Source organism: Pseudomonas sp. GM41(2012) (assembly GCF_000282315.2).
GTDB lineage: Bacteria > Pseudomonadota > Gammaproteobacteria > Pseudomonadales > Pseudomonadaceae > Aquipseudomonas.
Genome location: NZ_AKJN02000008.1, coordinates 285,709 through 342,235 on the forward strand (window position 1 = coordinate 285,709; position 56,527 = coordinate 342,235).

Annotated in this window: 54 protein-coding genes and 1 tRNA gene (2 of these 55 running past the window's edge); 34 read left to right on the top strand and 21 right to left on the bottom strand. The window is 58.9% G+C overall.

Features of this window, described 5'->3' with window-relative positions; genetic code table 11:
- Positions 1-399 carry the 5' portion of a peroxiredoxin gene (locus PMI27_RS06980; protein ID WP_008153083.1) on the bottom strand. Its footprint begins 75 nt before the window's first position, so the window shows 399 of its 474 coding nt (coding positions 1-399); the start codon lies at positions 397-399; its stop codon lies beyond the left edge, outside the window.
- A 10-nt stretch (positions 400-409) separates the two neighbouring features.
- Positions 410-970, bottom strand: a complete 561-nt coding sequence (locus PMI27_RS06975) for a glycine cleavage system protein R (RefSeq protein WP_008034925.1) — start codon at positions 968-970, stop codon at positions 410-412.
- 329 nt (positions 971-1,299) lie between these two features.
- Between PMI27_RS06975 and dapA the strand changes: the two genes are divergently transcribed.
- The 6 genes from dapA to PMI27_RS30725 all read left to right on the top strand — a co-directional run bounded on the left by dapA (position 1,300) and on the right by PMI27_RS30725 (position 5,376).
- Positions 1,300-2,178, top strand: a complete 879-nt coding sequence (gene dapA, locus PMI27_RS06970; protein WP_008153085.1) for a 4-hydroxy-tetrahydrodipicolinate synthase — start codon at positions 1,300-1,302, stop codon at positions 2,176-2,178.
- A gap of 17 nt (positions 2,179-2,195) precedes the next feature.
- On the top strand, positions 2,196-3,311 hold the full coding sequence (bamC, locus tag PMI27_RS06965) for an outer membrane protein assembly factor BamC (RefSeq protein ID WP_008153087.1): 1,116 nt from the start codon (positions 2,196-2,198) through the stop codon (positions 3,309-3,311).
- A 4-nt stretch (positions 3,312-3,315) separates the two neighbouring features.
- Positions 3,316-4,074, top strand: a complete 759-nt coding sequence (locus PMI27_RS06960) for an MBL fold metallo-hydrolase (RefSeq protein WP_008153089.1) — start codon at positions 3,316-3,318, stop codon at positions 4,072-4,074.
- A gap of 28 nt (positions 4,075-4,102) precedes the next feature.
- Positions 4,103-4,816: a phosphoribosylaminoimidazolesuccinocarboxamide synthase gene (gene purC / locus PMI27_RS06955; RefSeq protein WP_008034929.1), complete on the top strand. Its 714-nt coding sequence runs from the start codon at positions 4,103-4,105 to the stop codon at positions 4,814-4,816.
- 83 nt (positions 4,817-4,899) lie between these two features.
- Positions 4,900-4,989 (top strand) — tRNA-Ser (locus PMI27_RS0229730).
- Positions 4,990-4,992: 3 nt separating this feature from the next.
- Positions 4,993-5,376, top strand: coding sequence for a transposase domain-containing protein (locus PMI27_RS30725; protein ID WP_160171635.1), 384 nt, complete (start codon positions 4,993-4,995; stop codon positions 5,374-5,376).
- Between the two features lie 14 nt (positions 5,377-5,390).
- On the opposite strand, the gene PMI27_RS06950 is transcribed toward PMI27_RS30725, so the two are convergent.
- Positions 5,391-6,215: a DUF1796 family putative cysteine peptidase gene (locus PMI27_RS06950; RefSeq protein WP_150113564.1), complete on the bottom strand. Its 825-nt coding sequence runs from the start codon at positions 6,213-6,215 to the stop codon at positions 5,391-5,393.
- A gap of 195 nt (positions 6,216-6,410) precedes the next feature.
- Positions 6,411-7,577 (bottom strand): MFS transporter, encoded by a 1,167-nt coding sequence (locus PMI27_RS06945; RefSeq protein ID WP_202962625.1) that lies wholly within the window; start codon positions 7,575-7,577, stop codon positions 6,411-6,413.
- A gap of 294 nt (positions 7,578-7,871) precedes the next feature.
- Here PMI27_RS06945 and PMI27_RS06940 point away from each other — a divergent pair, with 294 nt between their 5' ends.
- The 4 genes from PMI27_RS06940 to PMI27_RS06925 all read left to right on the top strand — a co-directional run bounded on the left by PMI27_RS06940 (position 7,872) and on the right by PMI27_RS06925 (position 10,216).
- A complete protein-coding gene (locus tag PMI27_RS06940; protein ID WP_033053556.1) occupies positions 7,872-8,216 on the top strand; it encodes a hypothetical protein in 345 nt (114 codons plus the stop codon).
- Positions 8,217-8,506: 290 nt separating this feature from the next.
- Positions 8,507-8,698, top strand: coding sequence for a YegP family protein (locus tag PMI27_RS06935; protein ID WP_008074435.1), 192 nt, complete (start codon positions 8,507-8,509; stop codon positions 8,696-8,698).
- A 171-nt stretch (positions 8,699-8,869) separates the two neighbouring features.
- Positions 8,870-9,793 (top strand): LysR family transcriptional regulator, encoded by a 924-nt coding sequence (locus PMI27_RS06930; protein WP_008153099.1) that lies wholly within the window; start codon positions 8,870-8,872, stop codon positions 9,791-9,793.
- A gap of 57 nt (positions 9,794-9,850) precedes the next feature.
- Complete coding sequence (locus PMI27_RS06925; protein ID WP_008153101.1) at positions 9,851-10,216, top strand: 5-carboxymethyl-2-hydroxymuconate Delta-isomerase; 366 nt, start codon at positions 9,851-9,853, stop codon at positions 10,214-10,216.
- Between the two features lie 3 nt (positions 10,217-10,219).
- Here the strand turns inward: PMI27_RS06925 and PMI27_RS06920 are convergent, their stop codons facing one another.
- The 3 genes from PMI27_RS06920 to PMI27_RS06910 form a co-directional block, all read right to left on the bottom strand.
- Positions 10,220-11,155: a LysR family transcriptional regulator gene (locus tag PMI27_RS06920; protein WP_008153104.1), complete on the bottom strand. Its 936-nt coding sequence runs from the start codon at positions 11,153-11,155 to the stop codon at positions 10,220-10,222.
- A gap of 131 nt (positions 11,156-11,286) precedes the next feature.
- Positions 11,287-12,204: a DMT family transporter gene (locus PMI27_RS06915; RefSeq protein ID WP_008153106.1), complete on the bottom strand. Its 918-nt coding sequence runs from the start codon at positions 12,202-12,204 to the stop codon at positions 11,287-11,289.
- Between the two features lie 15 nt (positions 12,205-12,219).
- Complete coding sequence (locus PMI27_RS06910) at positions 12,220-13,404, bottom strand: cyanate transporter (protein ID WP_008153108.1); 1,185 nt, start codon at positions 13,402-13,404, stop codon at positions 12,220-12,222.
- Positions 13,405-13,887: 483 nt separating this feature from the next.
- On the opposite strand from PMI27_RS06910, the gene PMI27_RS06905 reads away from it, so the two are divergent.
- From PMI27_RS06905 to PMI27_RS06880, 6 genes are all read left to right on the top strand, one after another.
- A complete protein-coding gene (locus PMI27_RS06905) occupies positions 13,888-15,270 on the top strand; it encodes a glutamine synthetase family protein (RefSeq protein WP_008153110.1) in 1,383 nt (460 codons plus the stop codon).
- Between the two features lie 167 nt (positions 15,271-15,437).
- Positions 15,438-17,087 (top strand): phosphoethanolamine transferase, encoded by a 1,650-nt coding sequence (locus tag PMI27_RS06900; protein WP_033053467.1) that lies wholly within the window; start codon positions 15,438-15,440, stop codon positions 17,085-17,087.
- A gap of 76 nt (positions 17,088-17,163) precedes the next feature.
- The gene (locus PMI27_RS06895; RefSeq protein ID WP_008153114.1) at positions 17,164-17,826 is read left to right on the top strand and encodes a class I SAM-dependent methyltransferase; all 663 of its coding nucleotides are present in this window, start codon (positions 17,164-17,166) and stop codon (positions 17,824-17,826) included.
- A 123-nt stretch (positions 17,827-17,949) separates the two neighbouring features.
- Positions 17,950-19,083 (top strand): ribonuclease D, encoded by a 1,134-nt coding sequence (gene rnd, locus PMI27_RS06890; protein ID WP_008153116.1) that lies wholly within the window; start codon positions 17,950-17,952, stop codon positions 19,081-19,083.
- Complete coding sequence (locus PMI27_RS06885; RefSeq protein ID WP_007898694.1) at positions 19,080-19,373, top strand: YcgL domain-containing protein; 294 nt, start codon at positions 19,080-19,082, stop codon at positions 19,371-19,373. Before rnd ends, PMI27_RS06885 begins: the two co-directional genes overlap by 4 nt.
- A 120-nt stretch (positions 19,374-19,493) precedes the next feature.
- Positions 19,494-20,426, top strand: coding sequence for a D-2-hydroxyacid dehydrogenase (locus tag PMI27_RS06880; RefSeq protein WP_008153117.1), 933 nt, complete (start codon positions 19,494-19,496; stop codon positions 20,424-20,426).
- A gap of 126 nt (positions 20,427-20,552) precedes the next feature.
- Here PMI27_RS06880 and PMI27_RS06875 read toward each other — a convergent pair whose 3' ends face one another.
- Complete coding sequence (locus PMI27_RS06875) at positions 20,553-21,146, bottom strand: nitroreductase family protein (protein ID WP_008153118.1); 594 nt, start codon at positions 21,144-21,146, stop codon at positions 20,553-20,555.
- A gap of 165 nt (positions 21,147-21,311) precedes the next feature.
- Between PMI27_RS06875 and PMI27_RS06870 the strand changes: the two genes are divergently transcribed.
- Positions 21,312-21,761, top strand: a complete 450-nt coding sequence (locus PMI27_RS06870) for a YcgN family cysteine cluster protein (protein ID WP_008153119.1) — start codon at positions 21,312-21,314, stop codon at positions 21,759-21,761.
- A gap of 36 nt (positions 21,762-21,797) precedes the next feature.
- Positions 21,798-23,027: a hypothetical protein gene (locus PMI27_RS06865; RefSeq protein WP_008153121.1), complete on the top strand. Its 1,230-nt coding sequence runs from the start codon at positions 21,798-21,800 to the stop codon at positions 23,025-23,027.
- 130 nt (positions 23,028-23,157) lie between these two features.
- Here the strand turns inward: PMI27_RS06865 and PMI27_RS06860 are convergent, their stop codons facing one another.
- From PMI27_RS06860 to PMI27_RS06845, 4 genes are all read right to left on the bottom strand, one after another.
- Positions 23,158-23,535 (bottom strand): YgaP family membrane protein, encoded by a 378-nt coding sequence (locus PMI27_RS06860; RefSeq protein ID WP_008153124.1) that lies wholly within the window; start codon positions 23,533-23,535, stop codon positions 23,158-23,160.
- A gap of 90 nt (positions 23,536-23,625) precedes the next feature.
- A complete protein-coding gene (locus PMI27_RS06855) occupies positions 23,626-24,096 on the bottom strand; it encodes an RNA methyltransferase (protein ID WP_008153126.1) in 471 nt (156 codons plus the stop codon).
- 220 nt (positions 24,097-24,316) lie between these two features.
- Complete coding sequence (locus PMI27_RS06850) at positions 24,317-24,688, bottom strand: YajD family HNH nuclease (RefSeq protein ID WP_008153129.1); 372 nt, start codon at positions 24,686-24,688, stop codon at positions 24,317-24,319.
- A gap of 48 nt (positions 24,689-24,736) precedes the next feature.
- Positions 24,737-25,423, bottom strand: a complete 687-nt coding sequence (locus PMI27_RS06845) for a spermidine synthase (RefSeq protein WP_008153132.1) — start codon at positions 25,421-25,423, stop codon at positions 24,737-24,739.
- A 98-nt stretch (positions 25,424-25,521) separates the two neighbouring features.
- Between PMI27_RS06845 and PMI27_RS06840 the strand changes: the two genes are divergently transcribed.
- Complete coding sequence (locus PMI27_RS06840) at positions 25,522-25,812, top strand: hypothetical protein (protein ID WP_008153134.1); 291 nt, start codon at positions 25,522-25,524, stop codon at positions 25,810-25,812.
- Here PMI27_RS06840 and PMI27_RS06835 read toward each other — a convergent pair.
- Both PMI27_RS06835 and PMI27_RS06830 read right to left on the bottom strand, forming a co-directional pair.
- Positions 25,809-26,282 (bottom strand): cyclic nucleotide-binding domain-containing protein, encoded by a 474-nt coding sequence (locus PMI27_RS06835; RefSeq protein ID WP_033053557.1) that lies wholly within the window; start codon positions 26,280-26,282, stop codon positions 25,809-25,811. The genes PMI27_RS06840 and PMI27_RS06835 overlap by 4 nt on opposite strands.
- A 217-nt stretch (positions 26,283-26,499) precedes the next feature.
- Positions 26,500-28,554: a S9 family peptidase gene (locus PMI27_RS06830; protein ID WP_008153139.1), complete on the bottom strand. Its 2,055-nt coding sequence runs from the start codon at positions 28,552-28,554 to the stop codon at positions 26,500-26,502.
- 204 nt (positions 28,555-28,758) lie between these two features.
- Between PMI27_RS06830 and PMI27_RS06825 the strand changes: the two genes are divergently transcribed.
- Genes PMI27_RS06825 through PMI27_RS06815 form a run of 3 tightly spaced genes read left to right on the top strand, consistent with a single transcriptional unit; the run spans position 28,759 to position 30,619 of the window.
- A complete protein-coding gene (locus PMI27_RS06825) occupies positions 28,759-29,256 on the top strand; it encodes a hypothetical protein (protein ID WP_033053470.1) in 498 nt (165 codons plus the stop codon).
- Positions 29,257-29,287: 31 nt separating this feature from the next.
- Positions 29,288-30,064, top strand: coding sequence for a class II glutamine amidotransferase (locus PMI27_RS06820; RefSeq protein WP_008153143.1), 777 nt, complete (start codon positions 29,288-29,290; stop codon positions 30,062-30,064).
- Between the two features lie 12 nt (positions 30,065-30,076).
- Positions 30,077-30,619 carry a DUF2937 family protein gene (locus PMI27_RS06815; RefSeq protein WP_008153147.1) on the top strand — a complete coding sequence of 181 codons (543 nt, stop codon included), beginning with the start codon at positions 30,077-30,079 and terminating at the stop codon, positions 30,617-30,619.
- A 99-nt stretch (positions 30,620-30,718) separates the two neighbouring features.
- Here the strand turns inward: PMI27_RS06815 and PMI27_RS06810 are convergent, their stop codons facing one another.
- On the bottom strand, positions 30,719-31,633 hold the full coding sequence (locus PMI27_RS06810; RefSeq protein ID WP_008153149.1) for a LysR family transcriptional regulator: 915 nt from the start codon (positions 31,631-31,633) through the stop codon (positions 30,719-30,721).
- A gap of 148 nt (positions 31,634-31,781) precedes the next feature.
- Here PMI27_RS06810 and PMI27_RS06805 point away from each other — a divergent pair, with 148 nt between their 5' ends.
- From PMI27_RS06805 to PMI27_RS06790, 4 genes are all read left to right on the top strand, one after another.
- On the top strand, positions 31,782-33,068 hold the full coding sequence (locus PMI27_RS06805; protein WP_008153151.1) for an MFS transporter: 1,287 nt from the start codon (positions 31,782-31,784) through the stop codon (positions 33,066-33,068).
- Between the two features lie 78 nt (positions 33,069-33,146).
- Positions 33,147-33,899: a 5-oxoprolinase subunit PxpA gene (locus PMI27_RS06800; protein WP_008153152.1), complete on the top strand. Its 753-nt coding sequence runs from the start codon at positions 33,147-33,149 to the stop codon at positions 33,897-33,899.
- Complete coding sequence (locus PMI27_RS06795) at positions 33,896-34,600, top strand: 5-oxoprolinase subunit B family protein (RefSeq protein WP_008153155.1); 705 nt, start codon at positions 33,896-33,898, stop codon at positions 34,598-34,600. The genes PMI27_RS06800 and PMI27_RS06795 overlap by 4 nt, the downstream gene beginning before the upstream one ends.
- Complete coding sequence (locus tag PMI27_RS06790; protein WP_008153156.1) at positions 34,597-35,523, top strand: biotin-dependent carboxyltransferase family protein; 927 nt, start codon at positions 34,597-34,599, stop codon at positions 35,521-35,523. The genes PMI27_RS06795 and PMI27_RS06790 overlap by 4 nt, the downstream gene beginning before the upstream one ends.
- Positions 35,524-35,632: 109 nt before the next feature.
- On the opposite strand, the gene PMI27_RS06785 is transcribed toward PMI27_RS06790, so the two are convergent.
- Together PMI27_RS06785 and PMI27_RS06780 are read right to left on the bottom strand one after the other, a co-directional pair.
- The gene (locus PMI27_RS06785) at positions 35,633-36,811 is read right to left on the bottom strand and encodes a vWA domain-containing protein (protein WP_008153157.1); all 1,179 of its coding nucleotides are present in this window, start codon (positions 36,809-36,811) and stop codon (positions 35,633-35,635) included.
- Positions 36,812-36,844: 33 nt separating this feature from the next.
- Positions 36,845-37,690, bottom strand: a complete 846-nt coding sequence (locus PMI27_RS06780; RefSeq protein ID WP_008153159.1) for an AAA family ATPase — start codon at positions 37,688-37,690, stop codon at positions 36,845-36,847.
- Positions 37,691-37,921: 231 nt separating this feature from the next.
- Here PMI27_RS06780 and PMI27_RS06775 point away from each other — a divergent pair, with 231 nt between their 5' ends.
- The gene (locus PMI27_RS06775) at positions 37,922-38,425 is read left to right on the top strand and encodes a DUF2442 domain-containing protein (protein WP_008153162.1); all 504 of its coding nucleotides are present in this window, start codon (positions 37,922-37,924) and stop codon (positions 38,423-38,425) included.
- Here the strand turns inward: PMI27_RS06775 and PMI27_RS06770 are convergent.
- A complete protein-coding gene (locus tag PMI27_RS06770; protein ID WP_008153163.1) occupies positions 38,422-39,498 on the bottom strand; it encodes a DUF748 domain-containing protein in 1,077 nt (358 codons plus the stop codon). The genes PMI27_RS06775 and PMI27_RS06770 overlap by 4 nt on opposite strands.
- A gap of 126 nt (positions 39,499-39,624) precedes the next feature.
- On the opposite strand from PMI27_RS06770, the gene cysK reads away from it, so the two are divergent.
- From cysK to PMI27_RS06755, 3 genes are all read left to right on the top strand, one after another.
- Positions 39,625-40,599, top strand: a complete 975-nt coding sequence (gene cysK, locus PMI27_RS06765) for a cysteine synthase A (RefSeq protein WP_008153166.1) — start codon at positions 39,625-39,627, stop codon at positions 40,597-40,599.
- A gap of 210 nt (positions 40,600-40,809) precedes the next feature.
- Positions 40,810-41,748: an aspartyl/asparaginyl beta-hydroxylase domain-containing protein gene (locus PMI27_RS06760; RefSeq protein WP_008153168.1), complete on the top strand. Its 939-nt coding sequence runs from the start codon at positions 40,810-40,812 to the stop codon at positions 41,746-41,748.
- 816 nt (positions 41,749-42,564) lie between these two features.
- Entirely contained in the window at positions 42,565-43,428 is an 864-nt protein-coding gene (locus PMI27_RS06755) for a DMT family transporter (RefSeq protein ID WP_008153172.1), read from the top strand.
- Between the two features lie 272 nt (positions 43,429-43,700).
- On the opposite strand, the gene PMI27_RS06750 is transcribed toward PMI27_RS06755, so the two are convergent.
- Positions 43,701-44,609 (bottom strand): DMT family transporter, encoded by a 909-nt coding sequence (locus PMI27_RS06750; RefSeq protein WP_008153173.1) that lies wholly within the window; start codon positions 44,607-44,609, stop codon positions 43,701-43,703.
- Between the two features lie 128 nt (positions 44,610-44,737).
- On the opposite strand from PMI27_RS06750, the gene aceK reads away from it, so the two are divergent.
- The 3 genes from aceK to PMI27_RS06735 all read left to right on the top strand — a co-directional run bounded on the left by aceK (position 44,738) and on the right by PMI27_RS06735 (position 52,058).
- A complete protein-coding gene (gene aceK / locus PMI27_RS06745) occupies positions 44,738-46,456 on the top strand; it encodes a bifunctional isocitrate dehydrogenase kinase/phosphatase (protein ID WP_008153176.1) in 1,719 nt (572 codons plus the stop codon).
- A gap of 256 nt (positions 46,457-46,712) precedes the next feature.
- Positions 46,713-50,624, top strand: coding sequence for an ATP-dependent RNA helicase HrpA (gene hrpA, locus PMI27_RS06740; protein ID WP_008153178.1), 3,912 nt, complete (start codon positions 46,713-46,715; stop codon positions 50,622-50,624).
- A 312-nt stretch (positions 50,625-50,936) separates the two neighbouring features.
- Positions 50,937-52,058, top strand: coding sequence for a beta-ketoacyl-ACP synthase III (locus PMI27_RS06735; protein ID WP_008153180.1), 1,122 nt, complete (start codon positions 50,937-50,939; stop codon positions 52,056-52,058).
- A gap of 228 nt (positions 52,059-52,286) precedes the next feature.
- Here the strand turns inward: PMI27_RS06735 and PMI27_RS06730 are convergent, their stop codons facing one another.
- Positions 52,287-53,603: a putative porin gene (locus tag PMI27_RS06730; protein ID WP_008153183.1), complete on the bottom strand. Its 1,317-nt coding sequence runs from the start codon at positions 53,601-53,603 to the stop codon at positions 52,287-52,289.
- 282 nt (positions 53,604-53,885) lie between these two features.
- Here PMI27_RS06730 and PMI27_RS06725 point away from each other — a divergent pair, with 282 nt between their 5' ends.
- Positions 53,886-55,010, top strand: a complete 1,125-nt coding sequence (locus PMI27_RS06725; RefSeq protein ID WP_008153185.1) for a GNAT family N-acetyltransferase — start codon at positions 53,886-53,888, stop codon at positions 55,008-55,010.
- A gap of 54 nt (positions 55,011-55,064) precedes the next feature.
- Here the strand turns inward: PMI27_RS06725 and PMI27_RS06720 are convergent, their stop codons facing one another.
- Positions 55,065-56,527 carry the 3' portion of an ABC transporter ATP-binding protein gene (locus PMI27_RS06720; protein WP_008153187.1) on the bottom strand. It continues 370 nt past the right edge of the window, so the window shows 1,463 of its 1,833 coding nt (coding positions 371-1,833); its start codon lies off the right edge, out of view; the stop codon is at positions 55,065-55,067.

The following is a 56,527-nucleotide window of genomic DNA, read 5'->3' on the forward strand; positions in this document are numbered from 1 at the left end:
CTGACGCAGCACACCGTCCTTGTCGATCAGGAACGTGCTGCGATCAACGCCCATATATTCTTTGCCATAGAGCTTTTTCAGCTTGATCACGTCGAACTGCTGGCACAGCGCTTCTTCCTTGTCGCTGATCAGCTCGAAGGTGAACGCCTGCTTGGCCTTGAAGTTTTCGTGTGATTTAAGGCTGTCGCGGGATACGCCAAAGACTTCGGTATTGGCAGCTTTAAAGGCGTCGAGCTGGTCACGAAAGCCCTGACCCTGAGTGGTGCAGCCTGGCGTGCTGTCCTTCGGATAGAAGTAAATCACCACCTGCTTGCCTTTGAGGCTCGCGAGGTTGACGGTCTGCCCGCTGGTGGCGGGTGCTTCGAAGTCGGCAACCGGTTGGTCGATGGCAACGGCCATGAAAGCTTCCTTACATTGGGTTTTGTGGGCGCCACGGTTCGATCAGGGCATCCAGGTTCAGCGCATCGGCGAAATCCAGGAACTGATCGCGCAGCCAGCTGATTTGCACACCGGCCGGCAAGGTCACAGTAAACGTGGCATTGAGCATGGTGCCGCCGGTTTGCGGAGCCTGATAGGTGTCGCAGGTCAGGTTTTCCAGCTCGACGTTGTGGTCCATGAAGAACTGGCACAGCTCGTTGATGATGTCCGAGCGGTAAGCCGAGCTGACATAGGCGACGTATGGCAGGGCTTGAGGACGATTCTCCAGCGCTGCGCTGCGCACCACGTTGACCGTAAAGGCGTGCTTCTTGGCGAGGCTCGGCAAGCTGCCTTCGAGGCGCGCCAGGGCGTCCCAGCTGCCGGAGATCTCGAGGATCAACGCACTGCACTCGCCATGACGCGTCAGGCGAGAGGTGACCACGGCGCAGCGGTTTTCATGGCTGGCGCGGCACAGGACGTTAGTCAGCTCCATGGGGTTGGCGCCAAGGGCACTGATGACAAGGAATTGTTCGCGAACTGTGGGGGTGGACATGCAGCATTCCTAAAGCGATGAGCGGTCGATACTTCTACGGGCTTTTTTTACCGGGAGCGAGCCTGCGGATGCGAATTCAAAAAACCCGAGCCGCAAGGTTGCAACGTGCTCCAGAGTGGCAAGAGCGAGGGGTGGCAACGCTGGATCGGGGCTTGTGATGCCGAAAATGGAGGCTGGAACCCGGCGTACGAGCTTATCAGTACCGATCAAAGTCTGAAGGGTAGCGAAAAGCGACGCCAAGGGGAATGGCAGCAGCGCAGTACTTTGCTTGTGCAAGCATCTTGGCGCCAGTACCATTACCGCTCTCTTTTTCCGGCAGGAGCGGTTTCATGATTGCGGGCAGTATGGTGGCACTGGTCACACCCATGGATGCACAAGGGCGTCTTGACTGGGACAGCCTCAGCAAACTCGTGGACTTCCACCTTGAAAACGGCACCCATGCCATTGTCGCGGTCGGTACTACCGGCGAGTCGGCAACCCTCGATGTGGACGAACACATCGCCGTCATCAAGGCCGTGGTCAAGCAGGTCAATGGCCGTATTCCGGTCATCGCCGGTACCGGCGCCAACTCGACCCGCGAAGCCGTGGAACTGACCCGCAACGCCAAAGCGGCCGGCGCCGACGCCTGTCTGCTGGTCGTTCCGTACTACAACAAGCCGACTCAGGAAGGCTTGTACCAGCACTTCAAGCACATTGCCGAAGCGGTCGACATTCCACAGATCCTCTACAACGTTCCTGGCCGCACCTCCTGCGACATGCAGGCCGAGACCGTGATTCGCCTGTCCACTGTGCCGAACATCATCGGTATCAAGGAAGCCACCGGCGACATGAAGCGTGCCAAGGCAATCCTTGATGGCGTGAGCAAGGACTTCATCGTGCTGTCCGGTGATGATCCGACCGCTGTCGAGCTGATCCTGATGGGCGGCAAGGGCAACATCTCCGTCACCGCCAACGTCGCCCCGCGCGAAATGGCTGACCTGTGCGAGGCCGCCCTCAAGGGCGACGCCGAGACTGCACGGGCAATCAACGAAAAATTGATGCCGCTGCACAAGGATCTGTTCATCGAAGCCAACCCGATTCCGGTGAAGTGGGCTTTGGTCGAAATGGGCCTGATGCACGAAGGCATTCGCCTGCCGCTGACCTGGCTGAGCGCACCTTGTCATGAAACGCTTCGCACGGCCCTGCGCCAGTGCGGCGTCCTGGTTTAATTGAGGAAGTACTACGCATGAAGCGATTGGCCGGACTTTCCGCACTTGCCTTGATCATCTCCAGCACCAGTGGCTGCGGATGGGTCTGGGGCCCGGAAGGTTATTTCCGTGACCGCGGTAGCGATTACCTGGAAGCGCAACAGACTGCACCCATGCAACTGCCTCCGGATGTCAGCACCGCCAAACGTCTGGATCCGCTGTTGCCGATCCCGCGCAACGTGGCCGATGACTCCGTCAAGGGCGAGTACATCGTTCCTCGTCCGCAGCCGTTGTCGGCAGCGGCTGACGCCAGCGCTTACTCCCTGCAAAAGACCGGTGATTCGCGTTGGATCGTCGCTCAGAACCCGCCGGCCGAAGTTTGGCCAGTGGCCGTGCAGTTCTTCCAGGACAACGGTTTCCGTCTGGACGAACAGCGTCCGCAAACCGGCGAATTCACTACCACCTGGCAGCATTCCGACGAACTGTCCGCTGCGATGGCCAAGCGCCTGAGCGCAGCCGGTGTCGGCGCTGACAGCGAAACCCGCGTGCGGGTCCGCATCGAGCCAGGCGTGCAGCGCAACACCAGTGAAGTCTACGTGGTCAGCGCCGAGCGTCCTGCCGGTAGCACCTCCGACGTGGCCTTCACCAACCGTTCGGTCAACACTGGCCTGGACGCGGCACTGGTCGACGACATGCTCGCGAGCATGAGCCGCACTTCGGAGAAGGGCGGTTCGGTTTCCATGCTGGCTTCGCGTGACTCCGATACGCCAAGTCGTGTCAGCCTGAGCGAAGACGGCAGCGGTAACCCTGTCCTGAACGTCGGCACCGACCTGGATCGTGCCTGGTCGAGCGTTGGTCGTGCGTTGGAACAGGGCGAATGGCGCGTTGAAGACATCAACCGCAGCCTGGGTCTGTACTACATCAACCTGGCCGAAAAAGCCGAGAAGAAGGACGAGAAGCCAGGTTTCTTCAGTGGCCTGTTCGGCAGCAAGCCGAACAAGGAAGAAGTTGAAGCCCGTGCCGAGCGTTATCAGGTTCGCCTGAGCAAGGTTGGCGAAAACGTCCAGGTCACCGTCGAGAAAAACATCAACACCGTGGCGCCGGCCGATGTGGCGCGCAAGGTATTGAGCGTGATTCAGGACAACCTGGGCTGATCACATGCGTTTTGCCGTTCTCGGCAGCGGTAGCCAAGGGAACGGCACGCTGATAGCCAGCGCTGACACGTATGTGCTGGTGGATTGTGGTTTCTCCCTGCGGGAAACCGAAAAACGCCTGCTGCGCCTGGGTGTGAACCCGGCGCAGTTGAGCGCGATACTCGTGACCCACGAACATGCCGACCACGTGCATGGCGTGGGTTTGCTGTCTCGGCGCTACAATCTGCCTGTCTACCTCAGTCGCGGCACCCTGCGCGGGATGCGCAAACCAATTGAACCGGCTGGCCTTCTGGCCGGCGGCGAGCAACTGCAGATCGGCGCACTGAGCATCGGCGTCATTGCCGTGGCCCATGATGCACAGGAACCGACGCAATACGTCTTCAGTGACGGTGAGCGGCGTTTCGGCCTGTTGACCGACCTGGGCTCGTATTGCAACAAGGTGCTGGACGGCTATCGGGATCTCGATGCGTTGATGATCGAGTCCAACCATTGCCGTGACATGCTGGCTCGCGGTCACTACCCGTACTTTCTCAAGCAACGGGTAGGCGGTGAACTGGGGCATTTGAACAACCATCAGGCGGCATTCCTGGTGTCCGAGTTGGGCTGGCAAGGCCTGCAACATCTGGTCCTGGCCCATCTGAGCAGCAAGAACAACCTGCCGCAGCTGGCCCGGCAATGTTTTGTCGACACCCTCGGGTGCGACCCGGACTGGCTGCAACTGGCCGATCAAGATTCAGGGCTCGACTGGCGACACATCGCCTAGCCCACCTACTTAGCAAGCGGAGCCCATCATGGAAAAACGTGAAGAACTCTACCGCGGCAAAGCCAAATCGGTTTTCAAGACCGACGACGCTGACCGCTTGATCCTGCTGTTTCGCAACGACACTTCGGCGTTCGACGGCAAGCGCATCGAGCAGCTCGACCGCAAAGGCATGGTGAACAACAAGTTCAACGCCTTCATCATGCAAAAACTCGAAGCAGCCGGCGTGCCGACCCAATTCGACAAACTGCTGGGCGACAATGAATGCCTGGTGAAGAAGCTGGACATGATCCCGGTCGAGTGCGTCGTGCGTAACTACGCCGCCGGCAGCCTGGTCAAGCGTCTGGGCGTCGAAGAGGGCATGAAGCTCAACCCTTACACCTTCGAACTGTTCCTGAAGGACGACGCCAAGGGCGACCCGTTCATCAACGAATCCCACGTCGTGGCATTCGGTTGGGGCACCGCCGAGCAACTGGTTCGCATGAAAGAACTGTCGCTCAAGGTCAACGAAGTCCTGAGCAAACTGTTCGACGACGCCGGCCTGCTGCTGGTCGACTTCAAACTGGAATTCGGCGTGTTCTCCGACGGCTCCATCGTCCTGGGCGACGAATTCAGCCCGGACGGCTGCCGTCTGTGGGACAAGGCCACCGGCAAGAAAATGGACAAGGACCGCTTCCGTCAGGGCCTCGGTGACGTCATCGAAGCCTACGAAGAAGTCGCCAATCGTCTGGGCGTACCGCTTTAATCGACGCAAGCATCTGATAGCACGGAAAAATTTCGCTTAGGGGGTTCGCTTCCGGCGAAAGTGTTGTTATGATGCGCGCCGTTGGAGAGATGCCAGAGTGGCCGAATGGGACGGATTCGAAATCCGTTGTACCTTCACCGGTACCTAGGGTTCGAATCCCTATCTCTCCGCCATTATTGAATAAGACTAAGCCCCTGAAATTGTTAAAGATTTCAGGGGCTTTTTCATTTCTGGCATTTCGTTTAGAGCAAGTTTGCCGCCTGTTTTCCCGGCGAGCGGTACGAGTTTCTCGCGAAACTCAGGCGGTATCGCCCTTTGCTATCGAACCAGAACTCTCGCGTGGATCACTGACTCGGCGCAAGGCCTGGCAGTTTAGCGATACCACCAACGGCGCTACCGCCAGCGCGCAGATCTATAGCCTGGTCGAGACCGCCAAGGTCAACGTCCAAGAGCCCTATACGTGGCTGCGCCACGTACTGGAGCGGTTGCCACAGGCCTCGTCGGTTGAGGACTACGAAGCGCTGCTGCCGTGGAACTGCTCGCCGGAAATACCTAGGTAGATCGCTGGTGACGATCATTTTTCTGCAAGCTTCCTGAGAAGTGGTTGCCACTTGTGCGTTGCGCCCTTCCAGTAATCATTTGAATCGGTCCAGTCATTCGCTCCAGATATGCCCACTTCGGCGGTTTCAATCTTTCCACTCAATAATTGGCAGCCTGGGTCAGCGACGGCCAGCCGTGCCTGTGGGCAAACTGTTTTTAGCGCATCCAAGACCAGCAGGTAGTCCTCTTCGCAAGTCCTGAGTTCCTGCTCTTCTGGCATCGAGAATCGGCCGCGTTGGCGAACAAAGACAACGTCCGGGGCCTCCGTGATGGCGTCAAACCACCGCTCAGTGACAAATTTCCACTTTGATGTGGCCTGCTCTACTTCCTCCAGCCAATTTTCCGAAATGCCTCCGGATTCATCCCGCGAAAACTCATGGTGGAGGAAAACACCGTAGCGGGTATTAATGACGGTTTCTAAACGTTTTCCGTTGAATGGGTGGAAGTAGTGCGACTTCTCGAGGAATCGTCTGTCGGTGATGAACTTTAATCTTTCCGAGATCATCAGCGGGATTGATTGAAGTGGTGTAACTAGCCAGTCGAATGGTCCAGATAATTGGCGACCGAAAATATTGCTTATTTGCCAAGCTACTTCGCATCGACCGCCCAAACTCGCAAACATTGGGGTTTGGCTAGCGCCGATTTTTTCTGCTTCCTGATCTCCCAAAGCCAAAAGCTTCTCCAGTTCTGAGATGCGATCACGTAGAGCCGCGCTTTCCTGCGAAATGGATTCGATTGTTTGCTTTTTGCATATGACATATCCAAGCGAACCAATCATTTTTTGTATTTTGTTTTTCACTGAATAGTCCACTCCAGTCCGCTTCAGGGCGGCTTATTGGTGCGGAGCATACCATGCTCATCATCCAGCAGAACGCCGGCCCAGTTGGGCGTCGTGACCGCGAACTTGCGATCAAGTGCGAATGACGCTCTGCTCACAGACCGCGTTTTCAGGGGCTTTTTCGTTCCTGGCATTTCGTTCAGGTATCGCTCTTTGCTATCGAACCTGAACTCTCGCCTGGATCACCCACAATCCCAGCAACGTCAGAACAGCAAAGCCGCCACCCATCAAGAAAGTGCCTTGGAAGCCTACCGTGTCCCACAGCGCTCCAGCGATGACGCTGGCCAGCAGCAAGGCCAACCCGGTCAACAGATTGAACATGCCAAATGCCGTCCCGCGCAGTTCAGCCGGCGCGCAATCGGCGATCAGGGCGGCGAAGACCCCTTGGGTAAACCCCATGTGCAGCCCCCATAGAACGACGCCGACGACCAGGCCTGCGATACCCGGCGCGAACGCCAGCGTCAGGTCGGCAGCAATCAGCAATATCAGACCTGCGCCGAGCACCGCCACGCGGCTGACACGATCAGACAAGGCCCCGGCGGGATAGGCTGACAGTGAGTACGCTACCCCCATCAGGACAAGCACCGCTGGCGCCCACATCGGCGCGAGCCCGACGGCCTGGCCGCGCAGAATAAGAAAGGCTTCGCTGAAACGCGCCAGGGTGAACACCGCAGCGACACCCACCACCCACCAGTAACCAGCGCCCAGTCGGGCTAATTCCCGCGGGCTCAAAGGCGCACGCACCCGGTGCGTCCCTTCCACTTGTTTGGGCTCATGAACGAACACCAGCAGCACCGCGACGGCAAGGAAGGCCGGGATGACGGCCACCCAGAACACAGTCTGGAAGTGGTTCGCGGTCAGCCACATCAATCCGATCGCCAGCAACGGTCCCAGGAATGCACCAACGGTATCCAGCGTTTGCCGCAGGCCGAAAGCTGCCCCTCGTATCGCGGGCGGCGTGATGTCGGCCACTAACGCATCGCGCGGGGCGCCGCGAATACCTTTGCCAATGCGGTCGATAAAGCGAGCCCCGATCAGCCAGTCCAGCGAGCCCGCCAAAGGAAAGATCGGTTTGGACAGTGCCGCCAGCCCATAGCCCAGCGCCGCGAGCAGTTTGCGCTTGCCCAATCGATCACTGAGTGCCCCGGAGAATACCTTGGTGATCGAGGCCGTAGCCTCGGCAATGCCTTCGATGAGACCCACCGCTAAAACGGAGGTACCCAGTACGGTGACCATATAGAGCGGCAACAATGCATGGATCATCTCTGAGGAGATGTCCATCAGCATCGAGACGAAGCCCAACGCCCAGATGCCGCCAGGCATGGTGCGCCAGACGTTGCCGGTTGACGTCTTCTTGATTGGCGCAGTAACCGAAGTGCCACCCGATTTGTCAGTGGTTTTCATCACGAGCCTCGAAATCCTGTTTTGGCCATCTAATAGCGCGTCGCACCCCGGCAGCCGCGTTGCTGCTACCACCGCCAAGATACGCTGTATCGATGAGTGATTTCGATCAAGCAGTTATGACGATCCCACATCAGCTTTTTCTGGCGTTCGGTGTAACCCTGCTCATTAGCTATCATGCAATACAGGGCAAATCACCGGATAACGGGGGAGTGCATGAACAGATGGCGAAGGATTTGGGTGTTTGTGAAGCTGGTGGCAGCATTTGCGGCATGCCTGGCCGTTGCTGTTCAGGCTTTCAGCTACATGTTGGAAAGCCCCGATGCAGCGCAGATGCACCCTTTGAGCATTCTGGTTGTTGGACTGATCTTTGGCTTCGTCACCTATGGAATCCTTTCACTGATTGAAAGGGCTGTGCGGGGTTTACTGCCCCATCCTGATCCAGTCACCACCACGGTAGCGGCTCAACCTCAAACCGAACTTGAGGAAGATGCCGTGCTGATGGAAAAACAGCCTTTGGCCCTGTCAGCTGACGATTCAACTCAGCAGAAAAATCAGTGAACAGTCTGTAAGGCATGTATTACCGGGCGATCACCAACGGCTCGAATCAGCGTTTTTGCGTCGGACCAGACAGCATCGCAGCGTAAGAAAAATATGCCTCTTCAAGGGAAAAGTTACTCAGCGCAGTCACCCAATTTACCGCCCCCCGAATCTGTTGGTCGTGCCGCCAATCAAGGCTGAATCTGCGAAACATCCCCTGACATTGAAAGACCCTGCTGCAAAAAATCCTCATCTACTCTCGTTTCGCAGATCACTGATCTGCCGTCATCAGCAATCGCAAGGAGCGAGCAATGTATTTCGAGATTTACAGGCAAACCCGTGGCATCGCACAGACCGGCAAAGGTCAATGGCGGTGGCGTTTGAGGGCGGGTAACCATGAAACGATTGCCAGTGGTGAGGCTTACGTCAACAAGTCTGATTGTGTGCATGCCATCAGTTTGATCAAAGGGACCCATGATCAGACGCCGGTCAAGGAAATCTAGGCTTCAGGTAGGTGGAGCTGCTCAGTCAGAGCAGCTCCGTTTCAACGGGCGGTCTTATGGTTTTGAGTGCCGCTGACGGATTCCGGATTCAACACAAACTGCTTGAGTCGCATAGACGCCGATTGCGACAGCTACCTAAACTGTCATCAGATTTGGGAGCGGGGTCAGTGGATGAATCGTAACGAACTACGCAAGGCCGACATCAACCTGATGGTGGTGTTTGAAACGCTGATGCTCGAACGCAACGTCACCCGGGTGGCGGAAAAGTTGTTTCTCGGCCAGCCGACCATCAGTTCGGCGCTCAATCGCTTGCGCACGATGTTCAATGATCCGCTGTTCATCCGCGTCGGCCATCGTATGGAGCCGACGGCGCGGGCCGAGGAGATTATTCTGCACCTGTCGCCGGCGCTGGATTCGTTGTCGGTGGCATTGAGCCTGACCCATGATTTCGACCCCGCCAGCAGCACCATGACCTTTCGTATCGGGCTGTCGGACGATGTCGAGTTTGGCCTGCTGCCGCCGTTGCTGCGTGCCTTGCGCCAGGAAGCACCCAAGGTGGTGTTCGTGGTGCAGCATGTCGATTACTGGCGGATTCCGGATTTGCTGGCGTCCGGCGATATCACCGTTGGTATCAGCCAGACTCGCGGGCTGCCGGCCAACGCCAAGCGCAAGTTGTTGCGGCACATCCTGCCCAACATTTTGCGCGCGGACGCATCGGACACACCGTTGACGCTCGATGAGTATTGCGCGCGACCGCACGTGCTGGTTTCCCACACCGCCAATGTCAGTGGTTATGCCGATGAGTGGCTGGCGGAGATTGGTCGCACGCGCCAGGTCGTCCTTTCCGTGCCGCAATACAGCTCGTTGCCGGCCTTGCTTGCCGGGACCGATCTGATCGCCAGTCTGCCGGACTACGCCGCCGAAGCGATGGCCGCGTCTGGCCAGCTGTTCAAGGAGCCGTTCCCGTTCAAGACGCCGACCCTGGATCTGTCGATGGTCTGGCTCAGCCATGTCGATACCGACCCGGCCGAGCGCTGGTTGAGGTCGCGGCTGGAGGCGTTCATGAGTGAGCGCGCGGTTTTACCGCCCGAGTGAGTAGGGCGATGCTGTGTTATATGTACGATCTTTCTGCCCACTTTCAGGAGCTCAGTCATGCCTCACCTGCACATGGAATACACCGCCAACCTGCCCGAGCTCAATGCCGACGTGGCGTTGATCCGGCTCAACAATGCGTTGGTAGCCTCCGGTCAGTTTGCTGCCGAATACGACATCAAGAGCCGAGCGGTGAAGGTTGAGACGTTCAAGGTCGGCACGGTGTCAGGTGAGCGAGCCTTTGTGCATGTGAAACTGGCGCTGTTGAGCGGTCGTTCGCCGCAGATCAAGCAGCAGTTGTCCGAAAGTTTGCTGGCTGTGGTGCAGGAACTGTGTGAATGGCCGACGGACATTGAAGTCCAGCTGGCCGTGGAAATCCTCGACATCGATCGAGAGTCCTACACCAAGATTGCCATCAGCCACTGAGTTTCAGGCCATTTCCTGCTCGGTGCAGGCCTTGACCACTTGCTCGCGCAGCCAGGTGTTGGCGCTGTCCTGATCGACATTCTGGCTCCACTGCATGTCGAGGCTGAAACCCGGCAAGCCGTTGGGCGCTTCGCAATGATTGAAGATCGCGTCGTTGGCCAGCAATTGCTGGATACGCCGAGGCAGGGTCAGGATGAAGTCGGTGCCGGTGATCATCTTCAGTGCCGCGCTGTAGCTGTTGGAGCGCGCGACGATCTGCCGTTTTTGCGCCTGCTGCGCCAGCCAGCCGTCGACCATGTTGGTGGTGGAAGTCCAGGGTGTCGGGAACACGTGCCGGCGTTCAACAAAGGCTTGCAGGCTTAAACGCGGCTCCGGCGGTGTGGCACGTTTATCGAAGACACAGACCAGGTCGTCCTCCAGCAGCATCCGGGATTTGAAATCGCCGTGACTGCGATGAAAGTTCGGGCCGAAGCAAATCACCAGGTCGAGGCTACCGTCGCGCAGTTCTTCGGCCGGGATGTCGGTTTCGAACTTGTGCATGTTGACCATGACGGGAAGGTCGGCGAAATCGAAGCTTTTCAACAGGCGCGGCAGGATCAACTGCTCGAAGTATTCCGGTGCGCAGATATTGAAGGTGACGGGTTGCAGGGTGGGGTCGAATGCTGGCGCACCAGCGTGACACAGGTTGATGCTTTCCAGGATCTTCAGCACGTGGGCGTACATGGTGCTGGCTTTGTAGGTGGGGCGCATACCCGCGCGGGTATTGATGAACAGTTCGTCTTCGAAACTGGTGCGCAGCTTTTTCAGGCAGTAACTCACGGTGGACTGGCTGACGCAGAGCGCCTCGGATACACCGCTGACGCTGCTTTGCTCATACACGGCGATAAACACCATGAGGTCCTGCATATCGAGCTTTCTAAGCAAGTTACTGTTCAACATCCGTTCGTCTCGCTGTGCTCCTTGCGCTGACTGTGCGCAAACTTGTGCGAGTGATCCTAACGGAACGATGGTGCCAGGAGAATGCCTTGTAGGAGTTTTCATGGAAAGTTGTGGGGCAATTCCAGAGGCCTTCAGTCCTGAACGGCGGCAGGCACCCCGCGGCGGCTGGACATCAGCAGTGCCCACATACCGACTCCCACCAGCAGCGCGCCGATGATTTCCAGCGACAATGGCGACTGACGTAACCAGAACCAGTGAAACAATGTAAGAAACAGTGTGCTCAGGTAAATGTAGGAAATGACCGAGGAGGGGGCGATAACGCCGATGGCCCGATGCAGCAGCCAGAAGGTCGCCAGCGTGGCGAACACCGCCAGGTAAATCAGCCACCAGAAATCGCTCACGGTCAGCATTGACGCCGATCGCCAGCCGCCGCTGAACCCACAGAATGCCAGCAGAAACAGCGCGCCGAACAGCATGTTCCAGAACGTCATGCCCACCGGGCCGCGTCCCTTGAGGCTGTGGGTCTTGAGCCGTTGACTCAGGGGCGAATAGAGCGCCATCGCCAGGCAACCGACGCCATACACCGACACTGCATACAGCGAAGGCAGCTCACCAGGGCCGGCGCCTTTCAAAACCAGCAACACGGCCCCGGCAGCGGCAATCAGCATCGGCAGCACCCGCTGTTTCAGGTGGCTGTCGGGCATCAAAACGGCTTCGAACAGCAATGTCAGCAGTGGCACCAAGGTGAATATCGTCCCGGTGTTGACCGCCGAGGTATAGCGCAGCGCCTCGAACAGCGAGCCGAAATACACCGCCAGCAACAAGCCGAGCACGGCATGGCCGAACAGTCCGCGGGCGGTCATGGCGGTATCGCCCTTGAACAGCAACAGCGGCAAAAACACCAGGGCGCAGAACAGCAGGCGCAAACCGGTCAGCAGGATCGGGTCGATGGCTTGGCTGACCTGCGCTGCCGCAGAAAACGATGCAGCGATCAACAGTGCCCAGAGCAACATGCCGATGTGAGCGGCGGCGAAACCGGTGTGTTTCATGGTGGGGTTTCCGGGTCAGTGAATGTGTTGGGCGTAATGCCGCGGATCGAAGCGCAAGACCATCAGGATCATCAGCGCCATGACGCCGGTCAGTGACCACCAGGCCCATTCGAAGCTGCCGAGCTGATCGCGGATCAACCCGGCAATCAGCGGCGAGAGACCGGCGATCAGGTAGCCGATGCCTTGCACGAACGCGGTCAGGCCACCGGCACGCTGGGGATTGTCCAGATGATCCAGGGACACGATCAGACTCATCGGGAACAGTCCGCCGATGCCGAGCCCCAGCAGACATGGCCACAACAGCGTCAGGTGTTGCGGGCTGAGAACAAGCCCGCAGAAACCGGCCATGATCAGCGCCAGCAACACCACCAGCACCACGCGTCGGTCACGGCTGCGGTTGGCGATGGCCGGTGTCAGCAGGCCGGACAACACTTCCATGGCGGTCAGGAAACCCAGCAGCAACCCGGCGTTTTGTTCGCTCCAACCCTTTTCCACGTAGTACGGCGCCAGCCAGGCCAGCACACAGGTGTAGGACGCCGTGCCCAGGCCGAAGAAGATTGCAAGCAGCCAGGCGCGGGAATTGCCGAAGAAGGAGCCATTGCGCTGCACCTGAGCAGGCTGCGCCGGCAGCCTTTCACGTTGCACGCACCACAACAGCAACGCTACTAGCGCCAGCGCCGCCCAGATCGCCAGGCCTATGCGCCAGCTGCCGGTGCGGATCATCACCAGCGGCGCAAACGACGCCGCAATCGCTGCGCCGCCCATGATCGACGTGACGTAGAGCCCCATGCACACGGCAACGTTGTCGCTGAAGCGGGATTTGATCAGCGCGGGCATCAACGCCTGGATCAGCGCGATACCGATACCCGCCAGCACGGCGCTGAGGATCAGTTCGGCCGCCGAATCGAGGAATAACCGCGACACCGTGGCCACGCCGATGATCAGCAGCGAGAGCACCACGGTGCGTTGTTCGCCGATTCGTTGGCTGACGCCCAGCCCAAAGAACATCGCCAGCCCCATTGCCATCACTGGCAGCATGGTCAACAGCGAGGCCAGGCTGAAACTCAGTGCAATGTCGCCGCGAATCGCCGACAGCAAAGGACCGACGGCGGCCATGGAAGGTCGCAGGTTCAGGGCGACAAGAATGATGCTGAACATCAGCCAGAGGGCGGGGCGGGAGATTGCGCGAACGTTTTCCATCTATCGGGGCCTTGAATGACAAGGAGCCGATTAGGCGCGCGAGGCCTGCGGGCCGCAAATCAGAAAGTCCGGAGCAGTATTTAGAAATTAAATACTTCTGTGTGAAGCTGGAAAGATCGCAGCATTCGGCAGCTCCTACATTGGATCGCCGTACACCTGTAGGAGCTGCCGAAGGCTGCGATCATTTGAAAACACAGACAATGTTTAGCCAATCCGCAACCAAGGTTCTTCAAATCCCGATTTAACGACTTATCTACCCGTGTGACGCTGCGGCTCATCTGTTTCCTGTGGTTTTTTCTATGGACGGTTGTCCCGTCGCACTTCCCTGCGAATTAGCCTTTTGGGCGCTGTGGCACTGCCGTCACGCGCGCCCGCCGGATTCCTGCATTTCCCGTTGATTGTTCTTACAGGTCCCGCGCTATGCGCCGGGATCAAAGCGGCGACGCCTGTGCGTTTGCCTGACGCGGAAATAAGAGAATTCCCATGAGTGTTGCCACGACATCTTTCGCCTCCAAGCAAGAAGCCCTGACCTTTCTGGAACAGAACCCGGATATCGAGATGTTCGAGTTGTTCATCCTCGACAACAACGGTGTACCGCGGGGCAAGTTGCTGCACCGCGATGAGTTGCTGGCGGTGTACGAAAGCGGGCGGCCATTGCCGAGTACCATTCTTGGCCTGACCATCAACGGCGATGACGTGGAAAACTCTGGCCTGGTCTGGGACGTTGGCGATATCGACTGCCGGGCGTACCCGATCAGCGGCAGTTTGACGCGCATGCCGTGGCGGCTGATTCCTACGGCGGCGGTGCAGGTCAGCATGCACCCGAAGGAGGGCATGCCCGCGACGATTGCCGATCCACGGCATCTGCTGGCGAAAGTCATCGAAGGCTTGCAGGCCGACGGGTATTACCCGGTGATGGCGGCGGAGCTGGAGTTCTACCTGCTGGATCAGCAGCGCGACAGCAACGGTCGACCGCAACCGGCGCGGGATGTCGATGGCGGACGGCCGCGAGGGACTCAAGTCTACGGATTGCGTGAACTGGAACAGATCGAGCCGTTTCTGGCCGATCTCTACAGCGCCTGCAAACTGCAGGGCATTCCGGCGCGCACGGCGATTTCCGAATACGCGCCGGGGCAAGTGGAAATCACCCTCGAACACCGCACCGACGCCTTGCAGGCGATGGACGAAGCGGTGCGCTACAAACGACTGGTCAAAGGCGTGGCGCACAAGCATGGGATGACGGCGTGCTTCATGGCCAAACCGTTCGATGACCTGGCGGGCACAGGCATGCACATGCACGTCAGCCTGGCGGACAAGGAGGGCAACAACCTGTTCGCCAGCGAAGCTGCGGACGGCACGCCGCTGCTCAAACAGGCGGTGGGCGGGATGCTCAGCACGTTGCTCGATTCGTTGCTGTTGTTCTGTCCGAACGCCAACTCTTACCGTCGCTTTCAGACCAACAGCTATGCGCCGCTGGCACCTACGTGGGGTGTGGACAATCGCACCGTGAGTTTGCGTGTGCCCGGCGGGCCGGCATTTTCCCGGCATATCGAACACCGCATCTGTGGTGCCGACGCCAACCCGTATCTGGCGGCCGCGGCGATTCTGGCCGGGATCCATCGCGGTATTCGCGAACAACTCGATCCTGGCGCGCCGGTGGAGGGCAATGGCTACGCCCAGGCCACGGAACTGTTACCGACTGACTGGCTGACCACGTTGCGAGCGCTGGAAGGTTCGAGCTGGGCACGGGAAGCGTTCGGCAGTGAATTCCTCGGTGTGTACCTGGCGGTAAAACGAGCCGAGTATCGACAGTTCATGGGCGAGGTGGGCGAACAGGATTGGCGCTGGTATTTGCATCAAGCCTGAACAGAGCCTGAACCATTCTCAAATAAAGCCCAGTGCCACGAGCCAACCAATCGTTGGCTTCTTTTTCACAAAAAATTGATGGTTGGCTGACTAAAATGAGTGTTGTCACGGTAAATGAAATTTTCACATTTACCGAAGGCGCTTCTTTTCAGGAACAACCGATCATAATGTTGAAGATTAAAGCCGTGCGCCCCGAGTGGGTGACACTGATTGCCAGTGCCTTCCTGTTAACGGGCTGCAACCTTGTTCTCTGGCAACACCTGTTTGAAATCACGTCATCTGACGGTCAAGGCATCGTCATGCGCGTGGCGTTCGGCTTGATGATTCTGGCTGCCTTCAACATTGTACTGACCCTGCTGGCGTTCCGGCCTGTACTCAAACCGGTCTTGACCCTGATCTTTATGATCAGCGCCGGGGTGGCGTATTTCATGGGCCAATACGGTGTTTTGATTGACACCGGGATGTTGCGTAACTTTGCGCAAACCAATGCGACGGAAGTGCGTGACTTACTCTCGATCAAGTTGCTTGTTTATATTGTTTTGCTCGGTGTTTTGCCGTCCTTTTTATTATGGAAGACGCCGGTTAGTTACCGTCGCTGGCACCGTGAGCTACTCAGTAAAATTCTCGTGAGTGTCGCATCGGTTGCTGTGATCGGGGGGGTCGCACTGGTTAACTATCAGGGCTTGTCCTCCTTGTTTCGCAATCACCATGAGTTGCGCCTGATGGTGGTGCCGAGCAACTACATCGGTGCCTCGGCCGGCTTTCTGCGTGAGCAGCTCGCCTCTGCGCGGCAACCCTTCGTCACGCTGGGCGAAGATGCCCAGCGAAATCCCGCCTTGCAAACCCACGGCCGCAAATCCCTGACTGTACTGGTGGTGGGCGAAAGTGCCCGGGCCGAGAACTTCGGCATTCTGGGGTATGACCGTGACACCACACCCAAACTGAGTAAAGAAGCGGGCCTGATCGCTTTTACCGATGTGCATTCCTGCGGGACGGAAACAGCGGTGTCGGTACCGTGCATGTTCTCCGACATGGGCCGCAAGAATTACAACGCCAGCAAGGCAAAAAACCAGGAAGGCCTGCTGGACGTGCTCAAGCGCGCGGGTCTCGATGTGATCTGGCGCGATAACCAATCGGGCTGCAAAGGCACTTGCGATCGGGTCACCCTCGACGACGTCAGTAACCTGAAAGACCCGGTACTGTGCGCCAATAGCGAATGCCGCGATGAAATCCTGCTGCAGGGTTTGCAGCACTTCATCGATACCCTGGATAAAGACACGGTACTGGTGTTGCACCAGATGGGCAGTCACGGTCCGGAATACTTCAAGCGCTACCCGAAAGAATACGAGCGCTTCACCCCGGTTTGTGAAAGTAACGCCCTGAACAATTGCAGTCGCGAAAGTATCGTCAATGGCTACGACAACACCCTGGTGTATACCGACCACGTGCTGTCCACCCTGATCGATTTGTTGCGTAGCAATCAGGACAAAGTCGACACCGCGATGCTCTATCTGTCGGACCACGGCGAATCCCTGGGTGAGTACAACTTGTTCCTGCATGGCACGCCTTACATGCTCGCGCCGGAACAACAAAAACATGTCGCGATGCTGGCCTGGTTTTCCGACAGCTATCAAAAGTCGTACTCGGTGGACACCCATTGTCTGCAACTGAGTCGTGAAAAACCTTTGAGTCAGGACAACCTGTTCCATTCGATGCTCGGTCTGCTGGAAGTCAAGAGCAAGGTCTACAACCAGGACCTGGATATGTTTGCCGGGTGTCGCGCAGCAGTAAGCGACGGCGTGTTGGCCAAAGAGTGAGTGCTACAACCTTTTTTCCACGCACCGGTCGCTAACCTGCGGCCGGTTAGCGTTTTTCCCCCGAGAACCATTGCACATGTCTGCTCAATCCCCATCCGCCATCGAGCTTGAGATCGCCCGGCGCTACGATCAGGAGCACGCCCGCGTCTGTCTTCAGCCGCGACCCCGTGGCCTGGCCGGGCGGTTGACGTTCTGGCGTGACGAGCAACTGGTGCGCAATGCGCTCAAGGCTGCCGGCGAACCGGGGCTGGTTCTTGATGTGGCCTGCGGTGTCGGGCGCTACTGGCCGGTACTGGCTGAACATGCAAACCGGGTGATTCTCGCGGCCGACCCGTCGCAGGACATACTCGATCATGCCCGCACCCACCATCCGCAGAGCCTGCTGAAACGGGTCAAGACCTTTCAGAGTTCAGCGTTCACCATTGGCTTGTCGGCGAATGCGGTTGACTGCATTTTTTGCATGCAACTGTTTCAACACATCGCCTGCCCCGAGCATCGTTTGGCCATGCTTAAGGAATTCCATCGGGTCAGTCGCGATACGGTGATTGTGGCGGTACGGGTCGATGCTCATTTCAAAGGCCGGCGCACGGATGCACAGGGCGTTCCGGCCCGACCGTTGGCCAGCAAGGCCGACGTGGAAGCCGAGTTCAAGCGCGCAGGTTTGCGCTTGCTCAGTCATCAGGACTTCCTGCCCGGCTGTGCGCGGATGCGCGTCTACGTACTGCGTAAGGCCGGCTAGTCTCCGCTTATCAGACATTTCTTGCTGTTCGGCAGGCATTTTCGCTAAAGCTCTTGTTCAGTGGATGCGCGGAAATCGCCGGGGGCGATATATACTGCGCGCCATTCTTCAAGGGAGAGCCGTGTGGCCATCGATATTCACTGGATTCGCGACAACGATAGCCTCGGTCAGTTTTGCGCCGAGTGGCAGCAGCTGCCATTCGTTGCCCTCGACACCGAATTCATGCGGGTCGACACCTTTTATCCGATTGCAGGCCTGCTGCAGATCGGCGATGGCGTACGCGCTTACCTGATTGACCCGCTGAGCATCGACAACTGGCAGCCTCTGGCCGCATTGCTGGAAAACCCGGCCGTGGTCAAAGTCGTCCATGCATGCAGCGAAGACCTCGAAGTCCTGCTGCGCCTGACCGGCAGCCTGCCGGCGCCGCTGTTCGACACCCAGTTGGCCGCCGCTTACCTGAACCTCGGTTTTTCCATGGGCTATTCGCGGCTGGTGCAGGAAGTGCTCGGCATCGACCTGCCCAAGGGCGAGACCCGTTCCGACTGGCTGCAACGTCCACTTTCCGACACCCAAATCAGCTACGCCGCCGAAGATGCCTTGCACTTGGCGGAAGTTTTTGTACAGCTGCGTCCGAAACTGTCTGACGACAAGTACGCCTGGGTCCTGGAAGACGGCGCCGAGCTGGTGGCCAACTTGCGCCGCGAAGTTGATCCGTATGAGGTCTATCGCGAAGCCAAGCTGGCCTGGAAGCTTTCCCGCGCCCAGCTCGCCGTGTTGCGTGAATTGTGCGCCTGGCGCGAGCGCGAAGCCCGCGCCCGTGATCTGCCGCGCAACCGCATCGTGCGTGAGCATTCCCTGTGGCCGTTGGCGCGGACTCAGCCGGACAACCTTGGCGCGTTGGCGAAAATCGAAGACATGCACCCGCGTACCGTGCGTCAGGACGGCGAGTTTCTGCTTGATCTGATTAAACGCTCTGGCAGTGTGTCGCCAGAACAATGGCCGCCAGCAGTGCCGGAGCCTTTGCCGGTGGACGCCGCCGCACTGGTCAAACAGCTGCGTGCGATCGGCCAGGCCGAAGCCGAGCGCCTGAACATTGCGCCGGAGCTGATGCTGCGCAAGAAAACCCTGGAAGCGCTGCTCAAGAGCGGCTACCCCAACGGTCCTTACCAATTGCCTGATTCGCTGCGTGGCTGGCGCCGCGAATTGATGGGCCAGGCGCTGCTCGACAGCCTGGCCACCGCCGGAGAACAGCCTTGAAGCGTATTTGTTCCATTTATCGAAGCTTGAAGAAAAACGAGATGTACCTCTATGTGCTCAAAAGCGATGCACTGGAGCGCGTTCCGGAAAGTCTGATGGCCGCCTTCGGCAAACCGCATCACGCCTTCGATCTGGTGCTGACCCCGGAGCGTAAACTGTCGCGCGAGGACATCACCGTGGTGCTGGAAAACCTTGAGAAGCAGGGTTACCACTTGCAAATGCCGCCGGCCGAAGACGAATACATCGAACACTTGCCGGAAGAATTGCTGCGCCGCAACGACCCGATGTGACCGGCAGACAGGCTCTGTTCAGAGCCTTTATGAAACACTGGAATGATTTTGGCGATGGCCAGGCCGATGGAGCGTTACTCCATCGGCGGCCGACTGCTCTGTTTTTGAAAGGTTTGAACCATGCGCGTTCTGATTGCTGAACACGACCACCCGGTGTACGCCCAGCTGTTGCGTCAAGCAGCGCCCGACCTGGAAGTGCTGACCAGCGGCGACTCCGCCGAACTGGCCAGCCAGGCCGCTGATTGTCCGATCTGGCTCGGTCAGCCGGACTTGCTGGCGACCTTGCTGCGTCAGGGCCACGAGCCACAATGGCTGCAATCGACCTGGGCGGGCATTACGCCGCTGCTGGCCGACGGCTTGCCACGTCACTATCGACTGACTCGGGCGGTGGGGATTTTCGGGCAGGTCATGGCCGAATACGTGCTGACCTACATGCTCGGCCACGAGCGCGAAGTGCTGCCGCGGCTGGTCAGCCAGGTCGAGCGCAAGTGGGACAGTCGCCAGGGCCAAAGCCTGGCCGGCCGCAAAGTGTTGATCGTTGGCACCGGTGATATCGGCCAGACCGTGGCGCAGTTTCTTCTGCCGTTTGGCGTCGAGTTGTACGGCATCGCCAGCGAAGCCCGCGAGCAGGCGCCGTTTGTCGAAGTCGGGGTACTGGCTGATCTGCCGCGTCTGGTGGGTGAAGTGGATTACGTGATCAATCTGCTGCCGAATACGCCGAACACCCATGACCTGTACGACGCGGCGCTGTTCAAGCAGTTCAAGCCGACCGGGTTGTTCATCAACGTCGGACGTGGCGTGGCAGTGGTCGATGCGGACCTGGTGGAGGCCTTGAAAGAAGGGCATCTGGCGGGTGCGGTGATTGACGTCTGCCGTCAGGAGCCGCTACCGCAACGTCATCCGTTCTGGACCGCCTGGGGCCTGCTGCTGACCGGCCACAGTTCGGCACCGACCTCGCCATCGATGATGGTGAACCTGTTTGTCGAGAACCTGCGGGCGTATCAGGCGGGTGAGGCGTTGCGCGGGGAAGTGGATTTCAATCGCGGGTATTGAATTCTCCCTATGAACCTGTAGGAGCCGAGCTTGCTCGCGATGGCGATCTCACAGTCAACGATGATGTTGAATGTGATGGCCTCATCGCGAGCAAGCTCGGCTCCTACAGTAGATCTTCGGTGTGGCTTAGAGGGTGAAGTCGCCTTCGGCGGCCAACTCGCTCAGCGGACGACGTGGGCTTGGTTCTTCACGCGCTTGCAGGTACTCCGCCAGCGTCGCCTTGTCGCCCAGTTTGCCCACCGCTACCGCCGCGTGCAGGGCGTAGCCTTCGGGAATGTTCAGCTCCTTGCGAGTCAGGTCCTGGTCGAAACCGGCCATGCCGTGGGTGTGCCAGCCGCTGATGCTCGCTTGCAGCGCCAGATGGCCCCAAGCGGAACCGGTGTCGAAGGTGTGCCACAAGGCCGGGGTTTCTTCGGTGGCGCCAGGCACCGCGAAAGTGGTTTTCGAGATCACGATTACCAGTGCCGAGGCGTGCTGTGCCCAGCCGCGATTGAACTCATTCAGCAGGCCCAGGAAACGCTCCCAGTTCGGCGTGTCGCGACGTGCATAGAGAAACCGCCAAGGCTGCGAGTTGTACGCCGATGGCGCCCAGCGCGCGGCTTCGAAGAAGCTCAGCAGGGTTTCTTCCGGGATGCTTTCGCCGGTAAAGGCGCGGGGCGACCAGCGGTCTGTGAACTGAGGGTGGATGGCATAGTCGGCAACGCGTGGATTAGCGCTCATCAAGTGATTCCTTGCTACGTTTGAAAGAAAGGGGCGACGCAAAACCCTACTGGGCGGCGCAATAACTGACAAGCTCCTTCTACCGGCAGTCGCCAACGCTTGGCCCACAAGGGCCTTGGCACTAGACTGGCGGCCTTTTCACCACCTGATGTTGATGCTTGAGCCATGGCCGCCAAAGTCGAACCGTTCTGGATACGCAAAACCCTCGATCAACTCGATCAAGAGGAATGGGAATCGCTGTGCGACGGCTGTGGCCTGTGCTGCCTGCAAAAGCTCGAAGATGAAGACGACAACAGCGTCTACTACACGCGTATCGCCTGCAAACTGCTGGACCTGAAAACCTGTCAGTGCACCGATTACCCGAACCGCCGTGATTTCGTCCCCGACTGCATCCAGCTCACGCCAGGCAAGGCCGATGAGTTCAAGTGGCTGCCGCCGACCTGCGGCTATCGACTGGTCAGCGAAGGCAAGGACCTGCCGCTTTGGCACCATCTGGTGTGCGGTGATCGCGATGCAGTGCACCACGCGCAAATTTCCCAGTCCGGGCGCATGCTCGCCGAAGGCAGCGTGGCCGACGACGATTGGGAAGACCATCTGATTTTCCGCGCGGGTTAAACGCCAAGCGATTTAACGTTTCACGAAGGAGTGTGTATGGCTGTGGGATTGCGGCTGGCGTTGGCCTTTGGGCTTTTGGCCCTGAGTTCGCCCGTGTGGGCGGTGAAGAAGGTTGATCTGGATTACCACGTGCGCCTGTTGCCGGACAGGGATCAGGCTGAAGTGCGACTGACCCTGGCCCAGGGTTCGGCAGTGCGCAGTCTGGATTTCGACCTGGGCGATGGCAGTCACTACAGCGATTTCAAGGCCGACGGCCAATGGCAGCTCACGCCGGGCAAGCAGGCCCGTGGTGTCTGGCGCCCGGCCGCCGACAAGGCCAGCCTGACCTACCGCGTACGCATCAGCCACGGGCGCAAGAGCGGCAGCTTCGATACGCGCATGACGCCAACGTGGGCGCTGATGCGCGGCGACGATCTGGTACCGGCGGCCAAACTCGATCAGGAGGATGGCATTGAGCTGGTTTCACGCCTTGAGTTCGAATTGCCCGCCGGCTGGAAAAGCGTTGAAACCGCCTGGCCGCGAATCGGCAAGAACAAATTCCGGGTCGATAACGTTTCTCGCTTGTTCGACCGGCCTACGGGCTGGATGCTCGCCGGCCACCTCGGCAGCCGTCGCACGCGGCTTGGGGAAACCGAGGTCACCGTCGCCTCGCCTCAGGGCCAGGGCATGCGCCGCATGGATGTGCTGACGCTGCTGACCTTTGTCTGGCCGCAAGTGCAGGCGGTGTATCCCCGTCATCCCGTCAAACTGTTGATCGTCGGTGCCAACGACCCGATGTGGCGTGGCAGTCTGGGCGCTCACGAATCGATCTATCTGAACACGCGTCTGCCGCTGGTCAGCGAAAGCGGCACCAGTGCGCTGGTGCGGGAATTGGCGCAGGTGTTCGGACGGATCAACGACCAGCAGCGCAGTGACTGGATCAGCGAAGGATTTGCCGAGTATTACGCCATCGAACTGGTGCGCCGCGCCGGCGGCATGAGCGATGAGCGGTATGAGAGTTTGCAGAAGAAGTTGGCCAAGGACAGCCAGAAGGTCACGACCTTGCGCGGTGAGCAGGTCAGCCCGGCGCAGGTGTCGAAAGCGGTCGTGTTATTGCAGGAACTGGATCGCGAGATTCGCCTGAAGACCCGCAACAAGCGTTCGCTGGATGATGTGTTACGCGGGGCGATGCATTTGGAGAGTGTGGATACCAAGGAGTTTGTTCAACTGGCCGAGAGCGTAATTGGCGAGTCCTCCAAAGTCCTCGATACCGAGTTACTTCAGTAACACCGTCATCGCGAGCAAGCTCGGCTCCTACAAGGATCTCCAGCGAACACATTATTTGTGGGCACGTCGGTCAACTGTGGGAGCCGAGCTTGCTCGCGATGAGGCCGTTCGCCTCACCACAATGTCTGGATCAAACCCCGGTTTTAGGCGACTTCAACGAATCATTACCGGTCACGGTAGCGGTATTGGTCGCCGCCTCGGCATTCGCCTTCAACCGGTTCAACTCTTCACCCGCCCGCTGAATCTTTGCCCGCACGTTGTCCATGTCCTGACGGCTTTTCTCCAGCAGGCTTTTCGCCGAACTGTGCCCGGTAATACCACGCGCCAGGGCAACACCGCCGATCGCCACTTGAATCAACCCGAACACACCACCGCGACGCAGGCCCTTGCCGACCATGACCACACCGCCGGCCAGTGAACCGATACGTTCCCAACCCTGCACGTTCTGCTCAGTGTGAGTCTGGAACGGGGTGGATTCGATGCGTTCTACGCGTTTGAGTTCGCTCATGATCTGTCTCCTGGCTGGAATGGCTTTCAAGAATAGATAATTAAGCTGACTGCCGAGGCGGGCGGCTTGTTCCATCGGATATGCGCTGAATCAGCGAAACTTTGCTCCGGAGCGGGTGTTGAGTCCCTTGGACATACGGTCATAGAGCACGACGTTGACGGTGGCCGCCAGGTTCATGCAACCGGTGGTCGGGATGTAGACCACGTCTTCGCACCAGTCGCGAATCTCTTTATCCAGCGAGCCGTCTTCCGGGCCGAAGATGTACAGCGCGCGGTCCGGATGGGTGTATTCCGGCAGCGAACGGGCACCTTCCACCAGTTCCACAGCGACCGGAACGCAGCCCAGCGGCAGGATTTTTTTCAGGTCGTCGATGCCGATCAGCGGAATGTCGTAGTGGACGCGCTTGGTGTCGGTGACGAAGTCGGCGGCGCGTTCATAACGCTTGCCGGTATAGAACACGGACGCCACGCCATAACAGCCAGCGGCGCGCATCACCGAACCGACGTTTTCCGGTGATTTGGGGTTATACAAACCAATGCAGCTGTACCGTTTGTCTGCCACGAGCGGGGTGCCTTCGGGGAAAAAACGGCGATTATACGGGGATTGGGGGAGGGTGGGCAGTGATCGTTCCCCTGTGGTGAGGGGGCTTGCCCTCGTTGGGTCGCGAAGCGGCCCCAAAATCAGCCACATCAGTTATTCAGGTAAACCTCGTTCGCTGATTTTACGACTGCTTCGCAGCCGAACGGGGGCAAGCCCCCTCGCCACAGGGCCAAGGTCGACTTCAGTCTTCTTTCTTCATCAACCCGGCCAACGCGGCAAACGGGTTATGCGTTGCCTTGGCGATTTTCGGCGAGCTCAGCGAACCTTCATCGAAATACTGTTGATCGGTGTACCGCGAGTGTTCGTTGTCGTGGCAATACAGGCACAACAATTCCCAGTTCGAGCCATCCTGAGGGTTGTTGTCGTGGTTATGGTCGCGGTGGTGCACGGTCAGTTCGCTCAGGCGCTTGCCGGAAAACTCACGGGCGCAGCGACCGCACACGTGCGGGTACATTTTCAGGGCCTTGTCGCGGTAACCCATTTCCTTGTCGCGCTGGTTGTCGGCAAGGATGCGGTCCAGTTTCGACGTGTTGGTCGGTGTTGACGAACTCATGGGTTCACCTTTGTAAAAGACTAATGACGGTTATGAGCCAAGTTTAGCTCAGCCCTTGAGCTTCTCGGCAATCCAGATGGTGTGACGGGTGCCTTTGTTGCCGTGGGCGAAGACCTGCACTTCCTCGGCTTTGAAGCCGGCCTTCTTCAGTTTGTCGGAAAACTGTCGATCAGCACTCGCGGACCAGACGGCCAGCACGCCTTTGGGCCGCAGGGCCTTGGCGCAGGCGCTCAGGCCGCCAGCGGAGTAGAGCCAGCTGTTGGCCTTTTGGGTCAGGCCTTCGGGGCCGTTGTCGACGTCGAGCATGATTGCGTCGAAACCTTGCGGCTCGGCTTGCAGGACTTTGGCCACGTCTGCCATGCGAATGACCGTACGCGGGTCCTGCAGCGGATTCCCGGCTTTCTCACCCAGCGCTCCACGGTTCCACTCCACCACACCCGGCACCAGTTCGGCGACCACCACTTCAGCGGTCTTGCCCAGATGCTTGAGGGCCGAGGCGAGGGTGAAGCCCATGCCCAGGCCGCCGATCAGCACGCGCGAATTCGGCCGGCCGGCCACTTTACGGCACGGGATCTCCGCCAGAGCGTCTTCCGAGCCGTGCATGCGGGTGTTCATCAGTTGCCCGCCGTCGCCGCCCTGGATCTTGATGACGAAATCCTCACCGTATTCGAACAGGCACAAGGCACCGCCATTTTCAGGAATTGGAGTGGTGTCGAGCAGAACGAAACGTTTCATGGGACTCACTTGAGGAGAAATTGGCATAAGAGGGAGAAGGCAAACACGCGCCGTTGGGAGTAGCCTGCAAAAACACAACAAGGCCAACGGAGCCATTGATGAAGCGCACCATTCTAACGGTCATTGCCTTGGCCGCGCTCTCGATAACTGCAGTGCAGGCCCAGCAGTTGCAAACCATTCCGACCAGCCCTGCGCCGCTGCCCGGTTCACCCGGCACCGCGACCCCGACACCGTACCCGCAAATCACCCCGACCAGCGTGCCCAAGGTCGGGCCCGGCAGTGGTGGTCCGCCGTTGGTGCCGATTGAAATGCCTAGCCCGCCCACCAAGGATCAGCCACTGCCGGGGCTAGAGCAAAACCCGTCGAAAGCCAAATCACCCGGCGGTTAAACCTGCTGCGAGAGCAGTTGCCCATCGGCCATGCGCAACCGTTTGGAGAGGGAGACGGCGAGGGCGCGGATGATTTTTGCGGCGATTTTCGGCGCATCGTTGAGCATCTTTTCCAGCGAATCCTTGCCCAGATTGAGCAACTGGCAATTGCTTGCGGCCACGCAACTGGCCGAGCGGCGTTCGCCGTCGAGTACGGCCATTTCGCCGAACGCCCGACCGCTGCGCAACGTTGCCATGGTCACCAGGTGACCGTCGCTGTTGGTTTTCTGCACCGCCACCTGGCCGGTGTGGATGATGCACATGAAGCTGCCGGCATCGCCCTCATGGAAAATCTCTTCGCCCTGAGCAATGGTGCTGATGCTGAAGTAGCCCGAGGCCGCGGCGAAGTCCGCCGGCAGCAGTTGATCGAATAGGCCACAGTCCATCAGCCAGTCGCGAATTTCGTTGTTCAGTAAGGTCGGTTCTGACATGTCGTCACGGTCTTTTTCTTGTGTCTGTTGCAGGCTCGAATTTGAAATCACCGCAAATCCCTGTGGGAGCGGGCTTGCCCGCGATGACGATGTTACAGCCAATGATGATGTTGAATGTGATGGCCTCATCGCGGGCAAGCCCGGCTCCCACAGGGGATGTGTGTTGTCTCGGGCCCCTAGTGTCTGGTGTTAAGACCGACACGCCGGGCCAAGTTCCTCAGGCAATCCCCAAAACCTTGAAAACAAATGCGTATTCGAGTGCTACGTCACGCAATCCCTGATAACGACCGCTCATCCCGCCGTGCCCGGCACCCAATTCGGTCTTGAGCAGCAGGGGATTTGCGTCGGTTTTGGTCGCGCGTAATTTCGCCACCCACTTGGCCGCTTCCCAGTACTGCACGCGACTGTCGTTGTAGCCGGCGATCACCAGGGTCGCCGGATAAGCTTGGGCGGTGACGTTTTCGTACGGAGCGTAGGCCTTGATCCGATCATAGACGTCCGGCTCTTCAGGATTGCCCCACTCGTCGTATTCGGTGACGGTCAACGGCAGGTCCGGGTCGAGCATGGTGTTCAGCACGTCGACGAACGGCACTTCGGCAATCGCAGCAGCAAACAACTCCGGCCGCTGATTGAGCACCGCGCCGATCAGCAGGCCACCGGCGCTGCCGCCGCTGATCGCCAGTTGCTGTGAAGTAGTGAAACCATTGGCGATCAGGTGTTCGGCGCAGGCGATGAAGTCGCTGAAGGTATTGTGTTTGTGTTCCTGCTTGCCGGCGCGATACCAGGCTTCGCCCAGTTCACCGCCACCACGCACGTGAGCGATGGCGAACGCCACACCACGGTCCAGCAGACTCAAGCGGGCGTGGGAGAACCATGGGTCGAGGCTTTCACCGTAAGCGCCATAGCCGTACAGATAAAGCGGCGTCGGCTTACCGAGTGCTTCGCGTTTGACGACGAGGCTGATCGGCACTTTCGTACCGTCCGGTGCCGTTGCCCATAGGCGCTGACTGACGTAGGCATCGGCGTCGAACGGGCCGAGCACCGGGGTTTCCTTGAGGACTTTCTGCTCGCCGCTGCCCAATATCAGTTGGCGGATTTGCGCCGGACGGTTCAGCGCTTCATAGCGCAGGCGGATCCTGTCGCTGACGAACTCCAGACTGTTCTGCACATGAAGGCTGTAGGCCGCATCAGGCAATTGCACGCGGTAGCTCGGCAGGTCTTGCGGATGAACTTCGATGATCGGCAAGCCACCCTCACGCAAGCTCAGGGTCATGGCGCCGGCATTGAGGCTCAAGCCTTCGATCATCACCGTGTCGCTGTGCTGGATCAGGTTCTGCCAGTCGGCCTCGGTCGGCGCCACGCCGGTGTCTACGGCGTGGTAAAGGGCAAAGTTGATGCCGTCGCGATTGGTGCGAATGAACCAGGTCCATTGACCGTCGAGCGCGCCGTGGTCGACGTCGTACTCATGGTCTTCAACCCTCGGTGCGATGCAGGTAAACGCCTGTTGCGGCTGGAACGCGTCGAGCACCCAGACTTCGCTGGTGGTCTTGCTGCCCAGGGACAACAGCAATTGCTGCTCGGAACTGGAGCGGTAGCAATGCATGAAGAATCGACCGTCCGGCTCATGGAACACTTCTTCGGCCGCCGTACCGTCCAGCCGATAGCGGAACAGTTTGTGCGGGCGATGGGTGTCGTCCAGTTCGCCGAAGAACAGCGTCAGGCTGTCATTGGCCCAGGTCATGCTGCCGTCGCAATCCTGGAATTCCAGTTCACTGACACGGCCGTTGGACAATTCCTTCACGAACAGCGTGAAAATCTCATCGCCCGTGGCGTCGATGCTGTAGGCCAGACGCTGATGGTCCGGGCTGATGCTGAAGGCGCCCAGGGAAAAGAAGCCGCCGTTGGCCAGTTCATTCGGGTCCAGCAGCAGCTGTTCCTGGCTTTCGTCGAGCTGCAGGCTGTCATCGGCAGGGCGCGGGCAGCGGTAGTGGCGGGCATATTCATCACCGGCCGTGGTGCGCGTGTAATACAGGTACGGACCCCAAGGGGAGGGCAAGGACAGGTCGGTTTCGAGAATCCGGGCCTTGATTTCTTCGAACAGGGTTTCACGCACCCCGGCCTGATCGGCGGTTTGCGCCTCTTGGTAGCGGTTTTCCGCTTTCAGGTAGTCGAGCACCGCGTCGGTGTCGCGCTCCTGCAGCCAGGCATACGGGTCGTCGCCTTCGGCCTTGTGGGCAATCGGAGCGTCGGAAACGTTGACGGATAGGGGCATGAAGGACTCTCGAACAATGTACGGAATAGGGGCTTCGCAGACGGCATTGTAGGAGCCGAGCTTGCTCGCGATGGCGGCGACACGGTCAATATTGATGTGCCTGACAGATCGTCATCGCGAGCAAGCTCGGCTCCTACACTGGCATTGGAGCAAGCCTGACGTGCGAAAAGTCGTTACTATAAGCGCCTCTTTGCCTGCCTTGCCATGGACACCATGACCGAGAACGACTATCTGATCGCTTGGGGCCTCTACGCCTTTGCCGCTTTGGGCTGCCTGTTGGTGTGGATGCGTATCACCCGCTGGATGTGGCGCTGGCTGCGTGAGCCGCTGCGGCTATTGGTTGCTGTGTTGCTGTTCAGCCCGACCATCATTGATCCGGTGAAGGAAAAGGTTGCCCCGGCCATCGCCATTACTGCCCTTGATCTATTGTTCAAGGTCGGCAACAACGCCTGGCGCGCAATTTCCGACCTGTTCATGTACGGCATGATCGCCTTCGGCATTTACCTGGTATTCGTGGCGATCCGTTTCCCTATCGAACGTGCGTCCAACGCTCGCAAGGAACAGGCTGCCGCTGCCAAGGCTGCGGCCCGGGCCGATGACCCTGAAGAGGATCACCCGTTCGGCGGTGCGGGCGATGATCGTTACGGTCGTCCACCGGTGCCGAGCAACCCTCAGCGAATGCGGGTCGAACCGCGACTGTAACCTGCCCCTGCCTTTCAGCGAGAATCCGAGCATGTGTGAGTTATTGGGCATGAGCGCCAATGTGCCGACCGATATCGTGTTCAGCTTCACCGGGCTGATGCAGCGCGGCGGCCGCACTGGTCCGCACCGTGACGGCTGGGGCATCGCCTTTTACGAGGGCCGTGGCCTGCGCCTGTTTCAGGACCCGGCGGCGAGCTGTGAGTCCGAAGTCGCGAACCTGGTGCAGCGCTATCCGATCAAGAGCGAAGTGGTGATCGGGCACATCCGCCAGGCCAACGTCGGCAAGGTCTGCCTGTCCAATACCCATCCGTTCGTGCGTGAGCTGTGGGGCCGAAACTGGTGTTTCGCCCACAACGGCCAACTCGCGGACTTTGAACCGATCAAGAGTTTTTACCGCCCGGTCGGCGATACCGACAGCGAGGCGGCGTTCTGCGATTTGCTCAACCGCGTTCGCGCAGCGTTCCCGGAACCGGTAGAGGTCGAAGAACTGCTGCCAGACCTGGTGGCCGCCTGCGCTGAATACCGCAGCAAAGGCGTGTTCAACTGCCTGCTCAGCGATGGCGACTGGCTGTTCTGCTATTGCTCCACCAAACTGGCGCAAATCACCCGTCGCGCGCCATTCGGCCCGGCGCGCTTGAAGGACGTCGATGTGATCGTCGATTTCCAGGCCGAAACCACGCCCAACGACGTGGTCACGGTGATCGCCACCGAACCCTTGACCGAAAACGAAACCTGGACCCGTTACGAACCGGGCCAATGGAGCCTCTGGCGACGCGGTGAATGCGTCAGCCAGGGCAAGACCGAATAAGGATTTCCCTTCATGTTGCTCAGTTATCTACGGCTGGTGTTGTTCGCGGCGGGCCTGTTGATCGGTGTCCAGGTGCCGGGATTCATCAACGACTATGCCAAGCGCGTCGAAGCGCATCTGATTGAGGCGCAGGCCAGTCTGAGCGGTTTTCAGGGCACGGCGAATCAGTTCTTCAAGGGTGACATCCAGGCATTGGTGGCCCATTACCGCGCCAGCGAAGACCCGATCTTTCGCAGCGATGCCGACAGCCTGAGCACCTTGCTGACCCGTCAACTGGCCCTCGATAAACAGTTCCAGGCCATGCAAGGCCCGTGGTACATCCGCTTCCTGCAGGTTGCACTGGCGGCTGATCCGGATATTCGCAAGGAAACCTGGAATGGCTACAGCTACCAGATCCTGCTGACGCCTGAAGCGATGATCTGGGGCATGAGCGGGGCGTTGCTGTTGTCGTTCGGCATTGAATGCCTATTCCGTCTGATCGACTGGGTGGTGCTGGGCGGCAAACGCCTGCGCCAGAGCCGGCCGATCGAAGACCGGGATGTGCGCGGGCTGTAAGAAAAAGATCAAAAGATCGCAGCCTGCGGCAGCTCCTACATTGGAATGACGTACACCCTGTAGGAGCTGCCGAAGGCTGCGATCTTTTGATTTTGATCTTCAACGACTCAAAACGATGTAACCCTCACCCACCTTCTTCGCATACCCGTCCAGCACCTGCTGACACAACGCCACGATTTCTTCGACCCACTCCACGCCAACCCGCCACGACACCACCACCTGCAAATTCGGTGGCCGTTGATCGATGGCCAGCAAGGTCAATTCCCCCCGCGCCAGTTCCTCGGCGACCAGCACCGGTGGTAGCGCGCCAATACCGAAACCGTCCCGCAGCAACCGGGTGATCGCCGATACCGAGTTCACGCAGTTCAACCGTGGCGTCATGATGCCGTTGGCCTGCATCAGGGCGAGAATCTCCTGATGCGGATGGGAGTTTTTCGAATAGGTAATGATCCGTTCCCGCGCCAGGTCGGCAATCCCTGAATACTCGCGGTTGTAGATCGAGTTAGTCGCCACAATCCAGCCCATCGGGTGACTGGCCAGCTCAAGGCTGCGCACGCTTTCCTGACGCAACAAGTCGGTTTGCAGGATCAGATCGAGAAAGCCTTTTTGCAGCTGATCGCAGAGGTTGAGCGCGGTATCGGCCACCAACTCGATTTCCACCAGCGGATAGTGATCCATCATTTGCGCCACCAATGGGCTCAACCAGGTATGGATGACCGTGTCCATCACGCCGATGCGAACCCGTCCGACCTTGCTCGAACGGGTCTCGATCGACTGCTTGAGGGCTTGCATGGTGTCCATCATTTGCTCGGCGTACTCGAGCACTTTCAAGCCTTCGGGCGTCAGGCTCACGCCACGTGAATCACGCAGGAACAGCTTCACCCCGAGCTCGCCTTCGAGCACGGCAATGCGGCTGGAAATCGACGCCTGGGTGGTGAAGAGCTTGTCTGCCGTCAGGCGAAAACTCTTGAGTCGGGCGACCCAGACAAAGGTCTCGAGAAACTTCAGGTTCATGGGGACAAGTTTTTCTTATGTCTAAAGCGGGTTTTTATTAGTTGGACGTACCAGGGTAAAGCGCCCAAAAATCAGGCCATCCGGTTCCCACGATAGGCGTCGTCGGGGCTCAGAACAATACCAATAAAAATTAGCGCGGAGATTTGCCATGAGTGCGCCCGACACGCTCGACATCCCCAAAGCCACGGTTCGCCCAGGACCTTTCGACTGGTACCGCAACATCAACAAGCAGGAGCGCCGCACCTTCTGGAGCTGCAAGATCGGCTATGGCCTGGACGGCATGGACACCCAGATGCTCAGCTTCGTGGTGCCGACCCTGATTGCGATGTGGGGCATCACCACCGGCGAGGCCGGGCTGATTCACACCAGCACCTTGATCGCCTCGGCCATCGGCGGTTGGGTGGCGGGCATTCTCTCCGACCGCATCGGTCGCGTACGCACCTTGCAACTCACCGTGCTGTGGTTCGCCTTCTTCACCTTCCTCTGCGGCTTCGCCCAAAACTACGAACAACTGCTGATCAGCCGCACGCTGATGGGCTTCGGTTTCGGCGGCGAATGGACCGCCGGCGCGGTGCTGATGGGTGAAGTGATTCGCGCCAAGGACCGCGGCAAGGCGGTGGGCATGGTGCAATCTGGGTGGGCATTGGGTTGGGGACTGACGGCGATCTTGTATGCGCTGCTGTTCTCGGTACTGCCGCCAGAAGACGCCTGGCGCGCTCTGTTCCTCCTTGGCATCGTGCCGGCGATCTTTGTGATCTTCGTCCGCCGACTGGTCAAGGACCCGGAAATCTATCGCGAAGCCAAGGCCAAGCAAGAACCCAGCAATCCGGCAAAATTCTACGAGATTTTCGCTCCCGGTATCCTGTTCACCACGATTCGCGCGTCAGTGCTGACCACTGGTGCTCTGGGCGGTTACTACGCGATCACCTCCTGGTTGCCGACGTTTCTGAAGAACGAACGCGGATTGAGCGTACTCGGTACGGGCGGTTATCTGGCGATGGTGATCGTCGGATCCTACGTCGGCTATGTCATCAGCGCGTATTTGACCGACATCCTCGGGCGTAAAAAGAACTTCATTCTGTTCGCGGTCGGCTCGTTCACCATTGTTCTGCTCTACACCCAATTGCCGGTCAGCAATGGCGTGATGCTCTGGCTGGGCTTTCCTCTGGGCTTCTTCGCTTCGGGGATTTTCAGTGGCATGGGCGCGTTTTTGACCGAGCTGTTTCCAACGCGGATTCGCGGTTCGGGTCAGGGCTTTTGCTACAACATCGGCCGGGCGCTGGCGGCATTGTTCCCGCTGTTGATCGGCTTGATGAGCCAGAAAGTGCCATTGAGCGTGGGAATCGGTGCTTTTGCGGCGGTGTCCTACGGGGTGGTGATCCTTGCTGCGCTGAGCTTGCCGGAAACCCGTGGCAAGCAACTCGAAGCCCAATAACTTAATGCACAGCAACTGATAATCTGCGGGCAAGTGCCCAACAGATAGAAAAGAATAAAACTTACAGGAGTGTTCACCGTGAGCCGCCTGCTATTGAACTGCGACATCGGCGAGAGTTTCGGCAACTGGACCATGGGTCTGGACGCCGAGGTCATGCCCTTCATCGATTGCGCCAACATCGCCTGCGGCTTCCACGCCGGCGATCCGAGCATCATGCGCAAGACCGTCAGCCTGGCCTTGAGCAACGGCGTGCAGATCGGCGCACATCCGGCCTATCAGGATCTGGTCGGCTTCGGCCGCCGTTCCATGGCCTACACCGCCCAGGAACTTCAGGACATTGTGCATTACCAGATCGGCGCCCTCGACGGCATTTGCCGGGCTCAGGGTGGGCGGGTGAGTTACGTCAAACCGCACGGCGCGATGTACAACGACATGATGGCCAACCCGCCGCAATTGCGCGCGGTGCTTCAGGCTGTGGCGTCCTATAATCGTGAGTTGCCGCTGATGTTGATGGCCACTCGCGACAACAGCGCAGCCCAGCAATTGGGCGATGAATACGGCGTGACCCTGTGGTTTGAAGCCTTCGCCGATCGCGCTTACGACAGCGCGGGAATGCTGGTCTCGCGGCAACTGCCGGGCGCAGTGCATCACGATCCCGAAACAATTATCGAACAGGCGCTGACCATTGCTCGCGGTGGCAACCTCACGGCCAGCGATGGCAGTGCCTTGCACTTGCAAGCCAACACTCTTTGCGTACACGGCGACAATGCCAGTTCGGTAGCCGCCGTGCGGCGTATTCGCGAAGCACTTGATCAGCAGAGCGCGCCATGAACCTGCGGGTAGAAGTGGTGGCGCTGGATTGCTTGATGGTCCGTCTGTTCGATGAGATCAGCGAGGCCAACATGCCGTGGATGCTCGCCGCCAGTGAAAGTCTGCGTGCTGCGTTCGCCGGGCATCTGATCGATCTGGTGCCGTCCTATACGACGTTGATGGTGCATTACGACCTGACCGCGTTGAGTCCGGCCCAGGCTCGGGAGCTGATCGCCGAGGCCTTGATCGATCTGTCGCCCAACGCCTGCACCCGCGGCAAATGTCATGTGTTGCCGGTCTGGTATGACTTGAGCGTTGGCCCGGAGCTGAGCCTGTTGTCCCAGCGTAGCGGGTTGGCGGTGGATGAAGTGATCCGTCGCCACAGCGAGCGCGAATATCAGGTGTTCGCCTTGGGTTTTGCGCCGGGTTTCGCCTTCATGGGGCTGGTGGAAGAAGCGCTGGCCGCGCCGCGTTTGAACACTCCGCGTAAAAAGGTAGCCGCGGGCAGTGTCGGCATCGCCGAACGGCAAACCGCCGCTTACCCGGTGGTGTCTCCCGGTGGCTGGAATCTGATCGGCCGCACCCCGGCCAAATTGTTCGACCGCGAACGCGACGGCTACAGCCTGATGCAACCAGGCGACACGGTGCGCTTCGAAGCCGTCAGCCATGCCGAATTCATCAATCTGGGCGGTGATGACACGCCGTTGGAGGCGCAGGCATGAGCCGTCTATCAATAGAAGCGAGTACACCGCTGTGCCTGTTGCAGGACGCTGGCCGTTTCGGCGTTCGGCATCTGGGCGTGACCCAGGGCGGGGCGGCGGACTGGCGATCGATGTCGTGGGCCAATTGGTTGCTGGGTAATGGCCTGGATGCACCGGTGATTGAAATCACCCTCGGTGGGTTCACCGTCGTTGCCGAAGAGGATTGCGTGCTGGCGTTGGCCGGGGCGGATCTGGGGGCGCAGGTGGATGGCGAGGCGTTGGCACCGTGGCGCAGTTTCAGGCTGAACAAAGGTCAGCGATTGCAATTCACTCAGCCGCTGCTTGGGGCTCGGGCTTATTTGGCGGCCCCGGGCGGATTTGATGCGCCAAAGGTGTTGGGCAGCAGCGCAACGGTGGTCCGTGAGGAACTCGGCGGGCTGGATGGCATGGGCCGGGCGTTGGCCAAAGATGCGCAGTTGAGCTACTCGGGCAGTTCGCTGTTACTGCTGCGGGAATTGGCGCCCGAACAGGTGCCGGATTTCAAACTCAACGCGCCGCTGGACCTGGTGCTTGGTGCCCAGATCGGCGAGTTCAGTGGACAGAGTTCGTTTGACGCGTTCAACAGCATCTGGACCCTCGACAGCCGTGCCGACCGAATGGGCATCCGCTTGCTGGGAACGGCGTTGCAGTATCAGGGTAAGCCGATGATTTCCGAAGGCATCCCGCTGGGTGCGGTTCAGGTGCCGCCGGATGGGCAGCCCATTGTGCTGCTCAATGATCGGCAGACCATTGGTGGCTATCCGCGATTGGGGGCGTTGACGCCGCTGGCGCTGGCGCGACTGGCGCAGTGTCTGCCGGGGACGCAGGTACGGTTGAAACCGGTGGTGCAGGATGTCGCGCATCGCGAACACGTCGAATATCTGCGCCGGTTTGTGAACCGCTAAAAGCATCGCGGGCAAGCCTTGCTCCTACAGGGTCAATGCATGACGCACGAACACCGAAACCTGTAGGAGCAAGGCTTGCCCGCGATAGCGTCAGGACAGACAACAGAGATTACTTGGAGAGAAACCGCATCCCTTCTTCCAAACCCCGCAACGTCAGCGGGTACATCTGGTCGTTAATCAAGTCCCGCACGATATTGGTCGAAGACGTATAGCCCCACGTATCTTTCGGATACGGGTTGATCCAGATGACCTTCTTGTACTTCTCCATGAACCGCTGCATCCACACATAACCCGCTTCTTCGTTCCAGTGCTCGACGCTGCCGCCGGCCTGGGTGATTTCGTACGGCGCCATGGCGGCGTCACCGATGAAGATCACTTTGTAATCAGCGCCGTATTTGTGCAGCAGGTCCTGGGTCGAAGTGCGCTCGGACGTGCGGCGCATGTTGTTCTTCCACACCGATTCATAAACGAAGTTGTGGAAGTAGAAATACTCCAAGTGCTTGAACTCGGTCTTGCAGGCCGAGAACAGCTCTTCGCAGATCTTCACGTGGGCGTCCATCGAGCCGCCGATGTCGAACAGCAGCAACAACTTGACGGTGTTGCGCCGCTCCGGACGCATCTGAATATTCAGCAGCCCGGCATCGCGCGCGGTGTGGTCGATGGTGCCATCGATGTCCAATTCTTCCGCCGCACCCTGGCGCGCGAATTTGCGCAGCCGGCGCAGGGCGACCTTGATGTTGCGCGTACCCAGTTCCACCGAATCGTCGAGGTTCTTGTACTCGCGCTGATCCCAGACCTTGACCGCTTTGCCCTGGCGTTTGCCGGCATCGCCGACCCGAATGCCTTCCGGGTTGAAACCGCCGGAGCCAAACGGGCTAGTGCCGCCGGTGCCGATCCACTTGTTACCGCCGGCATGGCGTTCTTTCTGTTCTTCAAGGCGTTTCTTGAACTCTTCGATCAGCTTGTCCAGGCCACCGAGGGACTGGATCGCCGCCCGCTCTTCGTCGGTCAGCGAACGCTCGAACTCCTTGCGCAACCAGTCTTCCGGGATCAAGGCCTGAAGGTGGTCGTCGAGTTTTTCCAGGCCGTTGAAATAGGCACCGAACGCCCGGTCGAACTTGTCGAAATGCTTTTCGTCCTTCACCAGAATTGCCCGGGACAAGTAATAAAACTCGTCCATGTCGGCGAAGGTCACGCGCTGTTTCAGCGCGTTGATCAGGTCCAGCAGCTCCCGTACCGAGACCGGTACTTTGGCTGCGCGCATTTCATTGAACAGGTTAAGCAGCATGGCTATCGCCCTCTATCTTGTTAAACAGAGGGATCAGCGAGTGCCGCGACGGCTCATGAACGCCAGACGTTCAAGCAATTGCACGTCTTGTTCGTTCTTCACCAAAGCGCCGGCCAGCGGTGGAATGGCCTTGGTCGGATCGCGTTCGCGCAGCACGGCTTCGCCGATGTTGTCGGCCATCAGCAGCTTCAGCCAGTCCACCAGTTCGGAGGTCGATGGCTTCTTCTTCAGGCCTGGCACTTTGCGCACGTCGAAGAACACGTCCAGCGCTTCGCTGACCAGGTCTTTCTTGATGTTTGGATAGTGCACATCGACGATCCTCTGCATCGTGGTGCGATCCGGAAAGGCGATGTAGTGGAAGAAGCAGCGGCGCAGGAAGGCGTCCGGCAGTTCTTTCTCGTTGTTGGAGGTAATGATGATGATCGGGCGTTTCTTGGCCTTGATGGTCTCGTCGATCTCGTAAACGTAGAACTCCATCTTGTCGAGTTCTTGCAGCAGGTCGTTCGGGAATTCGATGTCGGCCTTGTCGATTTCGTCGATCAGCAGGATCACCCGCTCTTCGGATTCGAAGGCTTCCCAGAGCTTGCCCTTTTTCAGGTAGTTGCGAACGTCGTGAACCTTTTCCGTGCCCAGTTGCGAGTCGCGCAGACGGCTGACCGCGTCGTACTCGTACAGGCCCTGATGCGCCTTGGTGGTGGATTTGATGTGCCAGGTGATCAATTTGGCGCCGAAGGACTCGGCCAGTTGCTCGGCGAGCATGGTCTTACCCGTGCCCGGCTCGCCCTTGACCAGCAGCGGACGCTCCAGGGTGATGGCGGCGTTGACCGCCAGCTTCAGGTCATCGGTGGCGACGTAGGCCTGGGTGCCTTCGAACTTCATCTGCTTATCCTCGAACGGTAACGCCGACCTGAACGAGGCAGGGCGGGGCGCAATAATTGTAGTACCCGACTATAACGCGGTGCCCGGTCGACTGTGAACGCAGACGGCTTATTCAGTCTCTGAATGGGGCGTCACATCTTGACTCAGTCTCGGCCGCTAGCCAGTATTGAGCTATCGCCATTTTGGCGATAGCTTGCCCCTCAGGCGCAATTGCTGGAGGAATTGGAAATAATGGTACCCATGAAACGACCACGGCTGTCGGCCGTGCAGGCGTTGCCGGATGACCGCCTTATGCTGACCTTTATCGACGGTCAGCAACTGAACCTCGATTTGAGTCGGGACCTGCGCGCCTATCCAGGGTTGCAGCCATTGCTGGAGGCTGGCGCTTTCGACGGTGCAACCCTGGGCGACGATGGCTGGAGTGTCGAGTGGCCCGAACTGGACATCCAGATCGGCGCAGACACCCTGTATCTGGATGCTCTCGCACAAAATGCAGTAGACGAAAACACCCGGATCTTCATCGACTGGCGCGCTCGCACCGGGCTGCCGCTCAATCAGGCGGCCGAAGCGTTGGGGGTCAGTGCCCGCAGCATCACGCGCTACAGCAGTGGTCGTGAAGCCGTTCCGCGATCGCTGGCACTGGCCTGCCTGGGCTGGGACTTCTTGCAGCAGCAATCGAACCCGGCCCGGGCGGCGGAAGAAACCGGTCGTTACACCGTCACACGCAAGTCTTAGCCGGCATCCGGTTTCGGCCGTTCGTACTGGGCATTGAACGCCTCGATGAAACCATTACGCAAAATCTGCAAAAAAGCCTCGAATGCGCTGATATCTCGCTGATGCACGCTGCCCCTGAGCTGGACGCGAGTGGCGAACTGGTTTTTCGGCTGGTTCTTCAACACATTCTCGGTTCCCCCGACGAGTGCTTCCCAGATGGAGCGAAAAATCCCTTTGTCTTTGTTTTCCACGTCCTGTTGCCAATTGAACACATCGACGTCCCGCAATAGCGGCTTGATGTAGCCGGTGAGTTGACCCTTTTTGGCTTCGGCTTCGATGACCAGGTCTCCATGGCCGGCATTGAAGTCGAACTTGCCGTAGGCCGAGGCGAAGTCGTTCATGCGTTTGAGTTCAAGGTTCCTGGCACGCAGGCGAAATTCGAAGTCCTGGAAGTTGCTCAGCGGATCGAAGGTTGCCGAGGTTTCCAGCGGTGCATGCCCCAGCAACAGAGCCTTGCCGTCGAATCGGGCATCGCGTTTGCCTTTGGTGTCGACCACGTTGGTCAGGTTGTAAATGCTGGCATTGACCTGAGTGGCATTCATGTTCACGGGCGGTTTTGAATTGAAGTTTCGAAAGGTGACCCGTCCGTCATTGATCCGCACTTCGTTCAGGGTAATCGGCAGCAATTTTTCCAATTGTGCCCGCCAGTCGGTGCCTTCACCGGTCTGAGAGTTTTTCTTGTTGGCACCGCCGTCGACGAAGTTTACCTCGGGTTTGTCGAACTGCGCCTCGGCCACCACAGCGTGGTCATACCAGAGCGAGTGCCAGCTGACGGAGAGGTCAATCAATGGCGCGTTGACGAAAGGCACGGGGACCTTGCCATTGACCTTGACGATTTTCAGTCCATTGATTTTGTAGGCCCCGCGCCACAGGGCCAAATCTACGTCGCTAATCTGGCCGCGGTAGTCACCCATGTTCGCCAATCTCTCGTTGAGGTAATCACGCACCACGTAGGGCAGGGCAATGTGCAGGGCAACCAGCAGCAGAACGAGGCCGGCGAGGGTCCACAGGGGCCAACTGTATCGACGCTTCATGGCGGCAAATCTCTGGCGGTATAAAGCGATTGACTGCTGCGGTTACGGGACGTTCGACTGACTGGACGACCAAGGGCAACAGGCATACCTTGGAGAGCTTATTTAACGCTGTATAAGGACCCAGCCATGAGCCGTATCTACGCTGACAACGCCCATTCCATCGGCAATACACCGCTGGTGCAGATCAACCGTATCGCCCCGCGCGGCGTGACCATCCTGGCCAAGATCGAAGGGCGTAACCCCGGTTACTCGGTCAAGTGCCGGATCGGTGCAAACATGATCTGGGACGCCGAAAGCACCGGCAAACTCAAGCCTGGCATGACCATCGTCGAACCGACCTCAGGCAATACCGGTATCGGCCTGGCGTTCGTCGCTGCGGCGCGCGGTTACAAGCTGATGCTGACCATGCCGGCGTCCATGAGTATCGAGCGACGCAAAGTGCTCAAGGCTTTGGGGGCCGAACTGGTACTGACCGAACCGGCCAAGGGTATGAAAGGCGCGATCGAAAAGGCGGCTGAAATTGTCGCCAGCGACCCGGCTGCCTACTTCATGCCGTCGCAGTTTGAAAACCCGGCCAACCCGGCCATCCACGAAAAAACGACCGGTCCGGAAATCTGGAACGACACCGACGGTGCAGTCGACGTACTGGTGGCAGGCGTCGGAACGGGTGGAACCATTACCGGGGTTTCGCGGTATATCAAGAATACCCAGGGCAAACCGATTATTTCGGTGGCGGTGGAGCCATCGGTGTCGCCAGTTATCACCCAGGCAATGGCCGGTGAAGAAATCAAGCCGAGCCCTCACAAGATCCAGGGTATTGGTGCCGGTTTTGTGCCGAAGAATCTTGATCTGTCGATGGTCGATCGGGTCGAGTTGGTCAGCGATGAAGAATCCAAGGCCATGGCCTTGCGCCTGATGCAGGAAGAAGGGATTTTGAGCGGCATTTCCTGCGGCGCCGCCATGGCGGTGGCCGTTCGCCTGGCGGAAACCCCTGAAATGCAGGGCAAGACCATCGTGGTGATCCTGCCGGACTCCGGTGAACGCTACCTGTCGAGCATGCTGTTCAGTGATCTGTTTACCGAGCAGGAGAATCAGCAATAGGCGTTGCGGTTTTTGATCCAGTCGGAGGGGGTTGATTCAGGTCAGCCCCCGTTCAGGAACCTTATGTTAAGAAGTGCTTTATTGCGCAATTCTTAACACTGAATGTTGAGATGCACGGGTGTTTCCCGAGGCTGGTAATGTTTATCATGACGGGCTGCCACGTCGGGTAAATGGCGTTATGCAAAGTTGTCTACTATCAAGGAGTTGTTGATGACCGTTTCCCTTGCCGCAAAGGCGTCGCTGTTGTTGCTGTTCTTCGGCAGCACTCTCTATGTGCATTTGCGCGGCAAGGCGCGTTTGCCGGTCTTGCGTCAGTTCGTCAACCACTCGGCGTTGTTCGCGCCTTATAACGCCTTGATGTACCTGTTCTCCAGCGTGCCGTCCAAACCCTATCTTGACCGCAGCAAGTTCCCGGAACTGGATGTGCTCAAGGACAACTGGGAAGTCATCCGCGACGAAGCGATGCATTTGTTCGACGAGGGTTACATCCGCGCAGCCGAAAAGAACAACGACGCTGGCTTCGGTTCGTTCTTCAAGAAAGGCTGGAAGCGCTTTTACCTTAAGTGGTACGACAAACCACTGCCATCGGCAGAAGCCCTGTGCCCGAAAACCGTGGCATTGGTCAGTAGCATTCCCAATGTCAAAGGCGCCATGTTCGCGTTGCTGCCAGGCGGCAGCCACCTCAACCCGCACCGTGATCCGTTCGGCGGTTCCCTGCGTTATCACTTGGGGCTGTCGACGCCGAACTCCGACGATTGCCGGATCTTCGTCGACGGTCAGGTCTACGCCTGGCGTGATGGCGAAGACGTGATGTTCGACGAAACTTACGTGCATTGGGTCAAGAATGAAACCGACAAGACTCGGGTCATCCTCTTTTGCGACATCGAACGACCGCTGAGCAACCGCCTGATGACCCGCCTCAACCGCTGGGTCAGTGGCTTTTTGGGGCGCGCCACTGCACCGCAGAATCTTGATGATGAACGTGTTGGCGGGATTAACCATGTTTACGCATGGAGCAAGAATTCCAGCGACAAGTTCAGTGGTGTAATCAAACAATGGAAGCGTCGCAATCCCAAGGCCTACCGAGTGTTGCGACCGGTGTTGGCGGTGGTGGTGTTTACGTTGTTGGGGTATTGGTTGTTTGGGTGATTCCGTGCAAGAAATGAAAAACCGCTCATTGGAGCGGTTTTTTTTCGCCGAAGTTATGGTCGCCCGGCGAGCACGTCAGGTTCGCCTTCGATACCCGTCGCGAGGACCTGTAAAATGCGCCGCTGACTGGCCGTCAGTTCTACTTTGACAGGCTTGTTTTCCTGGGCAGAGGAGCGTTTTCTTATGTGCGGGCTTCTGATGACTCCGTGCATATTTCCTCCGTTATCGGTCATTAATTGAACAGTTTTCACGGTGCTAGGCTCTCCACAGTTTTGACAAGTCGACGCTTCAGCGTCTAAAGCGTTCTAGCCCTCGATCGATACAACTGATACCGAAGATGCGTCCGTTCCCTTGGCATGTGATCTCGTGCATTCCCTGTCCCTCATAGCGGGCGTTTGCATTTCTCTCCAAGGTAGATTGCGGCGCGGCAGCTGTCGTTACTGGCCCTTTGACCAAGTCATTGCAATCTATGTCGCGGGCTGGTTATAGTCGGCGCTCGCCTGCTTTCCCGAGCACGGCCCTCAAAAAAGATCAGCCCAATGCCTGCATCCCTCATCAACGCGGTAGTCGATTCAGCGGTCAACGCTGGCGTCGTGCCGTGCGGGAATCAGCAGCCTGCGCAGATCAGTCATTACCCTCCACCTGTCAGTAGCTCGCCGGTGTGCGCAGTCGTATCACCGCCAGGCGTTGGCTTTTCGGGCTGATCAGCTTTTTTCTGCTGTTCCCACGCCTGTCTGAAAAAGCGCTCGCTTGAAAAAAACTACTGAATTTCAGCTTCGGCTGAGTTGGCTTTTTGCCTGACTACAGGTGGTATTCATGTTTGTCCTTTCGAAAAACACCGCGCTCGCGGCGGCGTCCACGAGCCTGTTCGTTCTGCTGTGGAGCAGCGGAGCGATCTTCTCAAAATGGGGCCTGGCCCACGCGTCACCCTTTGCCTTTCTGCTGTTTCGCTTTGCCATCGCGCTATTCGGTCTGGTGCTGCTGGTACCGTTGCTCAAGCTGAAGTTGCCCAAGGGCGGCAAGCCGATGGTGTATGCGATGGCCACGGGCCTGGTGTTGCTGGGGGCTTATCAGATTTTCTATCTGTTGGCCCTCGACCTGAAAGTCACACCCGGCGTCATGGCCACGATCATGGGCGTGCAACCGATTCTTACCGTGGTGATCATGGAACGTCAGCGATCAGCCAGCAGAATGTTTGGTCTGACGCTGGGTTTGGCCGGGTTGATCATGGTGGTTTACCAAGGCATCGGTCTGGCCGGCATGTCGCTGGCCGGGATGCTCTTCGGATTGCTGGCGTTGGCGAGCATGACGTTCGGTTCGATCATGCAAAAGCGCATTACCGACAATCCACTCGGCACGCTGCCAGTGCAGTACCTGGCGGGGCTGTTGCTCTGCGGAGTCTTCGTACCGTTCCAACCCTTTCATTTCGAACACAGCAGCGGTTTTATCGTACCGGTGTTGTGGATGGGATTGGTCGTGTCGGTGCTGGCGACCTTGCTGCTGTATCGCCTGATTGCCCGGGGCAACCTGGTCAATGTCACCAGTCTGTTTTACCTGGTGCCGGCGGTAACGGCGGTGATGGACTACCTGATTTTCGGCAACCGGCTGGCGGTATTGAGCATGCTTGGCATGTTGCTGATCATCATCGGCCTGGTGTTCGTATTCCGTAAAAACGCTTGAAACAAAACAAGGCCTGGGGCATGAGCTCCAGGCCTTTTTTATGGTTCTTAACGGAATCCCGGGAAACACAGAAACAAGAACGCCAATCCGTTGGGGATTCGGCGGCTGGTGGATGGCGAGGTGAGTGATTTGGCTCTGTAGCCGTCTGAACCGACGCCATCGCGGGCAAGCCTTGCTCCTACAGGTTTGATGTCGTGCGCAATGTACGTGAACGACACAGCACCGTAGGAGCAAGGCTTGCCCGCGATGGCGTCATCAGCAACACCGTCAAACTACTTGGCAGCCACCCCAACAGCCCTCACCACCGCCGTCTTCAACACCAACCACAACGCCGCCGCAATCAACACCCCGCCATAGATGTGCGCCATCGACAACGGCTCATCCAGCAACAACGCCCCCCACAACACCCCGAACGGCGGAATCAGAAAGGTCGTGGTCATCGACTTCACCGGCCCGACCGAGCTGAGCAGGCGGAAGTAAATAATGTACGCAAGCGCCGTACACACCAGCCCCAACCCCAGCAGCGACAACCAGACACTCCAGCCGCCCCAGCTCTCCGGTGGCTGGCTGATCACGCTGTAACCAAACAGCGGCAACAGAAACAACGTCGCGCCCAGCATGCTGCCCACCGCCGATAGACGACTGTCGAGACCACCGGCCTGATCGAGCCAGCGGCGCGCGAGGAACCCGGCGAAACCGTAGCAGGTCGTGGCGAGCAGGCAGGCGAGGGCGCCCATCAGCAGTTCCATGTCGAACGCCACCGGACCGGCTCGGGTCAGGATGCCCACGCCAAGCAACCCTAGGAACACACCGCCAAGCTTGGCGGCGGTGAGCCTTTCATGGAAGAACAGACCGCCGATCAGCACGCCCATCAATGGGGTGGTGGCGTTGAAAATCGCCGAATAACCGGCCGGCAACACTTGCGCAGCCACCGAATAGAGGGTCGCCGGAATCCCGGAGTTGATCACTCCGAGCAGCATCACGGTTTTGAGTTTTCCTTTGAAATCCCAGCTGATGCGCATCAGCCCGAGGATCACCAACAAGCCGACTGCGGCAATCGATACGCGGAAAAAAGCAGTGGGGATTGTGCCAATCACCGGGGCAATGATGCGCATGAACAGAAAGCTCGCGCCCCAAATGGCGGCAAGCGATAACAAACGCAGAGTATCGACGGGGTTCACAGCACGTTCCTTCCTTGATTGGCTCGCAAGTGTCGCGCCAGTCAGGACGCAAGGCAATGGTTGCGTTGCGTAACAAAGGGCCACTAAGCTCAGGCCCACGATAAGCATCAGCCGCCGAGGTTTTACCTATGCCGCAGCAATGGCCAGCCGCCGACATCGCCCGAATGATCCTCGATGGCTTTGACGATTACCGCGAGCATTTCCGCCAGATCACCGACGGCGCCCGAGCTCGTTTCGAGCAGGCCAAGTGGCAGGAGACGCAATCGGCGTCGGCCGCGCGGATCAATCTCTACGAAGAAAAAGTCAGCGAAACGGTGGCACGACTGCGCATCGCGTTTGACGCTGACACGCTGGATGTCAGCTGCTGGCCGCTGGTCAAAAGCGCTTACATCACGCTGATCGACCTGCGCTTCGACGATGAACTGTCCGAAACCTGGTACAACTCGATCTTCTGCGGGTTGTTCAGCCACGACCTGATCAGCGACGGCTGCATGTTCATCCACACCACCCGGCCGAGCCTGCGCCGGGCCCGCGCCGCACAAACCCGCACCTACAAGCCTCAGGGGCAGTTGTCCGGGATGCTGGCGAGCATTTTTGCCGACTACCGCTTCAGCGAGGATTACGCCGACCTTGCCGGCGACCTGCGTCGCCTCGAAGCTCAACTGCGTGAAAACCTGCCGGACTGGGTCTGCAAGGACCCGGAATTGAGCGTCGAACTGTTTTCCTCGGTGCTTTACCGCAACAAAGGCGCGTACCTGGTCGGGCGCATCTACACCCAGGACGAACAATGGCCGCTGGTGATTCCGCTGCTGCATCGCGAAGGTCGCGGGATTCAGATCGATGCGCTGATCACCGATGAAGCGGACGTGTCGATCATCTTCTCGTTCACCCGTTCGTATTTCATGGTCGACGTGCCGGTACCGGCGGAGTTCATCGGTTTCCTCAAACGCATTTTGCCGGGCAAGCACATCGCCGAGCTGTACACCTCGATCGGCTTCTACAAACACGGCAAGTCCGAGTTCTACCGGGCGCTGATCAATCACCTGGCCAACACCGACGACCAGTTCATCATGGCCCCGGGCGTGCGTGGCATGGTGATGAGCGTGTTTACCCTGCCGGGTTTCAACACCGTGTTCAAAATCATCAAGGACCGCTTCTCGCCGTCAAAGAACGTCGACCGCGCCACGGTGATCGAGAAGTACCGTTTGGTGAAAAGTGTCGACCGGGTCGGGCGCATGGCCGACACCCAGGAATTTTCCGACTTCCGTTTCCCGTTGAGCAAGTTCGAGCCGGCATGCCTGCAAGAATTGCTCGAAGTGGCCGCGTCCACCGTGTCGGTAGAGGACGACACCGTGCTGATCCGCCACTGCTGGACCGAACGGCGGATGACGCCGTTGAACCTTTATCTGGAGAACGCCAACGACGCTCAGGTCCGCGAGGCGCTGGAGGATTACGGGCTGGCGATCAAGCAACTGGCGGCGGCGAACATCTTTCCCGGCGACATGCTGCTGAAGAACTTCGGCGTCACGCGTCACGGGCGGGTGGTGTTTTATGACTATGACGAGATCTGCTTCCTGACCGAGGCCAACTTCCGGCATATCCCGCAACCGCGCACGCCGGAAGACGAGATGGCTTCTGAGCCGTGGTATTCGATCGGACCGCTGGATGTGTTTCCCGAAGAGTTTCCGCCGTTTTTGTTTGCTGATTCGGGGCAGCGCAAGTTGTTTGATCAGTTGCATGGTGAGTTGTACAACGCCGATTACTGGAAAAGCCTTCAGGAAGCCATTCGCGCCGGGAAGGTGATTGATGTGTTCCCGTATCGCCGTAAGGGCCTCGACAATGAGTAGGGGCTGAGATCCACCCCTCACCCCAGCCCTCTCCCCACGAGGGAGAGGGGGAAAGGGAGCCGATCTCCATGCCTTTCAAATCCTGAGTTCGACTCGATATTTCAGGTCGATGTAACTTGATAAAACACCTCGGTCAGTCCCCTCGCCCCTCTGGGGAGAGGGTTAGGGTGAGGGGTGGTCCTCCCTGACACGCCAAACACCCCCAAATCTGCGACAATCCGCCCCCTGCGCCACTAGACGACTTATTGCGTACCTGATGACTGACGAATCGCCTTCCATCGACAAACTGCTGAAAAACCTCGATCACGCCATGCTCGCCGACCGCCACCGGCTGCGGCGGCAGTTGCTTGAGCTGCGCAAAAAACCTGACGAGGCCAAGCTGGCCCAGTGGGTGACGCGCACGCAGGCGTCCTGTGATCAGGTTTTGGCGCGGCGTGCCAGCCTGCCGGTGATTCGTTACGACGACAGCCTGCCGATCGCCGCCAAGCGCGACGAAATCAAAGCAGCGCTGCTCAAGCATCAGGTGCTGATCATTGCCGGCGAAACCGGTTCGGGTAAAACCACCCAGTTGCCGAAGATCTGCCTGGAAATCGGTCGCGGTCAGCATGGCCTGATCGGCCACACCCAGCCCCGTCGAATCGCCGCCCGCAGCGTGGCGAGCCGGGTCGCCGAAGAACTGGCGACGCCGTTGGGTGCGCTGGTCGGCTATCAGGTACGGTTCGAGGATCAGAGCGATTCCAACACCCTGATCAAACTGATGACCGACGGCATCCTGCTGGCGGAAACCCAGAACGACCGCTATCTCGAACGCTACGACACGATCATCGTCGACGAAGCCCACGAACGCAGTCTCAACATCGACTTCCTGCTGGGTTACCTGAAAACCCTGTTGCCGCGTCGTCCGGACCTGAAAGTCATCATCACTTCGGCGACCATCGACCTGGAGCGTTTTTCCAAGCACTTCGATGACGCGCCGATTGTCGAAGTCTCCGGCCGCACCTTCCCCGTGGAAACCTGGTATCGCCCGCTGACCCTGGAGCAAGACGAAGAGGGCAACCGCGTCGAGGACGACTTGACGGTGGATCAGGCGATCCTCGCCACACTCGACGAAATCGCCGCGTTCGAACGCAGCGAGCGCAAGAGCCCCGGCGACGTGCTGGTGTTCCTGCCCGGCGAGCGCGAGATTCGCGACGCGGCGGACATGCTGCGCAAGGCCCAGCTCAAGCACACCGAGATTCTGCCGCTCTACGCACGGCTGTCACCGGCCGAACAGCAGCGGATTTTTCAGTCGCACCCAGGCCGGCGCGTGGTCCTGGCGACCAACGTCGCGGAAACCTCGCTGACCGTGCCGGGCATTCGTTACGTGATCGACAGCGGCACCGCGCGCATCAGCCGTTACAGCTACCGCGCCAAGGTCCAGCGGCTACCTATCGAAGCCATTTCCCAGGCCAGCGCCAACCAGCGTAAAGGTCGCTGCGGGCGGGTCGAGCCGGGTATTTGTATTCGTCTATACGGCGAAGAAGATTTCATCGGTCGCCCGGAATTTACCGATCCGGAAATCCTGCGCACCAACCTTGCGGCGGTGATTTTGCAGATGCTGCATCTGCGCCTCGGCGAGATCACTGATTTCCCGTTTATCGAGCCGCCGGATGGCAAGGCTATCAGCGACGGTTTCAACCTGCTGCAAGAGCTCTCGGCGGTCGACCGCAACAGCCAACTGACGCCGCTTGGCCGTCAATTGGCGCGGCTACCGGTGGACCCGCGCATGGGCCGCATGCTGCTGGAAGCGGCGAAACTCGGCAGCTTGCAGGAAGTGCTGATCGTCGCCAGCGCCATGTCGATTCAGGACCCGCGCGAGCGTCCGCCGGAACGTCAGCAAGCGGCGGATCAGGCCCACGCGCAATGGAAAGACGTGGACTCGGATTTCGCCGGGCTGGTCAATCTGTGGCGTGGTTTCGAAGAACAGCGCCAGGCCCTGACCGCCAGCCCGCTGCGCAATTGGTGCCGCAAGAACTTCCTGAATTACCTGCGTCTGCGCGAATGGCGCGACTCCCATCGGCAGTTGAGCCTGATCTGCCGCGACATGCAGTTGAGCCTCAATAAAGAACCGGCGGATTACCCGAAGCTGCACAAAGCCGTGCTCTCGGGGCTGCTCAGCCAGATCGGCCAGAAAACCGATGAAGGCGATTACCTCGGTGCGCGTCAGCGACGTTTCTGGATTCACCCGTCATCGGGCCTCGGTAAAAAGCGTCCGCAATGGCTGATGGCCGCCGAACTGGTGGAAACCACCAAGCTCTACGCGCGGATGGTCGCCAAGATCGACTCCGACTGGATCGAGCCCTTGGCCGGGCACCTGATCAAGAAAAACCACTTCGAACCCCATTGGGAGAAGAAGCGCGGTCAGGTCGTGGCGTTCGAGCAGATCACGTTGTTCGGGTTGATCGTGGTTGGTCGCCGGCCGGTGCATTACGGGCCGATCGACCCTGTCACGTCCCGTGAACTGTTCATTCGTGAAGGCCTGGTACGCGGCGAGATTCAATCCAAGGCCAAGTGCCTGGCGGCCAATGCGCAACTGCTGGAACAGCTCGACGAACTGGAAGCCAAGGCTCGCCGTCGCGACATTCTGGCGGACGAAGAAACCCTGTTCGCCTTCTACGATGCGCGACTGCCGGCGGAGATCCACCAGACTGCGACCTTCGACAGCTGGTATCGGGTCAACAGTCAGAAAGACCCGCAGCTGCTGATCATGCGCGAAGAAGACGTGCTGGCCCGCGAGGCGAGTGAAGTCACTGCCCTTCATTACCCGGACACCTTGCACATCGGTGATCTGGAATTGGCGCTCAGTTATCACTTCGAACCGAACCACCCGCGTGACGGCGTGACCCTGCGTGTGCCGGCGCCGTTGTTGCCGATGCTGCCGCCGGAGCGCCTGGAATGGCTGGTGCCGGGCGTGATCGAGGCCAAGTGCATCGCGCTGGTGCGCAACCTGCCCAAAGCCCTGCGCAAGAATTTCGTACCGGTGCCGGACTTCGTCAAAGCAGCATTGCAGCGCATGACTTTCGCCGAGGGCTCGTTGCCTCAAGCGCTGGGCCGTGAACTGTTGCGCATGACCGGTGTGCGGGTCAGCGATGAAGCCTGGGTCGAAGCATCGCAGCAGGTCGACAGTCATTTGCGGATGAACCTGGAAATCGTCGACGGCCAAGGCAAGTTCCTGGGCGAAGGGCGTGATCTGGCGGAACTGACCGCACGCTTCGCCGAAGCCAGTCAGGCTGCATTGGCCGTGCCGCAAACCGCGAAAAACCAGCAACCGGTGGAGCCGAAAGTGTTTGCCGCCGTCGCCGAGAAAACCCAGCAGAAGATCGCCGGGCTATCGATGACGGTGTATCCGGCGCTGGTGGAAGAGAGTGGCACGGTCAAGGAAGGACGTTTCTCTACGCCGGCCGAAGCCGAGTTTCAACATCGCCGCGCCTTGCAGCGTTTGCTGATGCAGCAACTGGCTGAACCGGCGAAGTTCCTGCGCAGCAAGTTGCCGGGGCTGACCGAATTGGGTCTGATGTACCGCGACATGGGGCGCGTCGACAGTCTGGTCGAGGACATCCTGCTGGCCAGCCTCGACAGCTGCATTCTTGACGGCGAAAACCCGCTGCCACGGGATGGCGCCGGGTTGGCATCGCTGGCTGAACGCAAACGCGGCGGCTGGACTGAGCACGCCGAACGGCTGGCGAAGCTGACGCTGGAAATTCTCAAGCTCTGGCACGGCCTGCAAAAACGCTTCAAGGGCAAGATCGACCTGGCGCAAGCCGTGGCCCTGAACGACATCAAGCAGCAACTCAGTCATCTGGTGTATCCGGGCTTCGTCCGGGAAACCCCGATGCAGTGGCTCAAGGAGCTGCCGCGTTATCTGAAAGCGGTCGAGCAGCGCTTCGAGAAAATCGGCGCTCAGGTGCAGAGGGACCGGGTCTGGAGTGGCGAGTTGTCTGGCCTGTGGACGCAATATCAAACCCGCGCCAACAAACATGCCCAGGAAGGCAAACACGATCCGCAGCTGGAGCTCTATCGCTGGTGGCTGGAGGAATACCGGGTTTCCCTGTTCGCCCAACAATTGGGGACCAAGGTACCGATCTCCGACAAGCGCCTGAACAAGCAATGGACCCAGGTCGAACCCTGAGTCGAACACTTGTAGGAGCAAAGCTTGCTCGCGATAGCTATCTCAAGGCCGCCATCGCCGGCAAGCCGTGCTCCTACAGGTACGCGGTTGCATTTGAGGCAGGCGTTTGATCCAGCAAAAAGGCGCCAAAACCCAATGTTTATGGCAAACTTCGCGCCTATAAACGCCGGCCCCGCGGTTTTAAGCCTTCACAGGTCTGGGCGGATCGGAATAAAGCGATGCCAGGTTTGCTCCCCCTGACGGGAGCAAATCCTTTGTGTGTTGGTACGTCGGTGCCAACACTTTCTGCCTGAACAGATTAGAGAAACGACCATGCATAACGTCGTCATCAGCGGCACCGGCCTGTACACCCCGGCCAACAGCATCTCCAACGAAGAGCTGGTGCAGTCTTTCAACGCTTACGTCGCGCTATTCAACGCCGACAACGCCGACGCCATCGCGCGCGGCGAAATCGAAGCGTTGACCGAGTCCAGCGCGGCGTTTATCGAAAAGGCGTCTGGCATCAAAAGCCGCTTTGTCATGGACAAGGAAGGCATCCTCGACCCGCAACGCATGGCGCCACGCCTGCCGGAACGCTCGAATGACGAGTGGTCGGTACTTTGCCAAATGGCCATCGGCGCCGCCGAGCAAGCCTTGCAGCGTGCCGGCAAAACCGCCGCGGACATCGACGGCGTGATCGTCGCCTGCTCCAACCTGCAACGGGCCTATCCGGCCATCGCCATCGAAGTCCAGGAAGCCTTGGGCATCCAGGGTTTCGGTTTCGACATGAACGTCGCCTGCTCCTCGGCAACCTTCGGCATTCAGGCTGCGGCCAACAGCGTGCAACTGGGCCAGGCCCGGGCGATCCTGATGGTCAACCCGGAAGTCTGCACCGGTCACCTGAACTTCCGCGACCGTGACAGCCACTTCATCTTCGGCGACGCCGCGACTGCGGTGATCATCGAACGTGCTGACCTGGCAACGTCCAAGTACCAGTTCGACATCGTCAGCACCAAGCTGCTGACCAAGTTCTCCAATAACATCCGCAACAACTTCGGCTTCCTCAACCGCGCGGCGGAAGAGGGCATCGGCGCCAAGGACAAACTGTTCTTGCAGGAAGGCCGCAAGGTGTTCCGCGATGTCTGCCCGATGGTCGCCGAGCTGATCGCTACGCACCTGGAAGAGAACACGCTCAACATCAGCGACGTGAAACGCTTCTGGCTGCACCAGGCCAACCTCAGCATGAACCACCTGATCGTCAAGAAGCTGCTGGGTCGCGAAGCCACCGAAGAAGAAGCCCCGGTGATTCTCGACACCTACGCCAACACCAGCTCCGCCGGTTCCGTGATTGCGTTTCACAAGAACCAGGACGATCTGGCTGCAGGTTCGCTGGCCGTGCTCAGCTCGTTCGGCGCCGGTTACTCGATTGGTAGCGTGATTCTGCGCAAGCGCTGAGTTCGCCTTAAAAGATCGCAGCCTGCGGCAGCTCCTACACGGGATTGGATTTCAACGCGATATCGCGGTTGGAATACGGTCGGTGTAGGAGCTGCCGCAGGCTGCGATCTTTTTTTTTGCGAAAAAAAAACTCGCGCTGCAGTATCGGACGGATGATGGGGACCGATACCACAACGCGAGTTTGTAAAAGCGGCTCGGGCTTCCTTGCCCGAGTTGTGTAGCGGGGAATCAGAACTTCGCTTCGGCATCCAGTTGCAGGGTGTTGATGTCCGAGTCTTTCAGGTTGGCGTTAGTGTAGTCAGAGTTAGCCATGAAGTACGTCGCGCCGAGGTTGAAGTTTTTGTCCAGCTCGTAGCTCACTTTCAGCTTGCTGCCACGCGAACCGGTGAAACCGTTGGCGAAGTCGGAGTCGGTGAAGGCGCCGACCACCGCGTTACGCTGTACGTCGCGGTAGTTGTAGTCCACTGCGAAGCCGTAGAACTTGGTCTTTACACCGGCCAACCAGGCAGAGTCCTGATCGTTGCTGGCGTCTTTGTTGTTCACGTACTGACCGTACAGCGAGAGCGGCATAGGCAGGCCACCGATGTCGAGCTGACCAAAGCCTTCGTACAGTTTGAATTGCTCGTTCGGGCTGTTGCCGTTGATGGCCAGTGCGGCTGGAATACTGGTGCCGCCTGGGGAGATGTCGTCGTCGTTGTCATAGCCGTAGACGCTGCCACCCAGGGTCAGTTTCAGGTTGTCGGTGATAGCGAAGCGCGCACCCAACTGACCCGCGTACAGACGCAAGTCGTGTTTGAACTGCACGCCGTCGCCGTCGACGTTGTCCTTGAGGGTGTAGTGACCGGCGCTACCGAACAGCTCGGTGCTGGCGCCCAGCGGGTATTTGTAAGCCAGCGACAGACCTTCGGGGCTGATGTCGCTATCCCAGATGATGTCGCCCATGCTCACCCATTGCTGCGGCATCTTGCCGCCAACGATGTGCAGGTTCTTGATGGCGTCCGGGTGGTAGTCGACGTAACCCTGGTCCAGCCAGATCTGCTTCTTGTCGAAGTAATTGTCCAGACTCTGATTGGTGGAGCGAGCGTCGTCGTTGTTACCGGTGGCGATACGGATGCCGGTGTCGACTTGCGGGTTGATCTCGCTGTAGGCACCCAGGCGGGCACGAATGCGCTGACGATCCTGGTCTTTGCTGTTTGAAACGCCATCGTTGTGGACGTTTTCCTGACGGAAACGCACGTCACCCTTGAATTGGGTTTTGGCGGCCCACGCCAGTTTCTGGTCGAAGGTACTCAGTTCATTGGTTTTCTTCGCAGTCGCCGCGATCTGCTCGTTGGTCTCTTGTTGAGCCTGGCGGGCGATTTGCTGGTCTTTCTGATCCCTGGCCAGCTCGGCTTGCAGCTCGGTGTACTGCGCAGGCGAAATCGAACCGTTTGCCTTGAGCATGTCGAGCAGTTTGGCGTCGACTGCGGCGCTGGCCGGAACACTCATGGCCAGCAGCAACCCACCACACAAGGCCGCCGCAGTTTTCGTGGAAGCAAGACGCATATCAATCTCCGAAGATGTAATGGGATGACTGAGCCATCCAGGACACAACCGACCGTTGAGGACGGAAAACAGTGACCAGGTTTAGAACCCGGCGCTCTAAAAACAGGCGCCAGTATCGCGATGGTTTATGACAGAGCAGTGGCAATGTGATGGCGTCTCGATGACGATACAAAGTCGTCGAGAACTATTGAGCTAGAGCGCTGTCGTCGAATTGCTCGTGTGGATTTTTTGGCGATGGGCGATACTCGCCGGGCTTTCACGCAAAGAAGTAGGGAAGAACTGATGCCGCTGCAACGTCTGCAAAATCTGTCCGAAATCGCGTCGCAGACGTGGGATGCCCTGGTGCCCGAGAATCAGCCCTTTCTGCGCCACGCCTTTCTCAGCACGCTGGAAGACAGCGGCAGCGTCGGCCCTCATTCCGGCTGGCAACCCGAGCATTTGTTGCACATCGAAGGCGATCGCCTGATTGCCGCGCTGCCCAGTTATCGCAAATGGCATTCCTACGGCGAGTACGTGTTCGACCACGCCTGGGCCGATGCCTGTGAGCGTGCCGGGATCGATTACTACCCCAAACTGCTGACGGCTGTGCCGTTCAGTCCGGTCAGCGGCCCGCGTTTGCTGGCGGCCACGCTCGAGGACGGTTTCGAACTGTTGAAAAGCCTGCCGGGCTACCTTGAAATCGAACAACTCTCCAGTGCTCACATCAACTTCACCGACCCGTTCACTGACGCAGCCTTGGCCGAGCAGCCGGGCTGGTTGCAGCGAATCGGCTGTCAGTACCACTGGCAGAATCGCGGCTATCGGGATTTTCAGGACTTCCTCGACGTTCTCAGTTCGCGCAAGCGCAAGCAGATGCGCAAGGAACGCGAACAAGTGGCGGGGCAGGGCATTGATTTTGAATGGCTTGAAGGTAGGCAACTCGATCAGGCGCAGTGGGATTTTGTCTATGCCTGCTACGCCAACACCTACGCAGTGCGTCGGCAAGCGCCGTATCTGACGCGGGAGTTTTTCAGTTTGCTGGCCGAGCGCATGCCAGAGTCAATTCGTGTGGTGTTGGCCAAGCAAGGCTCACGGCCGGTGGCCATGGCTTTCAGTCTGGTGGGCGGCGACAGCTTTTACGGTCGTTACTGGGGCTGTCTGGCGGAGTTCGACCGTCTGCACTTCGAGACCTGTTTCTACCAGGGCATGGACTACGCGATTGCCAATGGCTTCCAGCGTTTCGATGCCGGTGCCCAGGGCGAGCACAAGTTGATTCGCGGGTTCGAACCCGTGATCACTCATTCATGGCACTACTTGCGTCATCCCGGCCTGAAAGCCGCCGTCAAAGACTTCCTGCAGCAAGAGCGCGCTGGTGTGTTGGCGTATGCCGAGGAAGCGAGGACGGCCTTGCCTTACCGGCAAGACTGATGGGGGCAAGATCGCTCCCACGCAGAGCGTGGGAGCGATCATCAGGTTAGCGACTTAGTCGATGCCGACAAATCCACCTGTCTGGTGCTGCCACAACCGCGCATACAACCCGCCATGGGCCAGCAGTTCGGCGTGGCTGCCGGTTTCGGCGATCTTGCCTTTTTCCAGCACCACCAGCCGGTCCATGCGGGCGATGGTCGAGAGCCGGTGAGCGATGGCAATCACGGTTTTGCCCTGCATCAGGGTTTCCAGGCTTTCCTGGATCGCCGCTTCGACTTCCGAGTCCAGCGCCGAGGTGGCCTCGTCCATGATCAGGATCGGCGCGTCCTTGAGCAGCACGCGAGCAATCGCAATCCGCTGACGCTGACCGCCGGAGAGTTTCACCCCGCGTTCACCGACGTGGGCATCAAAACCGGTGCGACCTTCGGAGTCCGACAACAACGGGATGAACTCGTCGGCGCGGGCCTTGTGCACCGCTTCCCAGAGTTCGGCGTCGGTGGCGTCGGGTTTGCCGTACAACAAATTGTCGCGGATCGAACGATGCAGCAGAGACGTATCCTGGGTGATCATGCCGATGCGCTCGCGCAGGCTTTCCTGGCCGACTTCGGCGATGTTCTGGCCGTCGATGAGGATACGTCCGCCCTCCACGTCATAGAGGCGCAGCAGCAGGTTGACCAGGGTTGACTTGCCTGCGCCGGATGGACCGATCAGACCGATTTTTTCACCGGGCTTGATGGTCAGGTTGAGGTCGCCGATGATCCCGCTCTTCTTGCCGTAGTGGAAATCCACGTGCTCGAAACGCACCTCGCCACGGGTGACCGCGAGCGGTTTGGCCTGCTCGCGATCGGTGACGCTGACCGGTTGAGAGATGGTCTGCAAACCGTCCTGAACCATGCCGATATTTTCGAAAATGCCGGTGACCACCCACATGATCCAGCCGGACATGTTGACGATGCGGATCACCAGGCCGGTGGCCAGGGCAATCGCGCCTACGGTGATCAGCGATTGCGTCCACAACCACAGGGCCAGGCCGGTGGTGCCGACGATCAGCAACCCGTTCATGCTGGTGATGACCACGTCCATGCTGGTGACCACCCGGCCGGCCAGTTGGGCTTTTTCGGTTTGTTCCTTGATCGCTTCGCGAGCGTATTGCTGCTCGAAGTTGGTGTGGGCGAACAGCTTCAGGGTGGTGATGTTGGTGTAGCCGTCGACGATCCGCCCCATGAGTTTGGAGCGCGCATCGGAGGACACAACCGAACGTTCCTTGACCCGTGGCACGAAGTAGTAAAGGGCACTGATGAAGGCGACGATCCAGGTCAGCAGCGGGATCATCAGGCGCCAGTCGGCTTCGGCGAACAGCACCAGCGAACTGATCGCGTAGATCAGCACGTGCCACAGCGCGTCCACCGCTTGCACAGCAGAATCGCGCAGCGAGTTGCCGGTCTGCATGATGCGTTGGGCGATGCGCCCGGCGAAGTCGTTCTGGAAAAAATTCAGGCTCTGTTTGAGCACATAAC

Bases quoted from the DNA above. Each gene is read 5' to 3' on its own strand.
- PMI27_RS06820 (WP_008153143.1), top strand. From the start codon at position 29,288: ATGTGTGAGTTATTGGGCATGAGCGCCAATGTGCCGACCGATATCGTG.
- PMI27_RS06805 (WP_008153151.1), top strand. From the start codon at position 31,782: ATGAGTGCGCCCGACACGCTCGACATCCCCAAAGCCACGGTTCGCCCA.
- PMI27_RS06760 (WP_008153168.1), top strand. From the start codon at position 40,810: ATGACCGTTTCCCTTGCCGCAAAGGCGTCGCTGTTGTTGCTGTTCTTC.
- PMI27_RS06960 (WP_008153089.1), top strand. From the start codon at position 3,316: ATGCGTTTTGCCGTTCTCGGCAGCGGTAGCCAAGGGAACGGCACGCTG.
- PMI27_RS06925 (WP_008153101.1), top strand. From the start codon at position 9,851: ATGCCTCACCTGCACATGGAATACACCGCCAACCTGCCCGAGCTCAAT.
- aceK (WP_008153176.1), top strand. From the start codon at position 44,738: ATGCCGCAGCAATGGCCAGCCGCCGACATCGCCCGAATGATCCTCGAT.
- PMI27_RS06810 (WP_008153149.1), bottom strand. From the start codon at position 31,633: ATGAACCTGAAGTTTCTCGAGACCTTTGTCTGGGTCGCCCGACTCAAG.
- PMI27_RS06875 (WP_008153118.1), bottom strand. From the start codon at position 21,146: ATGAGCGCTAATCCACGCGTTGCCGACTATGCCATCCACCCTCAGTTC.
- PMI27_RS06865 (WP_008153121.1), top strand. From the start codon at position 21,798: ATGGCTGTGGGATTGCGGCTGGCGTTGGCCTTTGGGCTTTTGGCCCTG.
- PMI27_RS06755 (WP_008153172.1), top strand. From the start codon at position 42,565: ATGTTTGTCCTTTCGAAAAACACCGCGCTCGCGGCGGCGTCCACGAGC.
- PMI27_RS06850 (WP_008153129.1), bottom strand. From the start codon at position 24,688: ATGAGTTCGTCAACACCGACCAACACGTCGAAACTGGACCGCATCCTT.
- PMI27_RS06785 (WP_008153157.1), bottom strand. From the start codon at position 36,811: ATGCTGCTTAACCTGTTCAATGAAATGCGCGCAGCCAAAGTACCGGTC.
- PMI27_RS06880 (WP_008153117.1), top strand. From the start codon at position 19,494: ATGCGCGTTCTGATTGCTGAACACGACCACCCGGTGTACGCCCAGCTG.
- PMI27_RS06825 (WP_033053470.1), top strand. From the start codon at position 28,759: ATGGACACCATGACCGAGAACGACTATCTGATCGCTTGGGGCCTCTAC.
- PMI27_RS06940 (WP_033053556.1), top strand. From the start codon at position 7,872: ATGAACAGATGGCGAAGGATTTGGGTGTTTGTGAAGCTGGTGGCAGCA.
- PMI27_RS06860 (WP_008153124.1), bottom strand. From the start codon at position 23,535: ATGAGCGAACTCAAACGCGTAGAACGCATCGAATCCACCCCGTTCCAG.
- PMI27_RS06910 (WP_008153108.1), bottom strand. From the start codon at position 13,404: ATGGAAAACGTTCGCGCAATCTCCCGCCCCGCCCTCTGGCTGATGTTC.
- PMI27_RS06915 (WP_008153106.1), bottom strand. From the start codon at position 12,204: ATGAAACACACCGGTTTCGCCGCCGCTCACATCGGCATGTTGCTCTGG.
- PMI27_RS06790 (WP_008153156.1), top strand. From the start codon at position 34,597: ATGAGCCGTCTATCAATAGAAGCGAGTACACCGCTGTGCCTGTTGCAG.
- PMI27_RS06770 (WP_008153163.1), bottom strand. From the start codon at position 39,498: ATGAAGCGTCGATACAGTTGGCCCCTGTGGACCCTCGCCGGCCTCGTT.
- PMI27_RS06975 (WP_008034925.1), bottom strand. From the start codon at position 970: ATGTCCACCCCCACAGTTCGCGAACAATTCCTTGTCATCAGTGCCCTT.
- PMI27_RS06870 (WP_008153119.1), top strand. From the start codon at position 21,312: ATGGCCGCCAAAGTCGAACCGTTCTGGATACGCAAAACCCTCGATCAA.
- PMI27_RS06735 (WP_008153180.1), top strand. From the start codon at position 50,937: ATGCATAACGTCGTCATCAGCGGCACCGGCCTGTACACCCCGGCCAAC.
- PMI27_RS06840 (WP_008153134.1), top strand. From the start codon at position 25,522: ATGAAGCGCACCATTCTAACGGTCATTGCCTTGGCCGCGCTCTCGATA.
- PMI27_RS06895 (WP_008153114.1), top strand. From the start codon at position 17,164: ATGTCTGCTCAATCCCCATCCGCCATCGAGCTTGAGATCGCCCGGCGC.
- PMI27_RS06920 (WP_008153104.1), bottom strand. From the start codon at position 11,155: ATGTTGAACAGTAACTTGCTTAGAAAGCTCGATATGCAGGACCTCATG.
- PMI27_RS06830 (WP_008153139.1), bottom strand. From the start codon at position 28,554: ATGCCCCTATCCGTCAACGTTTCCGACGCTCCGATTGCCCACAAGGCC.
- bamC (WP_008153087.1), top strand. From the start codon at position 2,196: ATGAAGCGATTGGCCGGACTTTCCGCACTTGCCTTGATCATCTCCAGC.
- PMI27_RS06930 (WP_008153099.1), top strand. From the start codon at position 8,870: ATGAATCGTAACGAACTACGCAAGGCCGACATCAACCTGATGGTGGTG.
- PMI27_RS06945 (WP_202962625.1), bottom strand. From the start codon at position 7,577: ATGCCTGGCGGCATCTGGGCGTTGGGCTTCGTCTCGATGCTGATGGAC.
- PMI27_RS06795 (WP_008153155.1), top strand. From the start codon at position 33,896: ATGAACCTGCGGGTAGAAGTGGTGGCGCTGGATTGCTTGATGGTCCGT.
- dapA (WP_008153085.1), top strand. From the start codon at position 1,300: ATGATTGCGGGCAGTATGGTGGCACTGGTCACACCCATGGATGCACAA.
- PMI27_RS06900 (WP_033053467.1), top strand. From the start codon at position 15,438: ATGTTGAAGATTAAAGCCGTGCGCCCCGAGTGGGTGACACTGATTGCC.
- PMI27_RS06775 (WP_008153162.1), top strand. From the start codon at position 37,922: ATGGTACCCATGAAACGACCACGGCTGTCGGCCGTGCAGGCGTTGCCG.
- PMI27_RS06730 (WP_008153183.1), bottom strand. From the start codon at position 53,603: ATGCGTCTTGCTTCCACGAAAACTGCGGCGGCCTTGTGTGGTGGGTTG.
- PMI27_RS06905 (WP_008153110.1), top strand. From the start codon at position 13,888: ATGAGTGTTGCCACGACATCTTTCGCCTCCAAGCAAGAAGCCCTGACC.
- hrpA (WP_008153178.1), top strand. From the start codon at position 46,713: ATGACTGACGAATCGCCTTCCATCGACAAACTGCTGAAAAACCTCGAT.
- PMI27_RS06835 (WP_033053557.1), bottom strand. From the start codon at position 26,282: ATGTCAGAACCGACCTTACTGAACAACGAAATTCGCGACTGGCTGATG.
- purC (WP_008034929.1), top strand. From the start codon at position 4,103: ATGGAAAAACGTGAAGAACTCTACCGCGGCAAAGCCAAATCGGTTTTC.
- PMI27_RS06725 (WP_008153185.1), top strand. From the start codon at position 53,886: ATGCCGCTGCAACGTCTGCAAAATCTGTCCGAAATCGCGTCGCAGACG.
- PMI27_RS06815 (WP_008153147.1), top strand. From the start codon at position 30,077: ATGTTGCTCAGTTATCTACGGCTGGTGTTGTTCGCGGCGGGCCTGTTG.
- PMI27_RS06780 (WP_008153159.1), bottom strand. From the start codon at position 37,690: ATGAAGTTCGAAGGCACCCAGGCCTACGTCGCCACCGATGACCTGAAG.
- cysK (WP_008153166.1), top strand. From the start codon at position 39,625: ATGAGCCGTATCTACGCTGACAACGCCCATTCCATCGGCAATACACCG.
- PMI27_RS06845 (WP_008153132.1), bottom strand. From the start codon at position 25,423: ATGAAACGTTTCGTTCTGCTCGACACCACTCCAATTCCTGAAAATGGC.
- PMI27_RS06935 (WP_008074435.1), top strand. From the start codon at position 8,507: ATGTATTTCGAGATTTACAGGCAAACCCGTGGCATCGCACAGACCGGC.